At 60.0% G+C, this 48,428-nt stretch carries 40 protein-coding genes and 1 riboswitch; of the genes, 21 read left to right on the forward strand and 19 right to left on the reverse strand.

The window, feature by feature from the left end; genetic code table 11:
* Positions 1-281: 281 nt before the first annotated feature.
* The gene (locus PY649_RS30205; protein WP_285872575.1) at positions 282-2,051 is read right to left on the reverse strand and encodes a glucan ABC transporter ATP-binding protein/ permease; all 1,770 of its coding nucleotides are present in this window, start codon (positions 2,049-2,051) and stop codon (positions 282-284) included.
* A 367-nt stretch (positions 2,052-2,418) separates the two neighbouring features.
* Here PY649_RS30205 and PY649_RS30210 point away from each other — a divergent pair, with 367 nt between their 5' ends.
* Positions 2,419-3,159, forward strand: coding sequence for a helix-turn-helix transcriptional regulator (locus tag PY649_RS30210; protein WP_285872576.1), 741 nt, complete (start codon positions 2,419-2,421; stop codon positions 3,157-3,159).
* 114 nt (positions 3,160-3,273) lie between these two features.
* Positions 3,274-6,735, forward strand: a complete 3,462-nt coding sequence (pyc, locus tag PY649_RS30215; RefSeq protein WP_285872577.1) for a pyruvate carboxylase — start codon at positions 3,274-3,276, stop codon at positions 6,733-6,735.
* Positions 6,736-6,816: 81 nt separating this feature from the next.
* Here the strand turns inward: pyc and PY649_RS30220 are convergent, their stop codons facing one another.
* From PY649_RS30220 to PY649_RS30250, 7 genes are all read right to left on the reverse strand, one after another.
* Complete coding sequence (locus PY649_RS30220) at positions 6,817-7,275, reverse strand: GNAT family N-acetyltransferase (RefSeq protein WP_285872578.1); 459 nt, start codon at positions 7,273-7,275, stop codon at positions 6,817-6,819.
* Between the two features lie 40 nt (positions 7,276-7,315).
* Positions 7,316-8,077 carry an amino acid ABC transporter ATP-binding protein gene (locus PY649_RS30225; protein WP_285872579.1) on the reverse strand — a complete coding sequence of 254 codons (762 nt, stop codon included), beginning with the start codon at positions 8,075-8,077 and terminating at the stop codon, positions 7,316-7,318.
* Complete coding sequence (locus tag PY649_RS30230) at positions 8,074-8,736, reverse strand: amino acid ABC transporter permease (RefSeq protein ID WP_432761431.1); 663 nt, start codon at positions 8,734-8,736, stop codon at positions 8,074-8,076. The genes PY649_RS30225 and PY649_RS30230 overlap by 4 nt, the downstream gene beginning before the upstream one ends.
* Before the next feature lie 102 nt (positions 8,737-8,838).
* On the reverse strand, positions 8,839-9,612 hold the full coding sequence (locus tag PY649_RS30235; protein WP_285872581.1) for an amino acid ABC transporter substrate-binding protein: 774 nt from the start codon (positions 9,610-9,612) through the stop codon (positions 8,839-8,841).
* A 289-nt stretch (positions 9,613-9,901) separates the two neighbouring features.
* Positions 9,902-10,369 (reverse strand): BA14K family protein, encoded by a 468-nt coding sequence (locus PY649_RS30240; protein WP_285872582.1) that lies wholly within the window; start codon positions 10,367-10,369, stop codon positions 9,902-9,904.
* 182 nt (positions 10,370-10,551) lie between these two features.
* Positions 10,552-12,474, reverse strand: a complete 1,923-nt coding sequence (locus PY649_RS30245) for an acyltransferase family protein (protein WP_285872583.1) — start codon at positions 12,472-12,474, stop codon at positions 10,552-10,554.
* 336 nt (positions 12,475-12,810) lie between these two features.
* On the reverse strand, positions 12,811-13,695 hold the full coding sequence (locus tag PY649_RS30250) for a DMT family transporter (protein ID WP_285872584.1): 885 nt from the start codon (positions 13,693-13,695) through the stop codon (positions 12,811-12,813).
* A gap of 262 nt (positions 13,696-13,957) precedes the next feature.
* On the opposite strand from PY649_RS30250, the gene PY649_RS30255 reads away from it, so the two are divergent.
* Both PY649_RS30255 and ispG read left to right on the forward strand, forming a co-directional pair.
* Positions 13,958-15,148: an MFS transporter gene (locus PY649_RS30255; protein WP_432761433.1), complete on the forward strand. Its 1,191-nt coding sequence runs from the start codon at positions 13,958-13,960 to the stop codon at positions 15,146-15,148.
* A gap of 128 nt (positions 15,149-15,276) precedes the next feature.
* Positions 15,277-16,530: a flavodoxin-dependent (E)-4-hydroxy-3-methylbut-2-enyl-diphosphate synthase gene (gene ispG, locus PY649_RS30260; RefSeq protein WP_285872586.1), complete on the forward strand. Its 1,254-nt coding sequence runs from the start codon at positions 15,277-15,279 to the stop codon at positions 16,528-16,530.
* Between the two features lie 32 nt (positions 16,531-16,562).
* Here the strand turns inward: ispG and PY649_RS30265 are convergent, their stop codons facing one another.
* Positions 16,563-17,204, reverse strand: coding sequence for a LysE family translocator (locus tag PY649_RS30265; protein ID WP_285872587.1), 642 nt, complete (start codon positions 17,202-17,204; stop codon positions 16,563-16,565).
* A gap of 149 nt (positions 17,205-17,353) precedes the next feature.
* Entirely contained in the window at positions 17,354-18,268 is a 915-nt protein-coding gene (locus PY649_RS30270; RefSeq protein WP_285872588.1) for a polyprenyl synthetase family protein, read from the reverse strand.
* Between the two features lie 181 nt (positions 18,269-18,449).
* Here PY649_RS30270 and mtgA point away from each other — a divergent pair, with 181 nt between their 5' ends.
* From mtgA to PY649_RS30295, 5 genes are all read left to right on the forward strand, one after another.
* Positions 18,450-19,196 carry a monofunctional biosynthetic peptidoglycan transglycosylase gene (mtgA, locus tag PY649_RS30275; protein WP_285872612.1) on the forward strand — a complete coding sequence of 249 codons (747 nt, stop codon included), beginning with the start codon at positions 18,450-18,452 and terminating at the stop codon, positions 19,194-19,196.
* A gap of 95 nt (positions 19,197-19,291) precedes the next feature.
* Complete coding sequence (locus PY649_RS30280) at positions 19,292-20,014, forward strand: DUF1868 domain-containing protein (RefSeq protein WP_285872590.1); 723 nt, start codon at positions 19,292-19,294, stop codon at positions 20,012-20,014.
* Positions 20,015-20,027: 13 nt separating this feature from the next.
* Positions 20,028-20,675, forward strand: coding sequence for a glutathione S-transferase family protein (locus tag PY649_RS30285; RefSeq protein ID WP_285872592.1), 648 nt, complete (start codon positions 20,028-20,030; stop codon positions 20,673-20,675).
* A 179-nt stretch (positions 20,676-20,854) separates the two neighbouring features.
* Complete coding sequence (gene rpmF, locus PY649_RS30290; RefSeq protein ID WP_003543812.1) at positions 20,855-21,040, forward strand: 50S ribosomal protein L32; 186 nt, start codon at positions 20,855-20,857, stop codon at positions 21,038-21,040.
* Positions 21,041-21,203: 163 nt separating this feature from the next.
* A complete protein-coding gene (locus PY649_RS30295; protein WP_285872593.1) occupies positions 21,204-21,611 on the forward strand; it encodes a hypothetical protein in 408 nt (135 codons plus the stop codon).
* A 40-nt stretch (positions 21,612-21,651) separates the two neighbouring features.
* Here PY649_RS30295 and phaR read toward each other — a convergent pair whose 3' ends face one another.
* Complete coding sequence (gene phaR / locus PY649_RS30300; protein WP_107109823.1) at positions 21,652-22,224, reverse strand: polyhydroxyalkanoate synthesis repressor PhaR; 573 nt, start codon at positions 22,222-22,224, stop codon at positions 21,652-21,654.
* A gap of 239 nt (positions 22,225-22,463) precedes the next feature.
* On the opposite strand from phaR, the gene PY649_RS30305 reads away from it, so the two are divergent.
* Together PY649_RS30305 and phbB are read left to right on the forward strand one after the other, a co-directional pair.
* Positions 22,464-23,645: an acetyl-CoA C-acetyltransferase gene (locus PY649_RS30305; protein WP_285872594.1), complete on the forward strand. Its 1,182-nt coding sequence runs from the start codon at positions 22,464-22,466 to the stop codon at positions 23,643-23,645.
* A gap of 236 nt (positions 23,646-23,881) precedes the next feature.
* Entirely contained in the window at positions 23,882-24,607 is a 726-nt protein-coding gene (phbB, locus tag PY649_RS30310) for an acetoacetyl-CoA reductase (RefSeq protein WP_285872595.1), read from the forward strand.
* A gap of 43 nt (positions 24,608-24,650) precedes the next feature.
* Here the strand turns inward: phbB and PY649_RS30315 are convergent, their stop codons facing one another.
* The 3 genes from PY649_RS30315 to PY649_RS30325 all read right to left on the reverse strand — a co-directional run bounded on the left by PY649_RS30315 (position 24,651) and on the right by PY649_RS30325 (position 25,457).
* Positions 24,651-24,824: a hypothetical protein gene (locus PY649_RS30315; protein ID WP_285872596.1), complete on the reverse strand. Its 174-nt coding sequence runs from the start codon at positions 24,822-24,824 to the stop codon at positions 24,651-24,653.
* 177 nt (positions 24,825-25,001) lie between these two features.
* Positions 25,002-25,256 (reverse strand): YMGG-like glycine zipper-containing protein, encoded by a 255-nt coding sequence (locus tag PY649_RS30320; protein ID WP_285872597.1) that lies wholly within the window; start codon positions 25,254-25,256, stop codon positions 25,002-25,004.
* A 45-nt stretch (positions 25,257-25,301) separates the two neighbouring features.
* Positions 25,302-25,457: a DUF3309 family protein gene (locus PY649_RS30325; RefSeq protein WP_285872598.1), complete on the reverse strand. Its 156-nt coding sequence runs from the start codon at positions 25,455-25,457 to the stop codon at positions 25,302-25,304.
* A gap of 1,298 nt (positions 25,458-26,755) precedes the next feature.
* Between PY649_RS30325 and PY649_RS30330 the strand changes: the two genes are divergently transcribed.
* The 5 genes from PY649_RS30330 (at position 26,756) to PY649_RS30350 (ending at position 33,145) form a co-directional block, all read left to right on the forward strand.
* A complete protein-coding gene (locus PY649_RS30330; protein ID WP_285872600.1) occupies positions 26,756-29,953 on the forward strand; it encodes a helicase-related protein in 3,198 nt (1,065 codons plus the stop codon).
* Between the two features lie 3 nt (positions 29,954-29,956).
* Positions 29,957-30,361, forward strand: a complete 405-nt coding sequence (locus PY649_RS30335) for an RNA-binding S4 domain-containing protein (protein WP_285872601.1) — start codon at positions 29,957-29,959, stop codon at positions 30,359-30,361.
* 206 nt (positions 30,362-30,567) lie between these two features.
* Positions 30,568-30,906 (forward strand): ferredoxin FdxA, encoded by a 339-nt coding sequence (gene fdxA, locus PY649_RS30340; protein WP_285872602.1) that lies wholly within the window; start codon positions 30,568-30,570, stop codon positions 30,904-30,906.
* Between the two features lie 398 nt (positions 30,907-31,304).
* On the forward strand, positions 31,305-31,877 hold the full coding sequence (locus tag PY649_RS30345; protein ID WP_028751538.1) for a CarD family transcriptional regulator: 573 nt from the start codon (positions 31,305-31,307) through the stop codon (positions 31,875-31,877).
* A gap of 404 nt (positions 31,878-32,281) precedes the next feature.
* Positions 32,282-33,145: an RNA polymerase factor sigma-32 gene (locus PY649_RS30350; protein ID WP_285872603.1), complete on the forward strand. Its 864-nt coding sequence runs from the start codon at positions 32,282-32,284 to the stop codon at positions 33,143-33,145.
* Between the two features lie 158 nt (positions 33,146-33,303).
* On the opposite strand, the gene PY649_RS30355 is transcribed toward PY649_RS30350, so the two are convergent.
* The 5 genes from PY649_RS30355 to PY649_RS30375 all read right to left on the reverse strand — a co-directional run bounded on the left by PY649_RS30355 (position 33,304) and on the right by PY649_RS30375 (position 40,280).
* Positions 33,304-34,764, reverse strand: a complete 1,461-nt coding sequence (locus PY649_RS30355; RefSeq protein WP_285872614.1) for a M48 family metalloprotease — start codon at positions 34,762-34,764, stop codon at positions 33,304-33,306.
* A 343-nt stretch (positions 34,765-35,107) separates the two neighbouring features.
* A complete protein-coding gene (locus PY649_RS30360) occupies positions 35,108-35,836 on the reverse strand; it encodes a thiamine ABC transporter ATP-binding protein (protein WP_285872604.1) in 729 nt (242 codons plus the stop codon).
* Positions 35,826-37,469 (reverse strand): thiamine/thiamine pyrophosphate ABC transporter permease ThiP, encoded by a 1,644-nt coding sequence (thiP, locus tag PY649_RS30365; RefSeq protein WP_285872605.1) that lies wholly within the window; start codon positions 37,467-37,469, stop codon positions 35,826-35,828. The genes PY649_RS30360 and thiP overlap by 11 nt, the downstream gene beginning before the upstream one ends.
* A gap of 7 nt (positions 37,470-37,476) precedes the next feature.
* On the reverse strand, positions 37,477-38,505 hold the full coding sequence (gene thiB, locus PY649_RS30370; RefSeq protein ID WP_285872606.1) for a thiamine ABC transporter substrate binding subunit: 1,029 nt from the start codon (positions 38,503-38,505) through the stop codon (positions 37,477-37,479).
* 50 nt (positions 38,506-38,555) lie between these two features.
* Positions 38,556-38,674: riboswitch (TPP riboswitch) on the reverse strand.
* Between the two features lie 70 nt (positions 38,675-38,744).
* Positions 38,745-40,280 carry an MDR family MFS transporter gene (locus PY649_RS30375; protein WP_285872607.1) on the reverse strand — a complete coding sequence of 512 codons (1,536 nt, stop codon included), beginning with the start codon at positions 40,278-40,280 and terminating at the stop codon, positions 38,745-38,747.
* Positions 40,281-40,494: 214 nt separating this feature from the next.
* On the opposite strand from PY649_RS30375, the gene PY649_RS30380 reads away from it, so the two are divergent.
* The 5 genes from PY649_RS30380 to PY649_RS30400 all read left to right on the forward strand — a co-directional run bounded on the left by PY649_RS30380 (position 40,495) and on the right by PY649_RS30400 (position 48,269).
* Positions 40,495-41,022: a MarR family winged helix-turn-helix transcriptional regulator gene (locus PY649_RS30380; protein WP_285872608.1), complete on the forward strand. Its 528-nt coding sequence runs from the start codon at positions 40,495-40,497 to the stop codon at positions 41,020-41,022.
* Positions 41,023-41,087: 65 nt separating this feature from the next.
* Complete coding sequence (locus tag PY649_RS30385) at positions 41,088-41,741, forward strand: thiamine diphosphokinase (RefSeq protein WP_285872609.1); 654 nt, start codon at positions 41,088-41,090, stop codon at positions 41,739-41,741.
* A 2-nt stretch (positions 41,742-41,743) separates the two neighbouring features.
* Entirely contained in the window at positions 41,744-43,573 is a 1,830-nt protein-coding gene (locus PY649_RS30390; protein WP_285872610.1) for an ABC-F family ATP-binding cassette domain-containing protein, read from the forward strand.
* 320 nt (positions 43,574-43,893) lie between these two features.
* Positions 43,894-45,078 carry an efflux RND transporter periplasmic adaptor subunit gene (locus PY649_RS30395; RefSeq protein WP_432761432.1) on the forward strand — a complete coding sequence of 395 codons (1,185 nt, stop codon included), beginning with the start codon at positions 43,894-43,896 and terminating at the stop codon, positions 45,076-45,078.
* A complete protein-coding gene (locus tag PY649_RS30400) occupies positions 45,075-48,269 on the forward strand; it encodes an efflux RND transporter permease subunit (RefSeq protein WP_285872611.1) in 3,195 nt (1,064 codons plus the stop codon). The genes PY649_RS30395 and PY649_RS30400 overlap by 4 nt, the downstream gene beginning before the upstream one ends.
* Positions 48,270-48,428 lie beyond the last annotated feature (159 nt).

The following is a 48,428-nucleotide window of genomic DNA, read 5'->3' on the forward strand; positions in this document are numbered from 1 at the left end:
TCTGCGGCCCTGGCGACTGTTCGGGTTCGATGGAACGGTAGATGGAGACCCGGGCTCTCCCACGGGCTTGGTGTCCCTTGGGTCCGGCGGTCTTCCATCAACCACCGCGCTGCCACTAGTAGCACACACGGACAGGCCTAAGTTACAAGGGCCAGGGTGAGGGGCGAGGCACAGGGCTGCTTCGGCATCGTACTTGCCCGACAAACACTGCACTGTGGGCAACAAAAAAGCCGGGAAAGCATCGCTCTCCCGGCTTCGATCTTTGGGGCCCTTGTGAAGTATCAGGCGGCTTCGTTTTCCGTGGCGTGTGCCTTGCGGACTTCTTCGTCCGTCAGGATACCGCTGGCGCGCAGCAGGGCGGCGAAACGGCCGTTGCTCTGGCTGAGCTCGCTGAAGCTGCCGTTTTCGATCACGCGGCCGTTGTCGAGGAAGAGGACGATATCGGCCTCGCGGACCGTCGACAGACGGTGGGCGATGATGAAGGTCGTGCGGTTCTGTCGCAGGTTGTCGATCGCCGCCTTCACCCGGTTTTCGGTCTCCACGTCGAGCGCGCTGGTCGCCTCGTCGAGTACGAGGATCGGCGCATCCTTCAGGATGGCGCGGGCGATGGCGATACGCTGACGCTCACCGCCGGAGAGCTTGTTGCCGCGTTCACCGACCCGGGTCTCGTAGCCGCTTTCGCGATTCTCGATGAAGTCGCTGGCGGCAGCGGCTTCGGCGGCGCGGACCATCTCCTCTTCGGTCGCACCCTCGCGGCCGAGACGGATGTTGTCGCTGATCGAACGGTTGAGCAGCCCGGCATCCTGGAAGACGGTGGCGATGTAGCGGCGCAGCGACTTACGCGTCACCTTGGTGATGTCGTTGCCGTCGACGAGGATCTGGCCCTCCTGCGGATCGAAGACACGCTGCAGCAGGTTGACCAGCGTCGTCTTGCCGGCACCGGTCGGGCCGACGATGGCGACCGTCTGGCCGGCCTTCACCGTGAAGTTGATGTTGTGCAGGCCCTGCGACGTGTTGCCGAAGCCGAAGGACACGTTGCGGAACTCGACCTCGCCCTTGACGTCCTTGATCTCGGCAAGGCCCGCCGGTTCTTCACGGTCGCGGACGGAATCTTCCAGGGTGTAGAAATCTTCCAGCTTGGCGCGCGCTTCGAAAATCTGGTTGGCGAAGTTGCGCAGCTGTTCCAGGCGGCCGATCAGCACGTTGGCGAAGGCGATGAAGGTGATCAGCGCGCCGAGGCTCAAGCTGCCGTTTTGAACGAGCAGCGTACCGATCATCAGGATTGCCATCATCGCGACGGTCGAGGCCGTGCGGTTCAACGCGCCAGCGAGCGCCCACCAGTCGAGAACCGGATACTGTGCGGCGAGCAGTCGTTCGGTGAAGGACTTCAGCGCCTTGGTTTCGGCTTCGATGCGGTTATAGCTATGCAGCACGGAAACGTTGCTGATGCTGTCGCTGACATGCGAGAACACGGTGTTATAATGGCTTTCGACCGAGGTCTGGCCATCCTTCGTCCGGCTCATGACGAGGCGGCCGATGATCCAGTAGAAGACGCCGAGCAGAATGAGAACGGCGGACAGGCGCAGGTCCATGGACATGGCCGTCGGGATCATCACGACAAGCGCGACTGCCGTCGACAGATGATTGCGCATGAATTCGAGCCACAGGCCGAACAGGGCTTCACAGGCGCGCAGCAGCGTGTTCAGCGCGCTCGCCGTGCCGCGCTGGCTGTGCCAGGAGAGCGGCATGGAGATGATGCGGCTGAACGCTTCGGTCAGCAGAGATGCGCGACGCCCATGGGCGAGACGGTCCGCCTCGCGGGAAACCACGATGAACGCCACCGCGCTGAAGACCGCGAAACCTGCCCACAGCATCATGGTCGGTGCCACGGCCTGTTGTTTGGCGATGGCGTCGAAGATGCGGCCGAACAGGACCGGTTCGTAAATGGTGGTCATCGCCAGTGCGATGTTTGCGATGACAACCATCCACACGCGATATCGATACGCGCCAAGGTACTTCAGGGCTCTTGCATAGACTTTGAACAGCGACACGTCGGGCACCCTCTGTGCATTCGCAAAATTAGGAATGCTGGATGCTACAGATTGCTACCTGAACCGGCGATTAACGGATTCTGACACTGTTTTTTCAGGCGAATTTTTATGCGTTTCGCCCAAATCAGCAACGGCGTTCAAGCGGCCGTCCGAGAACTGTGACAGTTTGCGAATAGTTGATGCATTGGCATTGTCGCGCGCCGATGCGATTGCTATTTAGGGTTGATATACAAAATTTTCGCCAAAAACGCTCAATTTGATTTCGATCCAAGCATGTTTGCCCGCATCAAGCCGCGTCGGAGGCAAAGCGGATCATGATAGAGGCATCAGCTGACGAACAACCAGGCTTCCAAGCCAGGGGGTGCATGTGAATATTCATTCCTTAATACAATTGCTTGTGGTTATTGAAGAATGCAAGCTTGCCAAGAATGTTGTCGCGGAGCTGGAACAGGTGCTCCGGTCCTATCGCTTCGATTATTATGGGCTGATAAGGGCGCCGCGACCGAATATCGAGCCTATGAATCTCGTGCTTGCCGGACGCTGGCCGGACAAATGGCCGGTCACCTATGTTGCCAAGAAATACATCCTGATCGATCCCACCATCCGCTATCTCGGCCGCGCGCAGCGACCTTTCCGCTGGCGGGATGCCGTGGTGGCAATGAAGGGCGATCCGCTCCGCCGGCGTATGGAACAGATGATGGCCGATGCGCGTGCCAACGGACTGATCGACGGCTATATCTTTCCCATCCACGGGCGCAGCGGTCTGCTCGGCAATATGACGATCGGCGGCAATGTGATCGATCTGTCGCCAGTCGAAATCTCTCTCTTTGATGCCGTGGCGAAGAAAGCCTTCTGGCGGCTTCTGGAGCTGCGCGATGAAGCGCGATCTCTGGAAGAGGCCTCCAAAACCGACCTCAAGCTGACCAAGCGCGAGATGGAGGTGCTGAACCATCTGGCAGAAGGCATGACCTCAATCGAGATCAGCCGGACGCTCAAAATCTCAAATCACACCGTCGATTGGTACATGAACAGCATTCAGGATAAACTGAATGCAAAGAACCGGCAGCACATCGTTGCTATAGCTTTTAGAAATGGACTTATTCCGTAACGGCAACAATTTTGGTTTCCGGCGCCGTAGGAAATTGAACTTCTTGTGACAAGAAGTTAAGAATTCTCTTCGCGGGTGCAGCATTGCCCGTTTCAATGCCGTGAGGAGAGCGCATTGCCTATTTCCAAAATCCTGGTTGCCAACCGTTCCGAGATTGCTATCCGCGTTTTTCGCGCGGCCAATGAGCTCGGCATAAAAACAGTCGCCATCTGGGCCGAGGAAGACAAACTCGCGCTGCATCGCTTCAAGGCCGACGAAAGCTATCAGGTCGGTCGCGGCCCGCATCTTGCCCGTGATCTCGGGCCGATCGAGAGTTATCTGTCGATCGACGAAATTATCCGCGTCGCCAAGCTGTCCGGCGCCGACGCCATCCATCCTGGCTATGGCCTTTTGTCGGAAAGCCCGGAATTCGTCGATGCCTGCGATGCCGCGGGCATCACCTTTATCGGCCCCAGGGCCGATACGATGCGCCAGCTTGGCAACAAGGTCGCGGCCCGCAATCTGGCGATTTCCGTCGGTGTTCCGGTCGTGCCGGCCACCGAGCCCTTGCCGGATGACATGAAGGAAGTTGCGCGGATGGCCGAGGAGATCGGCTATCCGGTCATGCTCAAAGCCTCCTGGGGCGGCGGCGGTCGCGGCATGCGCGCCATCCGCTCCGAGGCCGATCTCGCCAAGGAAGTGACGGAAGCCAAGCGCGAGGCGAAGGCCGCCTTCGGCAAGGACGAGGTCTATCTCGAAAAGCTGGTCGAGCGCGCCCGCCACGTGGAAAGCCAGATCCTCGGCGATACGCACGGCAATGTTGTGCATCTCTTCGAGCGCGACTGTTCTGTCCAGCGCCGCAACCAGAAGGTTGTCGAGCGCGCACCGGCGCCTTATCTCACCGAAGCGCAGCGGCAGGAACTGGCCGCTTATTCACTGAAGATCGCGGGCGCAACCAACTATGTCGGCGCCGGCACCGTCGAATATCTGATGGATGCCGATACCGGCAAATTCTACTTCATCGAAGTCAACCCGCGCATCCAGGTCGAGCATACCGTGACGGAAGTCGTGACCGGCATCGACATCGTCAAGGCGCAGATCCATATCCTCGACGGTTTCGCCATTGGCACGCCGGAATCGGGCGTGCCGAAGCAGGAGGATATCCACCTCAACGGCCATGCCCTGCAATGCCGCGTCACCACCGAAGACCCGGAACATAATTTCATTCCCGATTATGGTCGCATCACCGCTTACCGTTCGGCCGCCGGTTTCGGCATTCGTCTCGATGGCGGCACGGCCTATACCGGAGCGATCATCACCCGCTTTTACGATCCGCTGCTGGTCAAGGTGACGGCCTGGGCCTCGACGCCTTCGGAGGCGATCGCTCGCATGGACCGCGCGCTGCGCGAATTCCGCATCCGCGGCGTGGCGACGAACCTCACCTTCCTCGAAGCGATCATCACCCATCCGAAATTCCGCGATAACAGCTATACGACCCGCTTCATCGATACGACGCCGGAGCTGTTCCAGCAGGTCAAGCGCCAGGACCGCGCCACCAAACTGCTGACCTACCTTGCCGATGTCACCGTCAACGGCCATCCGGAGGCCCGCGGCCGGCCGGCGCCGTCGCCGAAGGCGGCCGAGCCGGTATTGCCCTATATCGACGGCAAGGTTCCGGATGGCAGCAAGCAGCGGCTCGACAAGCTCGGTCCGCAGAAATTCGCCGAGTGGATGCGCGATGAAAAGCGCGTGCTGATGACCGACACGACGATGCGCGACGGCCATCAATCGCTGCTCGCCACCCGCATGCGCACCTTCGATATTGCCCGGGTTGCCGGCACCTATGCGCGCGCTCTGCCGCAATTGCTGTCGCTGGAATGCTGGGGCGGCGCCACCTTCGACGTCTCCATGCGCTTCCTCACCGAGGACCCGTGGGAACGCCTGTCGCTGATCCGCGAGGGCGCGCCGAACCTGCTCCTGCAGATGCTGCTGCGCGGCGCCAATGGCGTCGGCTACACCAATTATCCCGACAATGTCGTCAAATACTTCGTCCGGCAGGCGGCCAAGGGCGGCATCGACCTGTTCCGCGTTTTCGACTGCCTGAACTGGGTCGAGAACATGCGCGTGTCGATGGACGCGGTTGCCGAGGAGAACAAGCTCTGCGAAGCCGCGATCTGCTATACAGGCGATATCCTCAATTCCGCCCGTCCGAAATATGACCTGAAATATTATACCGATCTGGCCGTCGAGCTTGAAAAGGCGGGCGCTCATATCATCGCGCTGAAGGACATGGCCGGCCTCTTGAAGCCGGCTGCGGCCAAGGTGCTTTTCAAGGCGCTGCGCGAGGCGACCGGCTTGCCGATCCATTTCCACACGCATGACACCTCGGGCATCGCAGCCGCAACGGTCCTGGCTGCCGTGGACGCCGGCGTCGACGCCGTCGATGCGGCGATGGATGCGCTGTCAGGCAACACGTCGCAGCCTTGCCTCGGCTCGATCGTCGAGGCGCTGAAGGGCACGGAGCGTGATCCGGGCCTCGATCCCGAATGGATCCGCCGCATCTCCTTCTATTGGGAAGCGGTGCGCCATCAGTATGCCGCCTTCGAAAGCGATCTCAAGGGACCAGCCTCGGAAGTCTACCTGCACGAAATGCCGGGCGGCCAGTTCACCAACCTCAAGGAACAGGCCCGCTCGCTTGGCCTCGAGACCCGCTGGCATCAGGTGGCGCAAGCGTATGCCGACGCCAATCAGATGTTCGGCGATATCGTCAAGGTGACGCCGTCTTCCAAGGTGGTCGGCGACATGGCGCTGATGATGGTGAGCCAGGACCTGACCGTTGCCGATGTTGAGAACCCGGCTAGGGATATCGCCTTCCCCGACTCTGTCGTCTCGATGCTCAAGGGCGATCTCGGTCAGCCGCCGTCCGGATGGCCGCAGGCGTTGCAGAAGAAGGCGCTGAAGGGCGACAAGCCCTATACGGTGCGCCCGGGCTCGCTGCTGGCCGAAGCCGATCTCGATGCCGAGCGCAAGGCGATCGAGACCAAGCTGGAGCGGAAGGTCGACGACTTCGAGTTCGCCTCCTACCTAATGTATCCGAAGGTCTTCACCGACTATGCCCTGGTCGCCGATACGTACGGCCCCGTCTCTGTGCTGCCGACGCCCGCCTATTTCTACGGTCTGAAGGAAGGCGGCGAGCTCTTTGCCGAGATCGAGAAGGGCAAGACGCTCGTCGTCGTCAACCAGGCGATGACGGCGACCGACGACAAGGGCATGGTAACGGTGTTCTTCGAGCTCAACGGCCAGCCGCGCCGCATCAAGGTGCCGGATCGCGCCCATGGCGCCACCGGCAGCGCCATCCGCCGCAAGGCCGAGGCGGGCAATACCGCCCATGTCGGCGCGCCGATGCCGGGTGTCATCTCCACGGTCTTCGTCTCGCCCGGCCAGGCGATCAAGGCCGGCGACGTGCTGGTGTCCATCGAAGCGATGAAGATGGAAACGGCGCTGCATGCGGAAAAGGACGGGACAATCGCCGAAGTCCTGGTCCGCGCCGGCGATCAGATCGACGCCAAGGATCTGCTGGTGGTTTACGGGGCTTGAGCACCCATTGAGAAACAAGGAGGGGCGGCTCTTGCGGCCCGCCCCTTCCTTGCGTGAAATTTTGCGCCGGCGCGTCGTGCGCTATCCGACCGATTTGCGCATGTGAACAATAAAGCTGCCCTTGAACGGCTCCTCGCGGTCAATCTCGTAGCCGGTCTTCAGGTAAAGTTGGACGTTTTCGGCAAAGCGCTTGTTGGTGTAGAGGCGGATTTCCCTGTGTCCCAGCGAGGTCGCGACGTCCTCGGCATGGGCGAGCAGCTTTCGGCCAAGGCCCCGGCCTTGATAGGCGGGTAACACGGCCACGTTCTCGATCAGCAGATGGTCGGCTTGCGGGATCATTTCAATCAGCGCGGCGAGAGCGCCGTCGATATCGAGTAGGTCGATGCGGTGGCTGCGGACGGCCTCGGCATAGTCGGCGGTCATCGGAAGCGGCTCGCGCCCGATTAAGGGCACCCATTTCGAATAGGCTTCCCGTGTCAGGGAGCGAATGGCTTGGACGTCTTCCATGGTTGCCGTCCGCAGCAAGAAGGGTTGGCTCATTCTATCGATCCCCACCTATCTCCGGCCAGAAGTGCCGCAATCAGATATCGTAGCTGTGCCCCGCATTCAGCGTCGAGATGAACTGCTTCGTCCGCTCCTGCGTCGGCGCGCCGAAGATGCTGCGGGAGGGGCCGGTTTCGACGATGTTACCGGCCTCGAGGAAGACGACGCTGGTGGCGATCTTCGAGGCGAGGCGCAGGTCATGGGTTGCCATCACCATGGTCGTGCCTTCATTGGCGAGCTTTCCGAGAACGTCGACGACTTCAGCGGCGAGTTCCGGATCGAGTGCCGAGGTCGGCTCGTCACAGAGAAGAACACGAGGCGAGGGGGCAAGCGCGCGAGCGATCGCCACTCGCTGCTGCTGTCCGCCTGACAGCGTCGAGGGCCAGGCGTCCATCTTGTGCGCCATGCCGACCTTGGTCAAAAGCTCGACTGCGCGGTTACGGGCCCTTTCGGCTGGCCAGCGCAGTACGGTCACCAGGCCTTCCATAACGTTCTGAATTGCCGTCTGGTGCGGAAAGAGCTGGAAATTCTGGAAGACCATGCCGGTCTGCCGGCGGATCTTCTGGATGTCCCGCCAGCCGGTCTTCTTGCCTGGCGCGAAAGTGATCGTCTCGCCGCCGATACGGATCATGCCTGCTGTCGGGATTTCCAGAAGGTTGATACAGCGCAGCAACGTGCTCTTGCCGCCGCCGGACGGGCCGACGAGCGCGGTCACAGTGCCTTCGGGGATCAGCAGGCTGATGTCTTTCAGGATGACGTTGTCGCCGAAGCGTTTTTCGATATGCGAGAGCTCGATCATGTCCGTGCCTCCTCCAGCGCGCCGCCATAGCGGGCGAAACGGCGTTCGAGAGAGACCTGCAGAGACGACAGGAAGGAACTCATGACCAGATAGATCAGGGCTGCTTGGATATAAAGGATCAGCGGCTCATAGGTCGTCGCCACGATGCGCTGCGCGGCCTGGAACAGTTCCGGCACTGTGATTGCCGCAGCAAGCGAGGTGTCCTTGACGAGCGAGATGAAGGTGTTCGACAGCGGCGGCACGGCGACGCGCGCGGCCTGCGGCAGAATGGTGCGGTTCATCGCCTGTCGCCAGCTCATGCCGATGGAGTAGGCCGCTTCCCATTGGCCCTTCGGAACCGAGGAGATAACGGCGCGGATGATCTCGGAGGTATAGGCGCCGACGCTCAGCGTGAAACCGATGACGGCGGCGGGAAAGGCGTCGAGCAGGATGCCGAGGCTCGGCAGACCGTAGAAGATGACGAAAAGCTGCACCAGAAGCGGCGTACCGCGGATCACCCAGACATAGAAGCGCGCGATGGCAGCGAGCGGCCGCGGGCCGAAAAGCCGCGTAACGGCGGTGAGCAGGCCGAGCAGCAAGCCGAGAACGAAAGTGATCAAGGTGAGCGGGATGGTGAAGACGAGTCCCGCCCATAACAGCGAGCCCAGTGAGTCCCACATCAATTGCAACCAGTGCTGCACGGAGAAGCGGCCTTTCGATAAGAGAATGCGTCCGGAAAGGATTCCGGACGCATCTTTTTCACAGTTTGACGGCGATGCCTATTACTTCGAAACATCCTGGCCGAAGTATTTCTGGGAAATCTTGGCATAGGTGCCGTCAGCCTTGATGTCGGCCAGCGCCTTGTTGATGGCGGCCTGCAGCTCCGGCTCACCCTTGCGGATGATGGCGGCGGAATAGTCGGCATTGGCCTGCTGGGCGACGATCTTCACGGGCGCATCCGGCTTGTGCTTTTTGAAATCGAAGAAGGACAGGCTGTCGTTGATGGTTGCGTCGGCGCGGCCGGTCAAGACGAGCTGGATCGACTGGTCGAAGCCATCGGTGCCGACAAGCGTGGCGCCGGACTGTTCGGCGAGCTTGCCGAAATTACTGGTCAGCGACTGTGCGGCCTTCTTGCCCTTCAGATCGGGGAAGTCCTTGATATCGCTGTTGCTGTCCTTGACGATCAGCACGGCCTTGGAGGCGATGTAAGGATCGGAGAAATCGTACTTCTGCTTGCGAGCATCGGTGACGCCGACTTCGTTGATGACGGTGTCGTAGCGGTTGGCGTCGAGGCCGGCGATCAGGCCGTCCCATTTGCCTTCCAGAAACTGCGCCTTGACGCCGAGCTTGCCAGCGATGGCTTCGGCGATCTCGACGTCGAAGCCGACGAGCTTGCCGCTTTCGTCGTGATAGGTGAAGGGGGCATAGGTGCCTTCCGTGCCGATCTTCAGGGCGCCAGCGGACTGGATCGCCTTCAAGTTATCGCCGGCGTGGGCGGGGAGCAGAAAAGCAGCCTGCACGAGGGCGGCGGCGGCGACAGTCTTCAACCAGTTCATTGTTTTCTTCCGTTTCTTGAGCGGCACCAATCGATGCCGAATACATTGCAGAAAAACTAGCGCAGGGAAGCGTAGAAAACTGCAAAAGAAATGGGCAAGTGCGAATATTTTTCTCAAAAGGTTGAGATTTCGTGATCTTGCCACCGCGCAGATTGGAGACAACCGGGCAAGGGCGCGCGTCGTTGTCAGCAACCTTGTTTTCGAGTGATAATTGCCGTCGGCCGCCGAGGAGACATCATGCTCCTCGCAAGTTCCAGCTTTATCGTCGCCGATGAATGCTTTGGCGCCATCAGTAATAGGGCGAGACGCACGCCTGTCGTGGACCGTAGTTGGGCTGGAATGTATTGTCGTAAGCCCTGTAGGACCGATAACGCGCATAGCACCAGCGCACATGAGCACTGCCACCATAGTAAGCCGGGCGGTAATACCGTGGCGCGTAGTAGCGCGGACCGTAATAGGTCGGGCCGTAATAGCCCGGATCGTAGTAGCCAGAGTCATAATAATTCGGCTGCGCCAGGAGCCCGCCGATTAGCGCACCTGCGGCGAGGCCGCCGAGCGCCCAACCCCACTCGTCGCCATGGTGGTGATAGTATCCGCCATCATGATAATACCCGCCGTGATATCCGCCATGGTAATCCACTAGCTGCACCTGTGGTGCCTCGACTTTCGGGGTGACAACGGTGGGAAACGCCATGGCCGGCGCGACGCTCGTCAGCGCCGTCGCGAGCGACAAGGCAACGATTGCTAGCCTCTTCATTGTCTTCACCTTTCCGTCAACATCGCAGCCGAAAATTATAGCGTGGAAAGGACGGCGTGGCACTTAATTTCGCAATTGGCGACCGTGTCGGTGGGGCCGGCTTTTGCTGCCATTTCCCGCTCCGTGGTCGATCGTCTTACGAGCACAGTGAGAACAGCCTCGGGCCGCGTAAACGTCTTGAATCAATTAGCAACGTTTTGAATACCCTCGGTTTCCATAGGCGATTTATGACCAAATGGAAAATATTGCTTTACTACAATATCGCTGCCGAAATCCGAAAAATGACCGGAATCAAAATATAAAAATTGACCATCAATAATATAATTACAGGTTCCACCCGGACACAGATTTATGATTGGATCGATGAAATCTGCCCCTTTTGCGGCCGCCTTCAATTGTTCATTGAAATTCGGCTCTATTATTGTCGGCCATGAAGAGGAGGTTTCTCCCAGCGTAGCTTTCTCAAATCCGATGACCCTAACGTCGGTAACGAACATCGGCGATTGACCTATGACGGTCACGTCCACCCCCATAGCCTTGAGGGTCGATATGGTATCTTGAAGCAAATCCAGTCCCCTGAGGCGGAGATCCACCCACCTGCCGGAAAGGATGACGTGTTTCACATTGAGGGTCTTGATGAGGTTCAGCACGTTGCGGTTAAATTGCTGGCAACTCGGCCTGGCATAGGAATAGTAGGCAAGTATCGGCGGGCAACCCGCATAGGTATATTCGTAGATTTGAAGAGACGTTTGCTCGGCGTTCGCGACAATTCCCGGGACATAATGCGCGGCGTAGGAGTCGCCCCACAGAAGGGCGGCGTCGCCTGAGGTTTTCGTCAATTGACAGTTTTCCGGCTTCCAGTTCTTAAACTCGTCGCCGTTCTCGAAGAAGCATTTGTCATTTCGCCAAGTCTGGACATCGCCGGCCGCCGCGGTTTGCTGTTTCTTTAGGTGCAGCATCTCCGTCTGTGCTTCGAAGGCCGGAAAGCGATTGGGGAAACCGTTCGCGGCGATCGTTCCGTAGGCAACCGTGAACGCGGCAAAAAGCCCGAGCGCGGCCGATGCAAACACTCCGCCGCGAGACGAAATAATTGCCTTCCCACGGAAAGGTCCTTCCACGAACCACCATGAAAAACTGGCCAAGATGTAACTCGAAACAATGATAAAAATTGCGTCGAGCACTCCCGGTTCCCGCAGTGTGACATAGCGCAGGAAGACCGCGATGGGCCAATGCGATAGATATAGGGAATAGGATATCCTGCCGGTGAACACGAACGGTCTTGTCGATAACAGCCTGGCAACGATCGAATGCTGTTCCCCGCCGGTGTAAATCAAAATGACCGCGCCCATGCAGGGCAGAGCTGCTGAGAGACCCGGAAACGGCGTGGCGGCCGAATAGGTAAAGACCGCAAACAGAATTGCCGAAAGTCCGGCTATTGCCAGCAGGTTGTTTGCCGGATTAGGCAGAGTGCTCTGTCTGCCCCAGATCGCCAGGAGCGCGCCGAGCAAAAGCTCCCAGCATCTCGTTGGGAGGAGAAAGAAATTAGCCGTTGGAGCAACGTCGGTTGCATAGACGCTGAGGGCAAATGACGCGGCCGCAACTGCGGCGAAAACCGCAAGACGGAGTCCGCCGGTCCACCGGTTAAGGAGCCACATCGCGAGCGGCATAAAGATGTAAAACTGTTCTTCGACCGAAAGCGACCACGTGTGCAACAGCGGGCGAAGCAGAGCGCTGTCCTCAAAGTATCCTGAAAATTTCCAGAAGTAGAAATTGGAAATAAATAATGCAACGCTGACCATGCTCTTAGCATAATCGATAAAAAATGACGGTAAAAACAAGAGCGCTGCGAATATCGTTGTCAAAATGAGATAGAAGAAAATGGCGGGAAGAATGCGTCTCGCTCTTCTTTCGTAGAACCCAACGATGGAAAAACGCCCTTCGCGGAGCTCTTCCTCAAGTAGAGTCGTAATCAAAAAACCTGATATGACAAAGAATATATCAACACCAATGAATCCTCCTGAAAATCCGGACAATCCAGAGTGAAAAAACACTACGGGCAAGACGGCCATCGTTCTGAGGCCATCTATTTCGGGTCGATACTTCATTCGGAGCCGATTCCCTCATAATAATTACCAAGGCTGGTAATAGATTTACTGAAGGTATTCGTTATGCCAAATTCTGTTCACACGAAATCGCTGCGGACAGCGTGACTCAAGAGAGTGGGCTTGTCCAGTCATCAACCCCGCGATGTTGCCGGAAATCCGCCGTCATAAGCGAACGGGACAACTCAATGCGTGATAATAGATGAGTCGACAAAATGCATCTCTAGATTGCAGGCCGACGTTGGCGGCCGACAAGGCCCGGAGGACGCATTTGCCGCAAAGTTGCCGTCTGCAAAAATGACGCTTGTGGTGGACGGTGTATCAGTCGTCTCAAGCGGACTATGCTTCGCTTTGTTCAACCGCGGGCACCCGCCGCAACCGCTCGCTGACGATGATGATCACGCCGGCGCTGAGGATGAAGGCTGCGCCGAGAAAGGTGTTGGCCTTCGGAATGTCGCCCCAGATCAGGAAGCCAAGCAGGAAGGCCCAGATGAGCGAAGTATATTCGAACGGCGCCAGAACCGAGACCGGCGCCTGCCGCATGCCTTCGAACAGGGCAAGCTGTCCCGCGCCGGCAATGACGCCGGTGCCGAAAAGCAGCAACACCTGATAGGCAGTTGGCGTCTGCCAATGCAGGATGGCCATGGTGGCGGTCAGCACAATGAAGATGATGTTCGAGACGGCCATTTGGATATGGCTCTTCTCGTGCAGCGCGGTCTTGCGCAGGAGCACCATGCCGGTTGCCCAGAGCACGGCGGCCTGCAGCGCCAGATAAACGGGCCAGGAGATCGACAGTCCGACGGGATTGGAGGCGATCAGGACGCCGCAGAAGCCGAGGCCGACGGCTGTCCAGCGGACCAAAGTGACCTTTTCGCGCAGGACTATGGTTGCCAGGATCGTGCCGACGACCGGAGCGGCGTAATAGAGTGTCGTCACTTCCGCAAGCTGCAGGTAACGGGCGGCGGAATAGTAGGAGGTCCAGGCGATCACGAGCAGAATGCTGCGCACGATCATCGGCTTGATGATCGGCGAGCGCACCACTTTCCGCGCCAACGAGGGGCCTTCGAAGAGGAAGCAGCCGATGAGGATGGTGCAGCTTCGCCAGAACAGGATCTGCCAGACCGGAATGCTGACGACGAGCAATTTCACCACCGAGTCGTGGGCAGTGAACAGCATATAGGCAAGCACCGTAAGCAGGATGCCGTAGCTGATGGGATTTTTCACAAAAGCACCATGGGGAATGGCTTGAGGCGGCCGATCGAAAACTCTTTAAGGCTCAAGCGATAGGAGGCTGTTTTTTCGCCGTCAATAGGCCACATGGGCAAGGTACATTGGAAGGAAAAGATTATTTGCGGTTGTGGCTTTGCAGCCTCCGTTTTAACAGACGGAGACGAAATGTGACCGATGCAGCTGATCTCGGACATTGAGATTTCAATCGATTTAAATATTCTGCCCACACCGATTTGGGGGATTAATTATGGATGATATGACGCGATCCGGGCGTTTTCAGGCTCGCAGAAGCGGATTCTTCACAAAATCACGCGCAGCCGTTTCCCTGCTGTTTTTGATGAACGGCTTCACCGTCGGCTGCTGGGCGCCAAAGATTCCGGAATTCGCCGAACGGCTGCAACTGACCAAATTCGAACTCGGCCTGATGATTCTGGTTTTCGGTCTGGGTTCGCTGGTGATGATGCCGATGGCCGGCGCGCAGATTGCCGGGCGCGGCTCGAAGATCGTCGTCAAGGCCTTCGCCGTGTTGCTGCTGCCGATGCTGCTCGCCTTGACCGTCACACAGAGTGTCTGGACCGCCGCGATCGCCATCTTCCTGTTCGGCGGCTTCATCGGCGCCATGGATGTGGCGATGAACGCCAATGCTGTGTCGGTGGAGAAATCCATGCATCGGGCGATCATGTCGTCCTGCCACGCTTTCTGGAGCCTTGGCGGCCTCATCGGTTCGGCGATCGGCGGTTTTCTGATCTCGCATTGGGGCGTGCTCGGACATGCCGAGGTCGCGACCGCAATTTCCGTCCTCTTCCTGGCCGTTGCCTGGCCGATGATCCTCGGCGACCAGCCGCATCCGGACGAGGTAAAGCCGAAGGCGCGCTTGCCTTTGATCCCGCTGCCCTGGCTGCTCGGCATGATGGCGTTGTTCTGCATGATCCCGGAAGGTGCCGTGCTCGACTGGAGCGCGCTCTATCTCAGCCAGGAAAAGGCAGCATCGGTGACCCTGTCGGGCTTCGGCTTTGCCGCCTTCTCGCTCACGATGGCGACGATGCGCTTTGCAGGCGATTTCGTCCGCGACCGGTTGGGCGCTGTCAAGACGCTGCGTGTCTGCACGGTCTTTGCGATCGTCGGCATGCTGCTCGCAGCGCTGGCCCCGAATGCGGAGCTTGCCATTGTCGGTTTCGCGCTGTGCGGCATCGGCATTTCCAACATGGTGCCGATCGCCTTTTCGGCCGCCGGCAATATCCCGGGGCTGCAGCCGGGTATCGGCATCTCCGTCGTCACCACCATGGGCTATTCCGGTATGCTGGTTGCCCCTTCCGCGATCGGTTTCGCTGCCGAACATGTTGGTTTCTCGCCAGTCCTGATGGCGTTGCCGGTTCTGCTGCTCGTTGTGCTGGCGCTATCGTCGCTGGCGCGTTACGCCGACGGCATCGGCCGCAGCGCGCATTAATTTCGTCGCTTTCACGTGCTATCGCAGCTCTCCTGCCCGAGCAAAAGTGATGCTCGAAGCGGTTGACAACGACCGCTTCGTGATCCACCTGAAAGCAACCAATTTCCCGAGGCTAACGAGAGATCTCCATGTCGTCCGCCACCGATTTTGATCCGAAGCCGCGCCGTTCTTCCGTTGCCGTCGATGTCGGCGGCGTCATCGTGGGCGGCGGCGCGCCCGTGGTCGTGCAGTCCATGACCAATACCGATACCGCCGATGTCGATTCGACGGTGGCGCAGGTTGCGGCTCTCTTCAGGGCTGGCTCTGAGCTGGTGCGCATCACGGTCGATCGCGACGAAAGTGCCGCCGCCGTGCCGAAGATCCGCGAACGGCTGCTGCGCCTCGGCATGGACGTGCCGCTGATCGGCGATTTCCATTATATCGGCCACAAGCTGCTCGCCGACCATCCGGCCTGCGCCGAGGCGCTGGCGAAATACCGCATCAATCCCGGCAATGTCGGCTTCAAGGATAAGAAGGACAAGCAGTTCGCCGAAATCATCGAAATGGCGATCCGCTATGACAAGCCCGTGCGCATCGGCGTCAACTGGGGCTCGCTCGACCAGGACCTGCTGACCGCGCTGATGGACAGGAACGCCGCCGAGGGCTCACCGCTCTCGGCCCGCGAGGTCACGCGCGAGACGATCGTGCAATCGGCGCTGATATCGGCTGATCTCGCCGAGGAAATCGGTCTGCCGCGCAATCGCATCATTCTCTCGGCCAAGGTCAGCCAGGTGCAGGACCTGATCGCCGTCTATTCCATGCTCGCCGCCCGTTCCGATCATGCGCTGCATCTCGGCCTTACCGAGGCCGGCATGGGCTCGAAGGGTATCGTCGCCTCGTCGGCGGCCATGGGCTATGTACTGCAGCACGGCATCGGCGATACCATCCGCGTCTCGTTGACGCCGGAGCCGAACGGCGACCGCACCCGCGAAGTGCAGGTGGCGCAGGAACTGCTGCAGGTGATGGGTTTCCGCCAGTTCGTGCCTGTTGTCGCCGCTTGTCCCGGCTGCGGCCGCACGACCTCGACCGTGTTCCAGGAACTGGCGCAGAACATCCAGAACGATATCCGCAAGAACATGCCGGTCTGGCGCGAGAAATATCCGGGCGTCGAGGCGCTGAATGTTGCCGTCATGGGCTGCATCGTCAATGGTCCCGGCGAGAGCAAGCACGCCGATATCGGCATCTCGCTGCCCGGCACCGGCGAAACGCCTGCCGCCCCCGTCTTCATCGACGGCAAGAAGGCGATGACGCTGCGCGGCGCAAATATCGCTTCGGAGTTCGAAGCGCTGGTTGCGGATTACATCGAGAAGCGTTTCGGCCAGAAGAGCGTCGCGGCCGAGTGATCCGCCGCCGGACTTGTCTCAGATACTTGGCCTCAGATGTTGCTGGTGAGCAGCTTGATGCCGGCGAAGCAATAGAAGCCGGCCATGGCGCCTTCGATCCACCGGCGCGCATTCCTGTAGATTTTCAAGGCGTGCGCCGTGGAGAACAGCGTCGCGTATCCCATGAACACGACAAAACCGGTTGCGCAGCAGATCGTGATGATCAGCACGGCTACGGAGGCTGGTGCGCCCCGCGGCATGCCGAGCGCGATGATGGCGAGCCAGGCGAAGATCGCTTTCGGATTGGTGACGTGGATGCCGTAGCCACGCAGGATCAGCGACTTGAAGCCGGGGCTTCTCGATTCTTGGCTCGCGGCCGGCAAGTCGCCGCTTGCCCGCACGGCACGAAACGCCTTGTAGGCGAGGTAGAGGAGATAGAGCCCGCCAAAAACCTTCAGGATCTCCAGGGCCATCGCATAGGTCTGCAGCAGAGTGGCCAGCCCGGCCGCGGCAGCGGTTGCCCAGGTCAGCGAGCCGCCGAAGATGCCGAGCGAAATCGTCATGCCTGCCTTGCGTCCGTGGGTCATCGATGTTCCGATGATGGCCATGATCGCCGGTCCCGGACTGACGACGGCGATGATATAGGCGATATAGGCCGGCAGGATCTGCGGCAGATAGGCGAGCGCCTCATGCATGGGATAGCTCCGGGGGGAGGGGTCAGACGGCGCGGCAGATTCCGCGTGATTGATAGTGCATTGGGCGCCAGAATTGCCATGGAATTGCCAAGACGTCACTCTTGGCGCGAAAATATCTTGTCATGGTGACATTTTGTGCTGAGGGCTTTTCAGCTCTTGCGGTTTGCCACGAAGCGGGCTGTTTCGATCAGGACGGTTGCTTTCTCTCCATAGGGAGACAGTAACTCGGAGGCTTCGGTTACCAGGCGGGCAAGGGTGGTTTCGGCCCAGGCCTGGCCGTGCAGCGCGACCAATGTTCCTTTGCCGCGGGCGGCGTCCTTGCCGGTAGCCTTGCCCATGGTCGCGGCGTCGGCAGTCAGGTCGAGAAGATCGTCGGCGAGCTGGAAGGCGAGGCCGATCTTTTCACCGAAGAGGCGCAGCCGCTGACGGTCCTCAGCCGGGGCGCCGGCAATGATGGCACCGGCTTCGCAGGCAAAGCGGATCAGTGCACCGGTCTTCATCGCCTGCAGCATGGTGATGCCGCGCTCGTCCGGGGTTTCTTTTTCGGCAGCAAGATCAAGGGCCTGGCCGCCGGCCATGCCGCCGATGCCGGCCGCGCGAGACAGCGCCAGGACAAGTTCGATCTTTCGACCCGCCGGCAGATCGGTTTCCGGCGCTGCGATGATGTCGAAGGCGTAGGTCAGCAGGCTGTCGCCGGCCAGAATCGCTGTCGCATAGTCAAAGGCGATGTGCACGGTCGGCTGCCCGCGGCGCAGGTCGTCATCATCCATGGCCGGCAGGTCGTCATGCACCAGCGAATAGCAATGCACGCATTCGAGCGCCGCACCGATACGGAGTGCGGCATCGCCGTTGCCATCGAGAAGTGCGGCAGTCTCCATCACGAGAAACGGCCTCAGCCGCTTGCCGCCGTTCAGCACGCCATGACGCATCGCTTCGAGCAACCGCGTGGGGCGAACGATTTCGCCGTTCAGGCAGGCGTCCGCGAGAAGCCTGCCCAGGACAGCCTCAACTTTGCCGGCGTTGTCCTTGAGGCGATGTTCGAAGGAAGAAGTGGTGCTGTCCATGGCCGCTGTTTGGCATGAGTGCGGGTTGCTGGCAACGAGAATTGTCAACCGCCGGGGAGGGAATCTCGCCGCACTCTGGTCATCCCTCTGTGTAGACGGTATGACACTTGCAGCATTCTTGGCGTGTCTGCCGGACACGCGAAGAGTGTTCCGGGGTGGAGAAACGGTGGGCCTTCAACAATTGGATATTCCGACGGACAGCGAGGAAGAAGCTGAGATGCCGCGACGGTCGGGTTGGTTTGCGCGCTTGAGGAGCCGTCCGCTCTGGCAGCGTATCATCCTTGCCCCCATCGCTTTGTTGCTGCTGCCCTATTTCCTTATCCCCCTCTACGCCCTGCCGTTCATTCATCCAATTTCAACCCTGATGCTGCGCGATGCCGTCCTGCTTCAGGGATATGATCGCCGATGGGTTTCCTTCGATGACATCGCACCGGTGCTGGTGCGGTCGGTCCTGGTTTCGGAGGACGGGCAGTTCTGTTTTCACGGCGGTGTCGACTGGGGCGAGATGCGCATGCTCGTACAGGAGACGCTACGGGGCGAGTCCACCCGGGGTGGCAGCACGATCCCGATGCAGACCGTGAAGAATCTTTTCCTCTGGAATAGCCGCTCCTTCGTGCGCAAGGCGCTGGAGCTGCCGCTTGCCGTTACCTCCTCGTTTGTCTGGCCGAAGCGGCGGATGATGGAAATCTATCTGAACATCGCCGAATGGGGGCCGGGGATTTACGGCATAGAGGCGGCGGCACAATATCATTTCAAGGTGCCGGCCTCGAAATTGACCGCCCGCCAGGCCGCGCTTCTCGCCGTCTCCTTGCCCAATCCGATCGACCGGGTTGCGAGCAGGCCGGGGCGCGGACTGCGCCAGCTCGCGTCGCTGATCCAGCGTCGGGCGAAGAATTCCGCCGACTACATCAAATGCCTTTATAACTGATATCAGAACTTGTCGTTCGATCGGGCAACCGTCATCTGGCATTCTTGCATGTGACGTAAGGGCGGGTGATCTGCCACCAACACCGGACCTGCCCCATGAGCATCGATGCCTTCTCGCCTGAACTGCTGAAATATTCCAAGAGCCGTCATCCGGAACCGCCTCCTCATCTCGGTCGGCGCTACGATCTCTCGGGGAATTTTCAGTACGAGCCGGGCAATACGATTGTCTGCCATGTAGTGGAAGGTTCCGAAACGCAGCGCGCCGTCGTTGCGGCGCGGGAGAAATTTCTGGTCATGCCTGAAGCCTCGCAGTTCACCTTCACGCCGATTTCCAGCCTGCATATGACGCTGTTTCAAGGTATCATCGAATATCGCCGCACGCGGCCTTACTGGCCGGCGGATATAGCGCTCGATGCACCGATCGATGAGATGACGGAGATCATGGGCGAGCGATTGAAGGCCTTTTCCACGCGCGATCCGTTCAAGGTGGCGGTGACGCATGCGCGCCCGAGTGGCCTGCTCGTGGACGGCGCGACCGAGACGGATCGGAGGCTGATGCGGGAGTGGCGCAATGCCCTTGCCGATCTCCTCGGCTATCGCCACCCCGACCATGACGTCTATCCGTTCCACATTACCTTCGCCTATGTCATCGAGCGCCTGGCTGACGAGGCGCTGCCGCGCTGGCAGGCGATGCTGGACCAGGTTGCCGCCGATGTCCGCGCTGCGGCGCCGATCATCGAGCTGCGCCCGCCGGCCTTTTGTTCGTTCGATAACATGAATCATTTCGAGGAACTTCTGGTATTGGAGTTCCGGAAATAAAAAGGGACAAATCATGGACAAGCTGACCCTCTACATCGGAAACAAGAACTATTCCTCCTGGTCCTTTCGGCCATGGATCGCGTTGGAGGGTTGCCGCATCTTTTTCGAAGAGGTGCTGATCCCCTTCGATTTTCCAGCCGGCAATCCGCGCATTCGCGAGGTTTCGCCGACAGGCAAGGTGCCGATGCTGGTCCATGGTGAATTCAAAGTCTGGGAATCGCTCGCCATCATCGAATATGTGGCCGAGCTTTTCCCGGATGCCGGGCTCTGGCCTAAAGATCGGCAGGCGCGCGCCTTGGCGCGCTCGATCTCCATGGAGATGCTGGCGGGCTTCCGCGCGCTGCGCAATGCCTGCCCGATGAACATCCGTCGTCCCGTCAGCCGGCTCGATCTGCCCGAGGGTGTCATGGACGATGTTGCGCGCATCGAGACGATCTGGCGCGACATGCGCGCCCTTTCCGGCGGCCCCTTCCTGTTCGGCGCTTTCTCCGGCGCCGATGCGATGTTTGCGCCGGTCGTCAACCGCCTCGAGGTTTATGATCTCGTCAGCGCCGCCGACACGCTGGACTATATGGCTGCGATGAAAGCCCTGCCCGCCTGGCAGAAATGGGAAAAAGCGGCGCGTGAAGAGCCGTGGATCGTGCCGGAAGACGAGGCCTGATCGCTGATTCGGCTTCCATCGGTCCGAATCCGACGGTGCGGGCAAAAAATGCGGGAAGGGACTGGTCAAAGTCCCTTTAGCCATGTATAAGCCCGCCCAATTTCCGAAATTGATGCATATCTGTTTCGGCCGCCTGGCTGGCCGCTGATATGTTTCGTCCGCAAAGTGGAGTAACGAGAATGGCTGTACCGAAGAGAAAAACGAGCCCGTCCAAGCGCGGTATGCGCCGCTCGGCTGATGCGCTCAAGGCTCCGACCTATGTCGAAGACAAGAACTCCGGCGAACTGCGTCGCCCGCATCATATCGATCTGAAGACCGGCATGTATCGCGGTCGCCAGGTTCTGACGCCGAAGGAAAGCGCATAATTCAAGCGCGCCCTTAGGGTTGAGATTCAAAGGCTGGCGTTTCGCCGGCCTTTTTCTGTTTGCGAATTCGGTTCGGACTTCGCGCCTGAAAATCGCTTCGCACTTCTCCTGGAATTGCTTTAAGACTGGCGGCGACTTCAATTCCGAAGAGATTTTTCTGGTTATGATTGTTGCCTTCCCGCTGATGATCGTTCCCCTCGTGCTTTACAATCTGGCGATGCTGGGTTTGATGGGCGCTGGCGGTATCGCGTCCCTCAACGATGTGATGCTTACCCTCGCCATGCTTTCGAGCGCGACATGGACGCTGCAGCTTGGTGATTTCTTCATCGTCATCGCGCTGATCATGCTGTTTTTCGAAATTCTGAAGGCGACGCGCAACGGTTCCGGCTCGCTGCTCAATCACATGCTGTCGATGCTGGTGTTCATCGCCTATCTCGTCGAATTCCTGCTGGTCAAGGACGCGGCGACGCAAACTTTCTTCGTCCTGATGACCATCGCCTTCATCGACGTCATCGGGGGATTCACCATTTCGATCCGCTCGGCCGGACGGGATGTTTCGATCGGGCTGTAAGGGTTTTTACCCTCTCCCCGATGGGGCGAGGGTAGGATGCTCACAAACTGTCCAGCTTGTTCTGCATAGCGCGGAGCTGTTCTTTCAGCTCGTCGATGTCCTTTGCCTCCGCCTTGCGGCTTTCTTTCGCCGGCGGTTTCATGAAGGGCGAAAACATCTGCATGGCCTGCTGGAACATTTCTGTGTTGCGGCGGACCTGCTCCTCGACCATCTGGATCGGCAGTTGCAGGTTCTTGCCGAGCGGCGTTTCGCCGAAGGCGCGGTTGATCTGCTCGCGCATCTGTGTCTGCTGCTCGGTAAAGGCGCGCATGGAATGTTCGAGAAAGCTCGGCACGACCATCTGCATCTGATCGCCGTAATAGGTGATCAATTGCCTGAGGAACGAAATCGGCAACAGCGTATTTCCGGTCTTCGATTCCTGTTCGAAAATGATCTGCGTTAGAACCGAATGCGTGATCTCCTCGCCGCTTTTTGCATCCTGGACGATAAATTCCTCTCCCTTTTTCACCATCTCCGCTAGGTCATCCAACGTCACGTATGTGCTGGTGCCGGTATTGTATAAGCGGCGATTGGCATATTTCTTGATAACGATCTGGCCCTCATTTTTTGCCATTATCAGTCTCCTGGCCCCGTCTGATTGTATGGAAACTCCTCCACCGCCAAGTGTAGACGCAAAAGAAGCTTGGTGACAATCGGTTTGTGCGATGCGGCAAGCCCTTTCCTTTAATTGTATTTTTTGCCGGGTGATGACGACTTCATGAAATCTGGAAGACCAAAATTCTTGTCGTTTGACTCGGGCGCAAAGCTTTGACAGTTTCGCCTTATATATGTCCAACCTGTGAGGAGGCTTCCATGAGCAATCCATCCATCGTCGTCGCCAGTGCAGCTCGCACTGCTGTCGGTTCCTTCAACGGCGCCTTTGCGACCATCCCGGCTCATGAGCTCGGCGCAGCTGCGATCAAGGGCGCATTGGAGCGCTCCGGTGTCGATGCCAAGGAAGTCGACGAGGTGATCCTCGGTCAGGTGCTGCAGGCCGGCGAAGGCCAGAACCCGGCTCGCCAGGCCGCCATGAAGGCCGGCGTTCCGCAGGAAGCGACCGCCTGGGGCGTTAATCAGCTCTGTGGCTCCGGTTTGCGCGCCGTAGCACTTGGCATGCAGCAGATCGCTTCTGGCGACGCCAAGATCATCGTCGCCGGCGGCCAGGAATCCATGTCCATGGCCCCTCATGCCGCCCATCTTCGCGGCGGCACCAAGATGGGTGACATGAAGATGATCGATACGATGATCAAGGACGGCCTGACGGATGCCTTCTACGGCTATCATATGGGCATCACGGCGGAAAACATCGCCCGTCAGTGGCAGCTTTCGCGCGACGACCAGGATCAGTTCGCGGTTTCCTCGCAGAACAAGGCCGAAGCCGCGCAGCTCGCCGGCCGTTTCAAGGACGAGATCGTGCCCTTCATCGTCAAGAGCCGTAAGGGCGACGTCAGCGTCGATGCCGACGAATTTATCCGTCACGGTGCGACGCTGGACAACATGACCAAGCTGCGCCCTGCCTTCGACAAGGAAGGCACGGTAACGGCCGGCAATGCATCAGGCATCAATGACGGAGCGGCCGCTGCCGTGCTGATGACCGAGGCGGAAGCCTCGCGCCGCGGCATCCAGCCGCTCGCCCGCATCGTTTCCTGGGCAACTGCCGGCGTCGACCCGCAGATCATGGGCACCGGTCCGATCCCAGCCTCGCGCAAGGCGCTGGAAAAGGCGGGCTGGTCTGTCGGCGACCTCGACCTCATCGAGGCCAACGAGGCCTTTGCCGCGCAAGCCTGCGCCGTCAACAAGGATCTCGGCTGGGATACGTCCATCGTCAACGTCAATGGCGGCGCCATCGCCATCGGCCATCCGATCGGTGCTTCCGGCGCCCGCATCCTCAACACGCTTCTCTTCGAAATGAAGCGTCGCGGCGCCAAGAAGGGCCTCGCCACGCTCTGCATCGGCGGCGGCATGGGCGTCGCCATGTGCTTCGAAGCGCTCTAGAGAGCATTCCGCTTTCAGGTGATCTCACCTGAAAGCGGAAAAGATGCTCTGGATTCAAAAGGCTAGAGCGATCTTTGTGCGTTCGCATGAACGCACAGCGCTCCAGGGCGCTTCGCTCGGTCCCCAAACAGTGCGAGATGGTTTTGAATAAGATCGTGCTAAAGTAAATAGCGAGAGAGGGATTAAGCGATTCGAGAACGCTGATCCGCTTTGGCGACAACAGAGGGGAGTGGAATATGAGCAGAGTGGCGTTGGTGACAGGTGGTACCCGCGGCATCGGGGCGGCCATTTCAATGGCGTTGCGCAATGCGGGCTATCGGGTTGCGGCAACCTATGCCGGCAATGACGAGAAGGCACGGGCTTTCCATGAAGTGACGGGCATTTCCGTCCATAAGTGGGACGTGTCCGACTATGAAGCCTGCGGTAAGGGCATCGCCGAGATTCAGGGCGAACTCGGTCCGATCGAGATTCTCGTCAACAATGCCGGGATCACCCGAGATGCCATGTTCCACAAAATGACGCCGCAGCAATGGCACGAGGTCGTCAACACCAACCTCACAGGCCTGTTCAACATGACGCATCATGTCTGGCAGGGCATGCGCGACCGCAGCTTTGGCCGCGTCGTCAATATTTCGTCGATCAACGGGCAGAAGGGCCAGATGGGTCAGGCGAACTATTCCGCCGCCAAAGCCGGCGACCTCGGCTTCACCAAGGCGCTTGCGCAGGAGGGTGCCGCCAAGAATATCACCGTCAATGCCATCTGCCCTGGCTATATTGGCACTGAGATGGTGCTTGCGGTGCCGGAAAAGGTCTTGAACGAGCGGATCATCCCGCAGATCCCCGTCGGCCGTCTGGGCGATCCAGAGGAAATTGCCCGCATCGTCGTCTTCCTCGTCGGCGATGACGCCGGCTTCATCACGGGGTCGACGATCAGCGCCAATGGCGGTCAATTCGTCGTTTGATCTGGAAGCGCAAGTGCCAGATGATTGCCGGGATGCCCGGCAATCATCGCTGGCTTGAATTCGCGGATCGCCGCTGCCGGCGTTTGAATTCCAAAACGACGGGCTCAAAGGTTATACGCCGCATTTCCTTCTCCCGCATCCGCGCGGCATAACCCAGCACAATAAACGTGGTGCCGACAAGAGCGAGCCCTGCGATGCTTGCAATGATCTCGGCCATGGTGCCGTTCCTTTCCAAAAACGCTGACCCGATCCCCGCGAGACCGGCGTGGGTGTGTTCGTCTCAAGAAAAATATCGGTCCAATATTGTCGGCGCGGATGATTTCGCTTTTACGACCGATCGCCGACAGAGCGTCGACGATCGGCCAAAAGAAATCGATCTTAGCCGGTAACCGCCTTAGCGGCAGCGAGCCTCATAGCGGCGGCCGTTGCGGTCACGGTAAATGCAATAGCCCGGGTGCTCATGGGACCGGCCGATGAGATAGCCGACGGCACCGCCGGCGACGGCGCCAATTGCGGCACCACCCCAGCTATTGCTGGCAACACCGCCTATGATCGCGCCCGTTCCGGCGCCGATGGCTGTTCCCCTTTCGGTCGCGGTGCATGAGGCAAGTGCGCCGACAAGGGCGATCGCGACGATGATTTTCTTCATGATAATGCTCCCTAGTGGTTGAGGTCTTCAACAATATCGGCCGGATCAGATCCGGCCCATCAGTAGCAGGATGAGGAGGATGACAAGAACAAGTCCGAGACCACCTGATGGACCGTAACCCCAACCCCGGCTGTAACCCCAGTTCGGAAGTGCACCGATCAGCAACAGAATCAAAATCACGAGTAATATTGTACCAAGCATGACAAATTTCCTCCGAGTCTGGCGCCTAGAGCACCCCCGCCGGAGTGACGTTACGTCACCCAGGCAGATAAGATGCGCTAGATTCAAAGTCCCGATGCGTCCTTTATCGTCCCCCTCTAATGAGTAGCGCACCACTGTCGCCGTGAATAGAAACTTGTTTCGCGAGAAATTGTTCCGGCTCAGAAATAACAAGTCATGGAAGTAAGCTGGCGGGCTGGCCAAAAGTGTTAACACACGCGCTCGAACACCTGCGGAAAATGTCCACCGACGACCTCTGCATATGGTTAAAAATTGATTTAAATACAATATGTTGCGGTGAACGAAACAGGAAACTGGACCTGTCCGCGATTCGTCAGCGATTCGTTCTGCATTTGGGCTTTGGTTAATGCTGGGACGACTGGTTCATCCAAAGATCTACCTCTTTCGAAGAGGTGGACTTAAACCTGATCGCCGAAAAGTGGTACTTCGCCAGCGAAATGGTTAATACCAGCGATTTTTGAGGCTAATCGTGTCGCCTCCCCGTTCTCCATTTGGATGAGTTGCCCTATCCGAACGCTATATCTAGCTGTGAACAAATCGAGTACATGAGCGAATCAGCGATTCGTCGCTGATTCGTTCCGGCTTTGGTCGACGTGTTAACGGATTCAATTTATGCGCGAATTTATGAATTTGTCATATATGGTTTCGCTTAAAAGTTAATCGCAATCCACGATTCGGCAGGATTCTATGTTTCAACCAATCAGAGTCCTGTGCGTTTCGTTCGGAATAACCCTAGATGTTGTGTGGAACAAATGCAGAATCGGCCGATGTCAGTGATTCGTCGCCGATTCGTTCCGGCTTTGGCCCGAATCTTAATTCGGAAGTTTCAGGGCCGGATTCTCAGGGGAATTTACCGGCTTAACAAGCGGTTAACCATGTTTTCGAGCGCGGCTATCGTTCTGCCGGATTTGCCTCTTGACTCTTGATTCACGTGAAAAGTGGGTCTGTGTGCGATTCAGTATTTGGTGGGATTCTGTGAATCAAAATCCATATATAGTAGTGAACAGAACGAGAACCGTGGTGAGTCAGCGATTCGTCGCTGATTCGTTCTCAAGCTGTTCCGGACTCCTCAGGACTCGCCTGGGGTGCAAGGACAATGTAGCTTTCGGTTGAGCCCGCCAGCAATGAAATCGCATGCCGCGACCGCTGTTTTTTCATTCGGGTCTTGCCTTTGTCACATATGGTCGTCATCTCTTCTTCTCTTCCCTGGGGAGCTTGTTGATCGGAAAGACAGCGGTTTCTCGCCCATGCATGGACCTATGACTCTGACTTCGCAGCCAATGATCCTGAGCGGACGCGGCGTGACCGCGGTGCTCGGACCGACCAATACCGGCAAAACCCATTATGCCATCGAGCGCATGGTGGCGCACGGCAACGGCGTCATCGGCCTGCCGCTGCGCCTGCTCGCGCGCGAGGTTTACACCCGCGTTGTTGAAAAGGTCGGGGCGCAATATGTGGCGCTGGTCACCGGGGAAGAGAAGATTTCGCCGCCGAATGCGCGTTACTCCGTCTGCACTGTCGAGGCCATGCCGCGGGAGACGCGCGCGTCCTTTGTCGCGATCGATGAAGTACAGCTCGCAGGCGATCTCGAACGCGGCCACATCTTCACCGACCGCATTCTGCATCTGCGCGGGCGTGACGAGACGCTGCTGCTTGGCGCGGGTACGATGCGGCCGATTCTCGAGCAGTTGTTGCCGGGGATCACGGTCGTCGAGCGGCCCCGCCTGTCGCATCTCTTTTATGCCGGGCAGAAGAAGATCACCCGCCTGCCGCAACGCACGGCGATCGTCGCCTTCTCCGCCGACGAGGTCTATGCCATCGCCGAGCTCATCCGCCGCCAGCGCGGCGGCGCGGCTGTCGTCCTCGGGGCGCTCAGCCCGCGTACCCGCAATGCACAGGTTGCTCTCTATCAGGCCGGCGATGTCGAATATCTGGTGGCGACCGATGCGATCGGCATGGGTCTCAATCTCGATGTCGATCACGTCGCTTTCGCCCAGGATCGCAAGTTCGACGGCTATCAATTCCGCAATCTCAATCCGGGCGAGCTCGGCCAAATCGCCGGCCGCGCTGGCCGTCACCTGAAGGACGGCACTTTTGGCGTGACCGGTCAGGTCGATCCCTTCGACGACGAGTTGGTACGGCGCATCGAGGGTCATGAGTTCGATACGGTCAAGGTGCTACAATGGCGCACCAAGGAATTCGATTTTTCCTCGATCGCTTCGCTGCGCGCGAGCCTTGAGAGCGCGCCGCGCGTACAGGGCCTGACGCGCGCGCTGCCGGCGGTCGATCAGCAGGCGCTGGAATATCTGTCGCGCGATCTGGAGATTTCCGATCTCGCCAGCAATTCGGCGCGGGTCGAAAAATTATGGGAAGCCTGCGCGCTTCCGGATTATCGGCGGATTACACCCGCCCAGCATGCCGATCTTATAGCCACCCTCTTTTCCGACCTCGTGCGCTATGGCACGGTAAAGGAAGACTTCCTTGCCGAACAAGTGCATCGTGCCGATCGGACTGATGGCGAGATTGACACGCTTTCGGCGCGAATAGCGCAGATAAGGACTTGGACCTATGTATCGAATCGGCCCGGTTGGCTTGCCGATCCGACACACTGGCAAGAAAAGACGCGGGAAATCGAAGATCGATTGTCCGATGCGTTACATGAAAGGTTGACGAAACGCTTTGTTGATCGCAGGACATCTGTGCTCATGAAGCGCCTGAGAGAGAATGCGATGCTGGAAGCTGAAATCAGTGTGAATGGGGATGTCTTCGTTGAGGGGCATCATGTGGGACAGTTGACCGGATTCCGGTTCACGCCTATCGCGGGAACCGAGGGGCCGGACGCCAAGGCTGTCCAGACGGCCTCGCAGAAGGCGCTCGCGCTGGAGTTCGAGGCGCGCGCCGCCCGTATCCACGCGGCCGGCAACAGCGATCTGGCGATCAGCGCGGATGGCCTCGTCCGTTGGCTCGGCGATCCCGTGGCGCGGCTTTCGGGCAGCGATCACGTCATGCGTCCGCGCGTCATCCTGCTCGCGGACGAGCAGTTGACGGGCAATGCGCGCGACCATGTGGCGGCGCGCATCGAGCGCTTCGTGAATCATCATATCAGCACGGTCTTGAAGCCGCTCGACGACCTGTCGCGCGCCGAGGACCTGCAGGGTCTCGCCAAGGGGCTGGCCTTCCAGCTCGTCGAAAGCCTAGGCGTGCTCTTCCGCCGCGACGTCACCGAAGAGGTGAAGTCGCTCGATCAGGATGCGCGCGCCTCGATGCGCCGCTATGGCGTCCGCTTCGGTGCCTACCACATTTTTGTGCCCGCCCTGTTGAAGCCGGCTCCGGCCGAGCTCATCACCCTGCTTTGGGCGTTGAAGAACGACGGCCTCGACAAGCCGGGCTATGGCGACCTGATCCCGGTTCTGGCCGCCGGCCGTACATCCGTCGTCACGGATCCGAGCTTCGAGCGCATGTTCTACAAGCTCGCCGGCTTCCGTTTTCTCGGAAAGCGTGCGGTGCGCATCGACATTCTCGAACGGCTGGCGGATATCATCCGTCCGCTGCTGCAGTGGAAGCCCGGTCAGGCCTCGCGCCCGGAAGGTGCCTATGACGGCCGCCGTTTCACGACGACGACGTCTATGCTCTCCATCCTCGGCGCGACGCTGGAGGATATGGAAGAGATCCTGAAGGGTCTTGGCTATCGCGCCGACGCCGTGAAGGCGGAAGATGCCACGGCCTTCCTCGCGCAGCAGGATGTCGCTTCTGCGCCCGCTGCGGCAGCGCCGGCTGCGGAAGTAGCCGCCGAAAAGGCCGATCATGACGATGCCGATAGCCACAGCGATGAGCCGGCTACGGAAGGTGAAGCCGTCGCACAGGATGCAGCCCCTGCAGCGGAAGCGCCGGCTGAGCCGGCTGCCGCCGCCGCCGAGCCTGCCGAAGCCGCCGCGGCGGTAGCCGAGCTGCCTGGTGCCGATGTCGTTGCCGCCGAACCGGTCGAGCCGAAGCCGGTTCTGCTTTGGCGTCTTGGCGGACGCAGCGACAACCAGCAGCGCCAGGGCGGACGCGGCCATGGCGATCATCGCCGCGGCCAGCACGGTCAGGGCGAGGGACGCGGTCATCAGGGCAATCGCCGCAATGGCGGCGGTGAGCAGCAGGCGGGCGGCGAAGGCAATCGCGAAGGCCGGGATAATCGCGAAGGGCGCGAGGCCCGAGGTGACAACGGAGGTCCGCGCGGCAATCGCGACGGCGGTCGCCCGCAACATCAGGGCAATCGTTCCGAGCGTAACGACCGCCAGGATCGCGGCGAACGGAAAGAGCGTAACGATCGCAATGACCGGAACGACCGCAACAATCGCGGCGTGTCGCAGCCGCTGCGTTTCGAAGCCAAGCCGCCGCGCAAGGAAAAGCCGATCGATCCGGATTCTCCTTTCGCCAAGCTCGCAGCGCTCAAGGAGCAGATGAAGAAATAGGCCATGACGGACGAGAGACAGCCATCTTCCGGTTCGCGCCAGCGCATCGACAAGTGGCTGTTCTTTGCCCGTATGGTAAAATCCCGCTCGTTGGCGCAGGTCTATGTCCAAAACGGCAGCGTGCGGGTGAATGGCGAGCGGGTCGTGCAGCCGAGCTATGGCGTCAAGGCTGGCGACCGGGTCGAACTCGCGCTGGAGCGTCGCGACGTCATCCTGATCGTGCGTCTTCCGGGCGAGCGGAGAGGTCCTTTCGAAGAGGCGAAGTTGCTCTATGAGGACCTGACGCCGCCGCCAGATGAGACAAAACGTCTCACTCCGTTCGAGCAGGCAAGCCGCGTGCCGGGCAGCGGACGGCCGACGAAACGCGATCGGCGCGCGATCGACAGGCTGACGTCTGAGGATGATTAGAAAACTCTATCCGGTCTCCGTGATTTTCGGGATTGTTTGTCCTTGAAATTGGCCAGCAAAGCCGGTACCTCACGGTCAACCCGCTGGTAACCAGTCGGTCGGCCTACCTGCGCATAGCGCATTCGTTTGCCGCCGGCTTCCGAGGGAAAGGCGCGACGTTCCAGGTTGCGCATCCACGGAAACGAGAGAAATCCCTGGAGTGCTTCATGACATACGTCGTGACCGATAATTGCGTTCGCTGCAAATACACAGATTGCGTGGAAGTCTGCCCCGTCGACTGCTTCTACGAAGGCGAGAACTTTCTCGTCATCCATCCCGATGAATGCATCGATTGTGGCGTATGCGAGCCGGAATGTCCTGCCGAGGCGATCAAGCCCGATACGGAGCCGGGTCTCGACAAGTGGCTGAAAATCAACGCGGATTATGCATCGATCTGGCCGAACATAACGGTCAAGCGCGATCCGTTGCCGGACGCCAAGGAAATGGACGGCGAACAAGGCAAGTTCGAGAAGTATTTCTCGGCCAACCCCGGTTCCGGCGACTGATCGAAGGCCGTGACAGGCCGTCGATAAAGGTGTACTCGGTAACGAGTGAACACGAATCAATGCCGTTGGCCGCACGTGCGGTCAATGTGGCTGCTTGGTGTGCGTAAAGCAAAATATTGATTTCCTCAGATTTTTGTGATAGCTTCCTCACACTGATCCACTGCGGCATTATGTGTGCCCCAAACCATCACGAAAGCAAATAAGCAATCCGCGCGCGGTTTCCTTGACATATCAACATTTTGAGTTGTCGGGTCTGGGATCGCGATGAACGGATTTCTTTTTGCATGCGTCTGGCTGGACCAGGATGAAGTCACCCCGACGGTGCTTCCGTCTCATCCGGGCCTGACTGACCCGGCCCCGGTTCGCGCCGGGTGCGTAACAGGGAGTTTTTGAAAAGAATGACGATCCAGCAGAAAAAACCTTCAGCAGCACGCCATGGCTTCAAGACTGGTGAATCGATCGTATACCCCGCTCATGGTGTGGGTACGATCACCGCGATTGAAGAGCAAGAAGTCGCCGGCATGAAGCTTGAGCTTTTTGTAATCGACTTCGAAAAAGACAAGATGCGTCTGAAGGTGCCCGTGGCCAAGGCCATGAGCATTGGAATGCGTAAGCTTTCCGAGACGGATTTCGTCGACCGGGCGCTTAAGGTCGTTCAGGGCAAGGCCCGCGTCAAGCGCACCATGTGGTCGCGCCGTGCCCAGGAATATGATGCCAAGATCAATTCCGGCGATCTGATCTCCATCGCCGAGGTGGTTCGCGATCTTTATCGCGCTGAAAACCAGCCTGAGCAGTCCTATTCCGAACGCCAGCTCTATGAAGCTGCGCTCGATCGCATGGCGCGCGAAATCGCTGCTGTCAACAAGATGTCCGAGACCGAGGCTGTCCGCCTCGTCGAGGTCAACCTGAACAAAGGCCCGAAGCGCGGCAAGGTCGTCGAAGAAGACGATTCCCAGGACGAAGCCGCATAAGGCCACAGGCCAAGACACCACATCCAAAAAACCCGGCCATCGTGCCGGGTTTTTTCTTTGGAACCTTTTTCGGTCTGCTGCGTTTATCTCCCGTATTTGCGGCTGGTGTGAATCTCTCGTGATATGAGTTTCTCGACCAGCCGTTTCCCTTAACGTTCACGAGGACCGGACCCCATGCGTTTTGATTGGAAATTTCCCGGCGATCTGAAGCCATTTCGTTCGCTAGGTCATTTCGGTGAAGCCGAAATAGACCCGTAACCGACCGTCCGGACATCGGGCCGGTCTCCATCGCATTCAATTCATAGATTTTCATCCGCGCAGCAATGTCCGGAAACGATGTTTGCTGCCTTTCCGTTGACCGCGGCACAGAGACGATTTTGGGGTAGGATTTAGGGGATATGTATATGAAAAATATGTCTGCAGATCGGCGTATGATTAAGATCGCGATGGCCGCCCCCTATCTCGACCGCGACGAAGAGCACGACCTCGCCATCCGCTGGAAGGATCACGACGACCGCGGCGCTCGCAACAAGATCGCTACGGCCCATATGCGCCTCGTTATCTCGATGGCGGGCAAATTCCGCAATTTCGGCTTGCCGATGAGCGATCTGGTACAGGAAGGCTATGTAGGTCTCCTAGAGGCGGCGGCAAGGTTTGAACCCGAACGGGAAGTGCGATTCTCGACCTACGCCAGCTGGTGGATCCGGGCGTCGATCCAGGACTTCATCCTACGCAACTGGTCGATCGTGCGCGGCGGCACGAGTTCGGCGCAGAAGGCGCTGTTTTTCAATCTCCGCCGCCTGCGTGCCAAGCTCGCAAGGGGCAATACCGGCGTCACCGTGCAGTCAATCCATGAGGAAATCGCCGTCGCCCTTGGCGTCAGCCTTGCCGACGTGCAGACCATGGATGCGCGCCTTTCCAGCAATGACGCGTCCTTGCAGGCACCCTCGATTTCCGGCGATGCCGAAAGCGCCGAACGCATGGATTTCCTGATCAGCGACGAGCCGCTGCCGGACGAACAGGTCTCCAACATGATCGATGGCGAGCGCCGTCGCGTCTGGCTGGCCTCGGCGTTGAAGCACCTGAACGAGCGCGAGATGAAGATCATCCGGGCGCGCCGCCTGGTGGAGGACGGTGCTACTCTGGAGGAGCTGGGCGCCGATCTCGGCATTTCCAAGGAACGCGTGCGCCAGATCGAAAGCCGCGCCATGGAGAAGCTCCGCAGCGCCCTGGTTGACGCCGATCCGCGCATGGCGAGCTATGCGTAAAATACCTTCTCCTCGACGGAGAGAAGGTCGCGCTGTACGCGCGGGTTGAAGGGCGTTACCGGGAAGCTGGTGCTCAAAGCGCTCGTCGCTTTGCTCCTCGGCCCCCTCATCCGCCCTTCGGCACCTTCTCCCCGAGGAAAGAAGGAGGAACCTTTCGTCTATTCCGAAATAATTTTTACCTTGTCGCCGGGTGCAACCGTTGCGCCCGTCGGCAGGGCATTGATCAGCTTGAACAGGTCGAGCTTGCGGTCGGTGCCCATCATACGGGCGGCGAGCGTTGTGATGTTGTCGCCCGGCTTGACGATGACGACGCGTACGCGTAGCGGCTTCAGCGACGAGGCTTCCTCCGGCGTCATATGCCTGAAACTTGAGCGCAGCACATCGGCGGTCTGCTCCAGTGCGGCAATATTGCCTTTCGGCACAGCCGTCAGGAAGCGGAATATCTGGGCGCGGTCGCGGATAACGGTGACGTCGAAATCCCAGCGATCAGCCGAGGCACGCGCGGTTGCCGCCTCCATACCATTGACGGTGATCGCCTTGATGGTCGAGGGATCGAGACCGGTAACCCAGCCGCTGGAAATGTAATTTGTCAGGTTCTGGTTCTGGCTGTCGGCAACGCCATCGAAGCGGACGGCAATGTCGCCGGGTCCAGTTGCCATGACCGCCTCGACCTTGTTGTCGATGTGGAAGTCGGGCGGCACGTCGAAGCGGATGCCGAGCCCGCCGTGCAGGAAGGTCTGGCCACGCACATAGCCTTCCTCGGGGCTGTCGCCATAAAGCAGGCCGTCGATGCCGTTGAGGTAGTAGTCGCGGCCGGTATCGCCGACCTTGCCTTCCTCGCCGAATTCGCGGGCATGCGCCTTGGCGAGATCGATGCGCTGCGGCGTGCTCGGATGGCTCGACAAGAAGTCGAGGCTCTGGTCGGCGTCGGAATTGGCCGACATGAAGTGGCTGTAGTCTTCCATCGCGTTGAGGAAGCGGGCGGCGGCATAGGGGTCATAGCCGGCCTGGCCGAGTGTGCGGATGCCGATCTCGTCGGCCTGCAGCTCCTGTTGGCGGGAAAAGGCGGCAAGGCGCAGCTTGCCGCGGGCGAGCGCCTGCTTGCCGGCAAGATCGCTCGACAGGACTTCGGCGACCACGCGGCTGGCAATGACCTCCGCCTCTTCGCGCTTCTGGCGCTCGATGCCGTGATTGGCGGTGACGTGCGCCATCTCGTGCGACAGCACGGCGGCGACTTCCGAGGCGTCGTTGGCGAGTGCCAACAGACCGCGGGTGACGTAGAGATAGCCGCCCGGCAGCGCGAAGGCGTTGATCGACGGCGAATTCAGAATGGTGATACGATAGGATTGCTGCGGATTTTCCGACACGCTGGTCAGCGCGCCGGCGATGCGGGCGACCAAGCGCTCGGTCCTGGCGTCCTTATACTCGCCGCCATAGCTGGCAAGAATGCGCGGATGCTCGCGGGCGCCCATCTGCGCACGCGGATCGTTCTTCTGTACTTCGGCAACGATCTGCGGATTGGCGGAGGGCGAAACATTCGGCTGATAGGATTGATCCAGCACCGACTGACAGCCGTTGAGCACCATCGCGGCAATGAGGACGGGGGTTAAAGGGCGCATACGCGCCACGACTGTCGCGCCGATCCTTCGTCCTGCGTGCTTGCTCTGCTTCAGTGCTCGTGTCCCACTCATTTCGCTGCCACGCCGGCCGGCCGCCGAACTCGGTTGATCATGGCTAGGCCGATCATCGCCGCGTTTCGTCAAAGGTTGCATCCACCCCGATCGGACCTGAGTTCACCCGAGTGGTCTCCGCCTTTTGCTGTAGCCGATTTCGGCAGCAGTTGCATAGCGAGACTCCGTTTAATTGTAGCAGCGTTGTATTTTAGCAAGCATTTCCCTGGACTTTCAGCCGCCCGCAGCGACGAAATTAAGGCAAAACTGCCATCAAAACGCGGCAGCGCATTCAATGCTGCAAAAATGTGGTCAGTGCCGGAATACCCTCCTGCTTCAGGAAATGCTCGATAGAAGCTGAAAGCCGAATTGTTCCGCCGTCGATAAAGATCGCATGATCGGCAAGGCGGCGGACTTCGGCTGGATCATGCGAGACGATCAGTGCCGTATTGCCGGTCTCGCGGTGAAGCGCCGTCAACAGCTCCGCCATGCCGGAGCGCAGGCCGGGATCAAGGGCTGCGAAGGGCTCGTCGAGCAAAAGGATCGGCTTGTCGCGCACCAGCGCCCGGGCGAAGGCGGCGCGTTGCCGCTCGCCACCGGAAAGGGTGCCTGGTTTACGTCCGTCGAAACCGGCAAGCCCCACTCGCGCCAAGGCCCCCGAAATCCTTTGCCGATCGTCCGCGGTGAGCTTCAGCGACGGGCTGATGCCTAATCCGACATTGGTGAAGAGATCGAGATGGGCAAAAAGATTGTTATCCTGGAAGACCAGGGACACAGGCCGTTCCGAAGGATGCAGCCGGGTCGCGTCCCGCCCGGCGAGCATGATGCGGCCACGATCCGGCGTCTCGAAGCCGGCGAGCAGATTGAGGAAGGTGGACTTTCCCGATCCGGAGGGACCGGTGATAGCGATGATCTTGCCCTGGGGCAGGTCGCAATCGAAGCGGAAATCATGCGTGCCGAGCTGCAGTTCGACGCCGGCCATCGCGATGCCCCGATCCGCCGTGCCCTGATTATCGGTCATTCCGCCTGCCTTCGTCCTCATGCCTGCCTTGACCGGCAGTGCCGGCGATGGTCAGGAGAAGACATACCAGCCCCAGGATGAATGCAAGCCCATCCGCGTCATTGGTGCGGTAGCTGCCGAGCTTGCTGTAGACCAGCCAGGGCAGCGTCATCAGGCTGTCGGAGCCGAAGAGGGCGATGGCGCCGAGATCGCCGAGCGAAAGCGCCATGGCGAAGGAGAGGGCGGTGAAGAACGGCTTGCGCAGGCCGGGCCAGTCGATCAGGTGCAGTCGCGACAATCCTTGAAGGCCGAGGCTTGCCGCCAGACGTTCGGTGCGGCGACGATGGACGGCATAGGCCGGCTCGAGGACGCGGATGACGAAGGGCAGCGCCATGAGGGCGTTGATGACGCTAATGAGAAGGGCGGCGAAGCGCGTGGGGTCGGCAAACGGCCTGAGCGCCAGGAACCATCCGGTCGCCAGCACGATCGGCGGCACCAGCAGGACCAGAGAGGAGGTGCCGCTCAAGGCGATCGCCAGGCCGCGCAGGCCAGGCACTTTGCGGCGTTCGGCGGATATGACCGAGCGGGCGCGAATAATGGCGAAGGCGGCGAGGATCGCCAGACTGCCGGCGCCGAGCGCGATCATGAGGCTAGTCAAGATCGCCTGCAGGAAGATCGTCTGGCCGAGAAGCCTGAGAAGATCGGCCTTGAAGCCGGTGACGACCACAGAGGCAAGCGGCAGGCCGATGAACAGGGTGGCAAGCAGGAGCGATGCACCGTCGATCAATTTGGGGCCGGGCAATGCTCCGTCGATCCGCCGTACCGCACGGCCTGCCGTCAGCCCGTGATCGTCCGGTGCCGGAAGCAGAGCCATCGCGCCGAGAATGGCGGCGGTCACCATGATTTGCAGAAGGGACAGGGCCACCGCGCGGCCGGGGTCGAAATCGAAGCGAAGCGCCTGGTAGATTGCCACCTCGAGCGTAGTCGCTGCCGGGCCGCCACCGAGGATCAGCACCAGTGTGAAACTGGTGGCGCAGAGCATGAAGATCAGGCCCGATATGCCGGGGATGAGGCCGCGCAGCATCGGCCATTCGATGAAGCGGAAAACGGAGGTCGGGCGCATGCCGAGCCCGCCGGCCATCAGCCAATACTCCGCCGGCACGCGTTCCAGCCCGGCAAGCATCAGGCGAGCCCCCAGCGGCAGGTTGAAGAAGACGTGCGCCAGCAGGATGCCTGTCAGCCCATAGATGCTGACCGGCTGCGACAGGCCGAGCCCGGTCAGCGCCTGATTGAGCACGCCTTGGCGTCCCCAGATGCCGAGCAGGCCGAGAGCGCCGATCAGCACCGGCAGGCCCATGGGGACGGCCATCAGCCGGATCAGCCAGAGCCGACCAGGAAAGCGGGGCTGCCGCGCGAGCGCGCGGGCGACCGGAATTGCCAGGGCAACGGAAATAAGGGTGGACAGCGTCGCCTGCAGCAGCGTGAAGCGCAGCACGCGCAGAAGGTAGGGCTCGGTGAGCGGATTGCCGCCGGCGGATTGGATGCCGGCAGCCAGCAAGGTCACGATGGCAAGGCCGATGAAAAGCGCGATGCCGGCGAGACCGAGCGCTCCGCCGGCAATGGCACGTCTTCTCTCGGATGCCGTCAGTATCATCTCGATGTCAGTTCGTGCTGGTGGCCGCCAGCCATTCGTCGATCCAGGCCTTGCGGTTCTTCTCGACCACGTCGGGAGCCATCAGGAAGGTCTTGGACGGTACGACCAGCTTGCTGAAAGCATCCGGCAGGGGCTCGGAGGTGGCCGAGACCGGCATCATCCAGTTGTTGGTCGGGATCGTGTCCTGGAAGCCGGGTGAGACCATGAACTTCAGGAAGTCACGGGCAAGCTCCTTGTTCGGCGAGGATTTGATCAGGCCGGCCACTTCGATCTGGATGTAGTGGCCTTCGGAGAAGGCAGCCGCCTGATAGCGGTCGGTCTTGTCCTCGATCATGTGATAGGCCGGCGACGTCGTATAGGAGAGCACCATCGGTGCCTCGCCCTTGGTAAAGAGGTCATAGGCTTCCGACCAGCCCGGCGTCACCGTCAGGATGCGGCCCTTCAGCTTCGTCCAGGCATCCGCCGCCTTGTCGCCATAGACCGACTTGACCCAGAGCAGCAGCCCGAGGCCCGGCGTCGAGGTGCGCGGGTCCTCGATGACGATCTTCTGTGAAGGATCACCCTCGACCAGATCCTTCATGCTCTTCGGCGGGTTCTTAATCGTCTGCGTGTCGTAGACGACGGCAAAATGGCCGTAGTCGTAGGGAACGAAGACGTCGTCCTTGAAACCGCCGGGAACCTTCAGGCCAGATGTGTCGACGCTGCTGGCATCGAACAAGCCGGTGTCCTTGGCCTCGTCGACGAGATTGGTGTCGAGGCCGAGAACGACATCGGCCTTGGTGCCGGGTCCCTCTAACTTCAGGCGGGAGAGCAGGGCCACGCCGTCGGTAACGCTGACGTAATTGACCGTGCAACCGCAGGTCTTCTCGAAGGCGGCCTTGACCTTGGCGCCCGGACCCCAGTCGGCGGTGAAACTTTCATAGGTGTAGATGGTAAGCGTCTTGTCGGCGGCTTCCGCGCCCTGGGCGGCAAAAAGCGTTGCGCCGGCGGCGAGAGCCAGGCCGGTGAACAGTGACAGCAGCGATCGGTTGGGCATGACAGCGCCTCCTCGTTGGTTTCGTCTCGAACGGGAAAAGGGCGCCATGATTTCGTCACGCGTCTAATCCCTCCGCCGGTGTTAGCCGGATCAGGTTCCGCGGGTTGGCCGGTGAAAGCCTCTCAGCCAGATGTCTTCTAAAAGACATAAGGCACCCCGTTAGAGCGTTGGCAGGTTTAGTCCTGTGACGAAGGGATGACAAGGGGAATGATTCCCCTGTCGATTGCAGGCCTGATGTCTTACTCGGCGGCGTGGGCGGCAGCCGAGCTGTCGAGCTTCTTGGCGGCGTTGGGCAGCTGCACATTCCTGAGCGCAATGGAGGTCAGCAGGCCAATAAAGCAGAAGCCGGCGGCCGTCATGAACAGCGGGCTGAAAGCGCTCGCATAGGCATTGGCAACACCTTCGCGTGTGGCTTCCGGCAAGGCAGCCATCATCTTCGGTGTCAGTTCCTCGATGTTGGCAACGCCGGGAATGGAGACGCCGACGTCGCTGAGCTTGGCGGCGATGATGGCGCCGTAGATGGAGATGGCGATCGATGCGCCGCCCATGCGCGAGAGCGTCACGGCGCCGGTGGCGGCACCAACGTCACGGCTGGCGGCGGCATTCTGCACACCGATGACCGGGACCTGCTGCGCCAGACCGATGCCAATGCCGTGCAGCAGCATCAGGGCGCCGATGAACACGATCGGCGTGCCGGCATGAACCTGCGCCAGCGTGACGAAAGCAATGGTGCTGCAGGCCGCGCTGGCGATGGCGAAGGGCTTGTAGCGACCTCTCATCGAAATCAGCCGGCCGGCCGAGAGCGAGCCGCAGACGATGCCACCGGTCAACAGGATGAACAGCAGGCCGGCCATCGACGGCGACAGGCCGGTCGTCGTCTGCAGGAAGAGCGCGAAATAATTGACCATGCCGATGGCGACCGCGCCACTCGTGACCGAAATGATCAGGAGCAGGCCGAAGGTCGGGTTGCTGAACAGCGTCAGCGGGACGATCGGCTCCGACGCGCGGCGTTCGACGAAAACCCAGGCCAGCGCACACAAGACGCCAAAAGCGATGATGCCGAGGCATTGTGGCGCAAGCAGCGAACCGAAGAGCTCGGTGCCATCTGCGGCGAGCACGATGCTGGTGGTGGTCAGCGCAAGGAGGATCGCGCCCGCATAGTCGATCTTCGGGCGGCGGGCCGGCTTGCGGTAAGGCAGCATGAAGGCGAGGCCGGCAAGGACGACGAAGCCGATCGGTACGTTGACGAGGAAGATCGAGCGCCAGCCGAAGAGGTCGCTCATCGTGCCGCCGAGAACGGGGCCGATGGCGCCGGAGGCCATCAGTACCAGGCTGGAATAGCTCTGGTAACGGGCGCGCTCCCGAGGCTCGAACAGATCGGCATTGACGGCGAAGATCGACACCAGGATGCCGCCGCCGCCAAGGCCCTGCAGGACGCGGGCGGCAATCAGCGTGTTCATCGATACCGCAAGGCCGCAGACGGCCGAACCAATGGTGAAGATGGCGATTGCGGCCATCATCACATATTTACGGCCAAAGAGGTCGCCGAGCTTGCCGTAGACCGGCATGGAGGCCGAAAGAGCGAGCAGATAGGCCGAGCCGATCCAGCCGAAACGTTCCAGGTGCCCAAATTCCCCGACGATGGTTGGCAACGCCGTCGATACGATCTGGTTGTCCAGGGTTGCCATGAACATGGCGGTCATCAGGAAAAAGAAGAGAATAAGCCGGCGACGGTGATCCGCCACGAGTGGCGCGGGCGTAGTTTGCATATCCATGGAACGAGAAATCCGAGCTTGCCCGGAACGCTATGCGCTCGACCGAACGCATAGGAACGCCCCGGTTCCTGAATGCGGAACATGGCGCTTTCGTGCTAATATCCGAAAACGGATGTCCCGAAACAACATATGTGCTATCAGCATATAATTGTCAATGACAAGTGAATGCTGTTTGCATATTTTAATTCTTGTCCGTCTCTGATATGTTGGATTGATGACAACAGCAACAACCACACGAGAAGTTGAAGCCTCGCCATTGCCCGAAGATGAAAACCTGTTGCGTATCGGGCAAGTGATGACGCGCATGCGCGTGATGACGGGCCGCCGCATGATCGGCCGGCTTGCCATCCAGAATGTCGCGCCGGGCCTTGAACTTTCGCATCTCGACGTCATCGATGCCGTGAGGCGCGCGGAAGGGTCCGGCGAAGTCACAGTCGGGGCAATTGCCGAGATCTTGCGCATCGATCCGTCGCGGGCAAGCCGTATCGTCGCCGAGATGGTCGCCCGAGGCGTGCTGCGCCGCAAGGCGTCGCAGGCAGATGCGCGCCGCATCGTCGTCGTGCTCACCGCGCTCGGCCAAAGGTTGCTCGCCGAGATCCAGGCGCAGAAATTCGCTCTGATCGAGGGCATCGTGGCTGATTGGCCGGCTGAGGATATCGAGGCGTTCTCGCGTTTGTTCGACCGTTTTATCGGCGGCTATGAACATGCTTTTCAGACGCGTCTCAAGGACACGGACGGCTGAATGCCGGCTGGGCACTAAACAGCGCTCTTCCCTAGAGACACGTCTTTGCGCTATGGGCTTGGCACATGAGCCAATCCACCACCTTCACCATTCTCCTCGGCGGCGAGCTTCGCCTGACGGACCGGCTGCGTGCGGCCACGGCCGGCAGCCGTTTCATCGCGGCGGATGGCGGCATGCGTCATGCCGTGACGCTCAATACGACGCCCGAACTCTGGGTCGGCGATTTCGACTCGACGCCGGCGGAGTTGCGCGGCGCATTCCCGCATGTGCCCAAACAGCCCTATCCGGCGGCAAAGGCGGCGACGGATGGCGAGATTGCCATATCGGAAGCGATCGACCGCGGCGCGAAACGGTTGATCCTTGCCGGTGCCATGGGTGGAGAGCGTTCGGATCACGCCATCCAGCATCTGCTCTATGGCGTTCAGCTCGCCGAAAAAGGTTTCGACGTCCTGCTGACCTCCGGCGATGAAGAGGCCGTGCCGCTGCTGCCGGGCGATCTGGAACTGGCGTTGCCGGCCGGCTCGCTGTTTTCCATTCTCGGCTTCAGCGATCTGACGAGTCTCTTCATTCACAATGCTCGCTATCCCCTGCGCGATTTCCATCTGCCCTTCGGCGCATCGCGCACCATTTCCAATGTAGCGGAGGGCGTCGTGCGCCTTTCGCTCGGCAGCGGCAGGGCCATTGTCCTCGCCCGCCCCTATGATCTCAGTGGAGTCTGATCTTGGCCCCTCCCATCCTGAAACTTGACGACATCTTCCTGAGCTTCGGCGGCGCGCCGCTGCTCGCCGGTGCCGGGCTGCAGGTGGAGCCCGGTGACAAGATCTGTCTTGTCGGCCGCAACGGCTCCGGCAAGTCGACACTCCTGAAGATCGCCGCCGGCCTCGTCGAGGCGCAGTCCGGAGAAGTCTTCCGCCATCCGTCGTCGACGGTGCGCTATCTCGAGCAGGCGCCGGACTTTGCCGATTACAAGACCGTCGCCGCCTATGCCGAAGCCGGTCTTGGACCGGGCGACGATCCCTATCGCGTCACCTATCTGCTGTCACATCTTGGCCTGACCGGCGAGGAAGACCCGAAAAATCTCTCGGGCGGCGAGGCGCGCCGCGCGGCTCTGGCCCGCGTTCTTGCGCCGGAGCCTGATATCCTGCTGCTCGACGAGCCGACCAACCATCTGGACCTGCCAACCATCGAGTGGCTGGAAGGCGAGCTGCAGAAGAGTCGCAGCGCCCTGGTGCTCATCTCCCACGACCGTCGCTTCCTGGAAAAGGTATCGACGGCGACCGTCTGGCTCGACCGCGGCACGTCGCGGCGGCTCGATCGCGGTTTTGCGTTTTTTGAAGCCTGGCGCGACCAGGTGCTGGAAGCTGAGGAGCTGGAACAGCATAAGCTCGGCAAGGCGATCGAGCGCGAGGAACATTGGCTGCGTTATGGCGTGACCGCGCGGCGCAAGCGCAATATGCGCCGCCTGGGCGAATTGCAGGACATGCGCGCGCGTCATCGCGGCCACAAGGGGCCGCAGGGAGCCGTGCAGGCGGCGGCCGCCGACGCGCAGGAGAGTGGCAAGCTGGTGATCGAGGCTGACAAGATCATCAAGACCTATGACGAGCGCCTCATCGTCGCGCCGTTTTCGATCCGGGTGCATCGCGGCGACTGCATCGGTCTCGTTGGTCCGAACGGCGCCGGCAAGACGACGCTGCTGAAGATGCTGACCGGCCAATTGGCGCCGGATAACGGCACAGTCAAGCTCGGCACAAATCTGGAGATCGCGACACTCGACCAGAAGCGGGAAGACCTTAATCCGGAGGATACGCTCGCCAATTATCTGACGGACGGCCGCGGTGAGAACTTGCTGGTCAACGGCGAGCAACGGCATGTCACAGGCTATATGAAGGAGTTCCTTTTCCAGCCGGAGCAGGCGCGCACGCCGATCAAGAATCTTTCCGGCGGCGAGCGCGCCCGGCTGATGCTGGCCCGCATCCTGTCGCGGCCGACCAATCTCCTGATCCTCGACGAACCGACCAACGATCTCGATATCGAGACGCTGGATCTGCTGCAGGAGATCGTTGCGGGCTTCAACGGCACCGTTATCCTCGTCAGCCACGATCGTGATTTCCTCGACCGCACCGTGACCTCGACCATAGCTCCCGCCAATCCCGAGGAGCCGGATGGTCGTTGGATCGAATATGCCGGCGGCTATTCCGACATGCTTGCCCAGCGCAAGGGCGCGATCGAGGAGCGCCGGCGAGCCGAAAAGACGGCCGAGAAACCGCGAGCCGCTGAAACCTCGGCAGCCGCCGCCGAGCCTTCGAAGGGCAGGGGCAAGCTCTCCTACAAGCAGAAATTCGCCCTAGAAAACCTGCCGAAGGAGATGGCGAAGGCCGAGGCTGAGATCGCCGCCCGCGAAAAGAAAATGGCCGATCCCAACCTCTTCGCCAAGGATCCGGCCAGCTTCAACCGCCTTGCCGCGGAAATGGAAAAGCTGCGCGACAGCCTGACAAAAATGGAAGAGGAATGGCTGCAACTCGAGATGCTGCGGGAAGAGCTGGAAGGGTGAGGACCGGTCAATACCGTGTCATCAACCTTTCATCGCTATCGGTATAATAAAGAAAACAAATAGTTGCGGCCGATGCGCCGTAGCAATTCTCTGTTGTCGAAATCGATAAACTGTTTATACATTATGTTAAAAGTGCCGGCCCTTGAGCCGGACAGCATGCGGATCATCAATCATCCGCGACGCATTGGGAAGTCCGAAGAGACCTAGCCGGGAGCCGCTATGGGCAAAGGCAGGTTCTTCGCAGAAGGCTGCAGGCAGACATGACGAACGCTTGACGCGGCAGTTTTGCCGTGGGTGATCTATTGTTTAGGGGGTCCTTCATGCCGATGACGCTGGCGCGTGTCGCTTTATTCAGCTGTGCAATTGCTGTTCTCACCGGGTCTCAGGCGCTGGCGCAGAGTGCACCGCCCGCAGCACCGGTGACGGTCGCCAAGCCCATCGTCCGGGACGTGATCGATAGCGATGAATTCATCGGGCGCTTCCAGGCGGTCGACGAGGTTTCCGTCCGCTCGCGTATCGGCGGCTATCTTCAGGAAGTGCATTTTCAGGACGGCACCATGGTCAAGCAGGGAGACCTGCTCTTCGTCATCGACCAGCGGCCCTACATCAATGCGCTGAATGAAGCCACAGCTTCCCTGGAAGTCGCGAAGTCGACGCTCACGAACGCCGATGCGCAATTTCAGCGGACACAGGCATTGGCGGGTACCGGCAGTCTGTCCGCCTCCAATCTCGACGATCGCCGTCGCGACCTGATCTCGGCGCAGGCAAATGTCCGCGGAGCGCAGGCGGCCGTCGATCGCGCCTCGCTCGACATGGAATATACCCGGATCACCGCACCGCTCAGCGGTCGTATCGACCGGCGCCTGATTTCGGTCGGCAACCTCGTCCAGGCCGATCAGACCGTATTGACGTCAATCGTGGCGCTCGATCCGATCGATTTCTATTTCGACGTCGATGAGCGGCGCCTGCTTTCCTATGCCGATGAGGCGCGCAAGAATGGCAGCGCCCTGCAGCAGGGTGGCGGTGGCCTCGACGTCACCGTGACGATCGCCGACCCGCGCCAGCAGCCGTTCAAGGGCAAGCTCGATTTCGCAGAGAACCGCGTCGACAACGAGAGCGGTACGATCCGCGTGCGCGCTCGTTTCCCCAATCCGAATTTCGTCCTGCAGCCCGGCCTGTTCGGGCGCATCCAGGTCGCGGGTTCCAACAGCTATAAGGCAATCCTCGTTCCCGATGAAGCCATCGGCGCCGATCAGGATCAGCGCGTCGTCTACGTCGTCGGTGCCGATGGTGGCATTACACCGAAGTCCGTGCGGCTTGGTCCGAAGCTTTACGGCTATCGCGTCATCCGCAGCGGCATGACCGGTGACGAGACCATCGTCGTCAACGGGCTGATGCGCATCCGGCCCGGCGTAAAGGTCGCTCCACAATTGATCCAGCTTCCGCAGGAGGCGTCGAACGAAGAGGCGCCGGCCCAGGCAGCGGTTCAGGGGTCGGACCAATGAGATTCTCCCATTTCTTCGTCGACCGTCCGATTTTCGCGTCGGTCCTTTCCATCGTGCTGCTGATCGTCGGCGGCATCGCCTATTTCCAGCTGCCAGTCGCGCAATATCCGGAGGTCGCGCCGCCGACCATCGTGGTGCGAACGTCCTATCCCGGCGCGGATTCGCAGACGATTGCCGATACGGTGGCGACGCCGATCGAGCAGGAAGTCAACGGCGTCGAGGACATGCTTTACATGTCCTCTTATTCCAGTGCCGACGGTTCGATGTCGCTGACCATCACCTTCAAGCTCGGCACCGATCTCGACAAGGCGCAGGTGCTGGTCCAGAACCGCGTCGCCATCGCCGAACCCCGCCTGCCGGACGATGTCCGCCGTATCGGCATCACCACGGTCAAAAGCTCGCCCGATCTGATGATGGTCGTGCATCTGCTTTCGCCCAGCAACCGCTATGATCAGCTCTATATTTCCAACTACGCCCGCACGCGTATCCGCGACCTTCTCGTCCGGCTCGACGGTGTCGGCGACGTGCAGCTCTTCGGCGAGCGGCAGTATTCGCTGCGCATCTGGCTCGACCCGGAAAAGCTCTCCGCCTACGGCATGACGGCCGGCGACATCGTCCAGGCGCTGCGAGATCAGAACGTGCAGGTATCGGGCGGCGCGATCGGCGGTCCGCCGATTTCGGGCACCAACGCCTTTCAGTATACAGTGACGACCCAGGGACGTTTTTCCGATCCGCGGCAATTCCGCTATGTGATCGTCAAGGCGACTGATAGCGGCCGGCTCGTGCAGTTGCAGGACGTGGCGCGCATAGAGCTCGGTGCCCAGGACTACGTCACCAACAGTTATCTGAATGGCGCCCCCGCCGTTGCGCTCGGCATCTTTGCGCGGCCTGGCACCAATGCGCTCGACGCCGCAGCCGCCATCCAGAAGACGATGAAGGATCTGGCGCAGGATTTCCCCCAGGGCCTCGAATATCGCATCGTCTATAATCCGACCGACTTCATCTCGGAATCGATCAACGAGGTGTACAAGACGATCTTCGAGGCCGCGATCCTCGTCGCCATCGTCGTACTGGTCTTCCTGCAATCCTGGCGAACGGCGATCATTCCGATCGTGGCAATTCCGGTATCGCTGATCGGCACCTTCGCCTTTCTGCTTGCGCTCGGTTTTTCGCTGAACATGCTGACGCTGTTCGGCCTGGTGCTGGCCATCGGCATCGTCGTCGACGATGCGATCGTCGTCGTCGAAAATGTCGAGCGCAATCTCGCACTCGGAATGACGCCGAGAGAGGCCGCGCATGTGACCATGAACGAGGTCGGCACTGCCGTGCTGGCAATCTCGCTGGTCCTGATTGCCGTCTTCCTGCCGACGGCTTTCATTCCGGGCATAACGGGGCAATTCTACCGGCAGTTCGCCGTCACTATTTCCGTTGCGACGGCGATCTCCTGCCTGAATTCGCTGACGCTGTCGCCGGCGCTTGCGTCGATCGTCCTGCGTCCGCACGACCATCAGAAATCGAACAACATCTTCTCACGCTTCGGCCGCGCTCTGGGTAACGGGTTCAACCAGGGTTTCGATCGGATGAGCAGGGGCTATTCCTGGATCATCCGCCATCTGGTCACCACCTGGGTCGCGCGCGGCTGTGCACTTCTCGTTTTCATCGGGCTGCTTGGTGCGACGTTGTACATGGGCAAGATCGTGCCGCAAGGCTTCATCCCGACCATGGACCAGGGCTATGCCATCGTCGTCGTGCAGTTGCCGGATGGCGCGTCGCTCGCGCGTACCAACGCGGTCATCCAGAAGGCGACTGATATCATCAGGAAAACGCCGGGTGTTGAAAACGCTGTCGCCTTCGCTGGTTTCAACGGCGCAACCTTCACGAATGCCTCGAATTCCGGCGTCATCTTCACGCCCTTCAAGCCGTTCGAGGAAAGGCTGAAGAGCGGAGATTCGGCCAGCAAGATCATCGGCCAGCTCTACGGCAGTCTGCAAGGCATCCAGGAAGCCTTCATCATTGCCATCCCGCCGCCTTCTATCCGCGGCGTCGGCAATTCCGGCGGCTTCAAGATGCAGATCATGGATCGGGAAAACCCCGATATGCGCCGCATTCTGCCGATTGCCTATCAGCTCATGGGTGTGGCCGCACAGAACAAGGGCGTCAGTGGCGTCTTCACCACTTTCTCGGCCAACAGCCCGCAATATTTTCTGGCGATCGATCGCGACAAGGCGCGGGCGCTGAACGTGCCGATCCCGAATATCTTCGAGACGTTGTCGATCAATCTCGGCACGTCCTATGTCAACGACTTCAACGCCTTTGGTCGCGTCTACCAGGTGCGGGCGCAGGCGGACCAGCAATACCGCATGGACCGCGACGATATTCTCGCGCTGAAGGTTCGCTCCGCCACCGGTGCGCTCGTACCGCTCGGTACGCTGGTCGACATTCGCGATACGACCGGGCCGACGCTCGTTCAACGCTACAACATGTATGTCTCGGTTCCTCTTCAGGGCAATCCGGGGCAGGGGGTTTCGACCGGCACCGCGCTCGATACGATGGAAGGACTAGCGAAGAATCTGCTGCCGCCGGGCACGACCTTCGAATGGACGGAGCTTGCTTATCAGGAACGGAATACCGGCAACACGGCGGTCTACATCTTCGCGCTGTCGGTTATCTTCGTCTTCCTGGCGCTTTCGGCCCAATATGAAAGCTGGATCCTGCCGCTTGCCATCATCTTGATCGTGCCGCTGGCGGTGCTGGCTGCTCTGATCGGCGTGCACTTGCGGGGCATGGACAACAATATCCTGACGCAGATCGGCCTCATCGTGCTGATCGGCCTCGCGGCGAAAAACGCGATCCTGATCGTGGAATTCGCCCGACAGGCGCAGTTGGAGGGCAAGAGCGCCGTCGAAGCGGCGATCGAGGCTAGCCATCTGCGTTTGCGGCCAATCCTGATGACCGCCTTCGCCTTCATCTTCGGCGTCGTGCCGCTGATGATCGCCACCGGCCCCGGTGCGGAAATGCGTCAGTCGCTCGGCACTGCGGTCTTTTCGGGCATGCTCGGCGTAACGCTGTTCGGCTTGTTCCTGACCCCGGTCTTCTACGTCGTGCTGCGCAGGCGGCGTCGGCAGCCGGAGGCCGTAGAGGACGTATCGGTGGAGCCCCTGAGGACGGCCACCAAGACAGATACGCATTAAAGCGGTTCAGCGTCTTACGGAAGCTCGAACCGCTTCAGTTCGCCTTTTCCATGAATTGCTCTAGGCTGTGGTGACGATTTAACTATTTGAGCCACATGGTAATGGCCGCGATGATGACGAAGCCTCTGAAGTTTGCGAGGAGCTTGTCGTAGCGCGTTG

Source organism: Rhizobium mayense (assembly GCF_030272705.1).
Classification (GTDB): domain Bacteria; phylum Pseudomonadota; class Alphaproteobacteria; order Rhizobiales; family Rhizobiaceae; genus Rhizobium; species Rhizobium mayense.

What these genes read in the sequence shown, in the direction of transcription:
- PY649_RS30220 (WP_285872578.1), bottom strand. Translation starts at nt 7,275, where the DNA reads ATGAGCCAACCCTTCTTGCTGCGGACGGCAACCATGGAAGACGTCCAA.
- PY649_RS30225 (WP_285872579.1), bottom strand. Translation starts at nt 8,077, where the DNA reads ATGATCGAGCTCTCGCATATCGAAAAACGCTTCGGCGACAACGTCATC.
- PY649_RS30230 (WP_432761431.1), bottom strand. Translation starts at nt 8,736, where the DNA reads ATGTGGGACTCACTGGGCTCGCTGTTATGGGCGGGACTCGTCTTCACC.
- PY649_RS30235 (WP_285872581.1), bottom strand. Translation starts at nt 9,612, where the DNA reads ATGAACTGGTTGAAGACTGTCGCCGCCGCCGCCCTCGTGCAGGCTGCT.
- PY649_RS30240 (WP_285872582.1), bottom strand. Translation starts at nt 10,369, where the DNA reads ATGAAGAGGCTAGCAATCGTTGCCTTGTCGCTCGCGACGGCGCTGACG.
- PY649_RS30245 (WP_285872583.1), bottom strand. Translation starts at nt 12,474, where the DNA reads ATGAAGTATCGACCCGAAATAGATGGCCTCAGAACGATGGCCGTCTTG.
- PY649_RS30255 (WP_432761433.1), top strand. Translation starts at nt 13,958, where the DNA reads ATGACGCGATCCGGGCGTTTTCAGGCTCGCAGAAGCGGATTCTTCACA.
- ispG (WP_285872586.1), top strand. Translation starts at nt 15,277, where the DNA reads ATGTCGTCCGCCACCGATTTTGATCCGAAGCCGCGCCGTTCTTCCGTT.
- PY649_RS30265 (WP_285872587.1), bottom strand. Translation starts at nt 17,204, where the DNA reads ATGCATGAGGCGCTCGCCTATCTGCCGCAGATCCTGCCGGCCTATATC.
- PY649_RS30270 (WP_285872588.1), bottom strand. Translation starts at nt 18,268, where the DNA reads ATGGACAGCACCACTTCTTCCTTCGAACATCGCCTCAAGGACAACGCC.
- PY649_RS30280 (WP_285872590.1), top strand. Translation starts at nt 19,292, where the DNA reads ATGAGCATCGATGCCTTCTCGCCTGAACTGCTGAAATATTCCAAGAGC.
- PY649_RS30285 (WP_285872592.1), top strand. Translation starts at nt 20,028, where the DNA reads ATGGACAAGCTGACCCTCTACATCGGAAACAAGAACTATTCCTCCTGG.
- rpmF (WP_003543812.1), top strand. Translation starts at nt 20,855, where the DNA reads ATGGCTGTACCGAAGAGAAAAACGAGCCCGTCCAAGCGCGGTATGCGC.
- PY649_RS30295 (WP_285872593.1), top strand. Translation starts at nt 21,204, where the DNA reads ATGATTGTTGCCTTCCCGCTGATGATCGTTCCCCTCGTGCTTTACAAT.
- phaR (WP_107109823.1), bottom strand. Translation starts at nt 22,224, where the DNA reads ATGGCAAAAAATGAGGGCCAGATCGTTATCAAGAAATATGCCAATCGC.
- PY649_RS30305 (WP_285872594.1), top strand. Translation starts at nt 22,464, where the DNA reads ATGAGCAATCCATCCATCGTCGTCGCCAGTGCAGCTCGCACTGCTGTC.
- phbB (WP_285872595.1), top strand. Translation starts at nt 23,882, where the DNA reads ATGAGCAGAGTGGCGTTGGTGACAGGTGGTACCCGCGGCATCGGGGCG.
- PY649_RS30315 (WP_285872596.1), bottom strand. Translation starts at nt 24,824, where the DNA reads ATGGCCGAGATCATTGCAAGCATCGCAGGGCTCGCTCTTGTCGGCACC.
- PY649_RS30320 (WP_285872597.1), bottom strand. Translation starts at nt 25,256, where the DNA reads ATGAAGAAAATCATCGTCGCGATCGCCCTTGTCGGCGCACTTGCCTCA.
- PY649_RS30325 (WP_285872598.1), bottom strand. Translation starts at nt 25,457, where the DNA reads ATGCTTGGTACAATATTACTCGTGATTTTGATTCTGTTGCTGATCGGT.
- PY649_RS30330 (WP_285872600.1), top strand. Translation starts at nt 26,756, where the DNA reads ATGACTCTGACTTCGCAGCCAATGATCCTGAGCGGACGCGGCGTGACC.
- PY649_RS30335 (WP_285872601.1), top strand. Translation starts at nt 29,957, where the DNA reads ATGACGGACGAGAGACAGCCATCTTCCGGTTCGCGCCAGCGCATCGAC.
- fdxA (WP_285872602.1), top strand. Translation starts at nt 30,568, where the DNA reads ATGACATACGTCGTGACCGATAATTGCGTTCGCTGCAAATACACAGAT.
- PY649_RS30345 (WP_028751538.1), top strand. Translation starts at nt 31,305, where the DNA reads ATGACGATCCAGCAGAAAAAACCTTCAGCAGCACGCCATGGCTTCAAG.
- PY649_RS30350 (WP_285872603.1), top strand. Translation starts at nt 32,282, where the DNA reads ATGAAAAATATGTCTGCAGATCGGCGTATGATTAAGATCGCGATGGCC.
- PY649_RS30355 (WP_285872614.1), bottom strand. Translation starts at nt 34,764, where the DNA reads ATGCGCCCTTTAACCCCCGTCCTCATTGCCGCGATGGTGCTCAACGGC.
- PY649_RS30360 (WP_285872604.1), bottom strand. Translation starts at nt 35,836, where the DNA reads ATGACCGATAATCAGGGCACGGCGGATCGGGGCATCGCGATGGCCGGC.
- thiP (WP_285872605.1), bottom strand. Translation starts at nt 37,469, where the DNA reads ATGATACTGACGGCATCCGAGAGAAGACGTGCCATTGCCGGCGGAGCG.
- thiB (WP_285872606.1), bottom strand. Translation starts at nt 38,505, where the DNA reads ATGCCCAACCGATCGCTGCTGTCACTGTTCACCGGCCTGGCTCTCGCC.
- PY649_RS30375 (WP_285872607.1), bottom strand. Translation starts at nt 40,280, where the DNA reads ATGGATATGCAAACTACGCCCGCGCCACTCGTGGCGGATCACCGTCGC.
- PY649_RS30380 (WP_285872608.1), top strand. Translation starts at nt 40,495, where the DNA reads ATGACAACAGCAACAACCACACGAGAAGTTGAAGCCTCGCCATTGCCC.
- PY649_RS30385 (WP_285872609.1), top strand. Translation starts at nt 41,088, where the DNA reads ATGAGCCAATCCACCACCTTCACCATTCTCCTCGGCGGCGAGCTTCGC.
- PY649_RS30395 (WP_432761432.1), top strand. Translation starts at nt 43,894, where the DNA reads ATGCCGATGACGCTGGCGCGTGTCGCTTTATTCAGCTGTGCAATTGCT.
- PY649_RS30400 (WP_285872611.1), top strand. Translation starts at nt 45,075, where the DNA reads ATGAGATTCTCCCATTTCTTCGTCGACCGTCCGATTTTCGCGTCGGTC.